Source organism: Aeromonas sp. R6-2, from assembly GCF_040908155.1.
GTDB lineage: Bacteria > Pseudomonadota > Gammaproteobacteria > Enterobacterales > Aeromonadaceae > Aeromonas > Aeromonas schubertii.
The window spans coordinates 166707-224377 of record NZ_JBFODE010000055.1; the positions used below are offsets into that span (position 1 = coordinate 166707).

The window sequence follows — 57671 nt, forward strand, 5'->3', positions numbered from 1 at the left end:
GGTGCAGGCGCTGGAAGCGCGCCATGTCGGCCAGCAGATGAGCGTCGAGGCGATAGACCAGGCTTGCCGGAAGGTCATCTCGTGCCACCAGCACGGCGGCGGTTCCCATGCTGGCCAGATCCTGCTCCTGCCCCGGGTAGAGGCCGGCAGTGATATGGCTCTTGCGATAGTCGGGGCGGTTGGCCAGCAGGGTCTCGACTGCTTCTCCCTCTATCGGGATGAGGCGAGCCTGGCAGCGGCCTAGCAAGTCCGTGATGATCTGGCTCGGATTGGCCGCGACCAGAAACAGGGCGTCGATCTCGCCGGCACAGAGGGCCTGGGCGCGATCGACCGGGCTCTCCTGTGGCAGGGCGTCAGGGGACCAGCCCATCGCCTCGAGCAGGGCCGTGGCGGTAGTGCGATCCCCCGAGCCGGCCGGCCCCAGATCCAGCCGCTTTCCCTTGAGGTCTTCCAGGCTCGCTATGCCGCTGTCGGCCCGCACCACCAGATTGAGGGGCTCGGTGTAGAGGGTGAAGAGGGGGCTGATGCCCCGAATGCTCCCCACACCAAGATGGGCCTCCCACAAGAGGTCTGCCTGCACCAGGGCGAGATCTATCTTCCCCGCCTGCAGCAGAGACAGGTTCTCCCGAGAGCCCGCCGTGCTGAGCACGGCGCACTCGGGCAGGGCGGGATCCTGGTTGATCAGGCGGCAAAGGGCTCCGCCGGCCGGATAGTAGACACCCGTGATGGTCCCGGTTCCGATAACCAGGTGCGAGCGGGGGGCGGCCAGGGCGATGGCGGGCAATAGTGCGAGCAAGAGCAGCAGGGATTTCACTGGCAGTTTCTCTTGAAGGGCCTCAACAAAGGGGGTGCATTCAATCTAGCGCGGGCCGGTTTGAGGAACAAGCCGGCCCGCAGTGGTGTCAGCGAGCCAGGATAGCCCGCTCCATTCTGGCGAGGGCCGCACGCAGGGTGGCGCGAGTGCAGCCGAAGTTGAGGCGCACGAAGCGACCATCCCCAAACTGGGCCCCCGGGGAGAGGCCAACCCCTGCCTGCTCGAAGAAGGGGATGGGGTGTTCCAGATCCAGGCCCGAGACATCCAGCCAGGCCAGGTAGGTGGCCTGATGGCGAGCCAGGGTGACGCCAGGCCAGCGTGCGACCGCCTCCTCGATGAGGGTCAGGTTGCCCCTGAGGTAGTCGAGCAACCCGCAGTGCCAGGACTCCCCCCCCTCGTAGGCGGCCTCGGCGGCCACGAAGCCGAGCAGATTGATGTCGGCACTGATCCCCCGCATCGCCTGCTGCAGCTTGATGCGAAGGCGTTCGTTGGGCACGACGGCGAAGGCACAGCAGAGGCCGGCGATGTTGAAGGTTTTGCTCGGTGCCATCATGACGGCACTGCGCTGGGCCGCACCTTCGCTGAGCGCCCCATAGGGGATATGCGGCGCAGCCGGATCGAGGATGAGGTCACAGTGGATCTCGTCGGAACAGATCACCAAATTGTGGCGCTCGGCGATGGCATCGATGGCCGTGAGCTCGTCACGGGTAAAGACGGTGCCCCCGGGATTGTGGGGGTTGCACAGTAGCAGCAGATCCGCCCCCGGAGCCTGGCGCTCCAGCTCCTCCATATCCAGGGTCCAGCGGCCGGACTCCTCCTTCATGGGCACGGTCAGCAGGGGGCGCTCGTTAAAGCCCGGCGCCTGCAGGAAGGGGTAGTAGACAGGGCTCGGTGTGAGCACGCCACGACCGGGAGTGGTCCAGGCACGACAGGCCAGATTGAGGCCCGGTACAACCCCCGGCAGGAACACCAGCCATTCGGGCTGGATAGTCCAGCCATAGCGAGTCTGGAGCCGCACCACAATGAGCTCGATGAGGCGCGGGGAGGGACGCGAGTAGCCAAATACCCCGTGAGCCACCCGCTGGGTCAGGGCATCCAGCACCGCAGGAGGAGAGACAAAATCCATGTCGGCCACCCACATGGGCAGTACATCCTGGCCCCTGTACTTGTCCCACTTCAGGCTCATGGTGTTTGTACGATCAATTTCCTTATCAAAATCAAACATGTTCTCATTCCACGCCGGCTCAAGTTGCCAACACTCTACGGGGGCACTCCAGAGGGTGCAAGGGGGAGCGGCACAATTGACAAGGACGTAAAAAGACCCGATAACCCACACGGGTTTATCTCGGCTCCCCGGTCAGCTCAGGTTCAGCATTCTATGAAAATGGTCAGCGCTCTTCGCCGGAGGGGGGATCCCGTCTCCCTCTCTTTTCTCGCGGTCACCTTTGTCACCGGCATGGCCGTGGCGCTACAGGTGCCCACTCTCTCCCTGTTTCTGGCCCAGGAGGTGGGGGTGCGCCCCTTCCTCATCGGCCTCTTCTACACCATCAATGCCGTGGTGGGAATTCTGGTCAGCCAGTGGCTGGCGCACCACTCCGATCGGCACGGAGGACGCAAGGGATTGATCCTGCTCTGCTGCGGCGCCGGGGTTCTGGTCTCCCTGCTGTTTGCGTTTGACAGGCACTATTGGTTGCTCGCCTCGCTCGGGGTCTTGCTCGGCAGCATCGCGGGCACCTCGAGTCCTCAGCTGTTTGCCCTGGCCCGTGAGCATGCGGATCGCGAGGGCAAGCGCGCCGACATGTTCAGCTCTGTGATGCGGGCCCAGTTCTCGCTGGCCTGGGTCATAGGCCCCCCGCTCGCCTTTGCCATCGCCATCGGTTATGGCTTCGCCCCTATGTACCTGGCCTCGGCTCTCGCCTTCGCGGTCTGCGCCGCCATCGTCTGGCGCTGGCTCCCCGCTTTGCCGTTACCCCGGGTCGAGGCGATACCATCCGGGGGGAGCAGTTGGCGAGACAAGGATGTGCGGGCGCTGTTTATGGCCTGCACCCTGATGTGGACCTGTAACAGCATGTACCTCATCAACATGCCCCTCTATCTCACCCGGGAACTGGGGTTGGAGGAGCGACTGGCCGGGCTGCTGATGGGAACGGCGGCGGCCCTCGAGATCCCCTTCATGTTGCTGGCGGGCCACTACACCCGGCGCCTTGGCAAGCGACCCATGATGCTGGTGGCGACCCTGGCCGGGGTGCTCTTCTATCTGGGGCTGACCCGGCTCACCGGGGAGCGCGAGCTGCTGATGCTGCAACTCTTCAATGCCATCTTCATCGGCATAGTGGCGGGGATCGGCATGTCCTATTTTCAGGATCTGATGCCGGGACGTGCCGGTGTGGCGACCACCCTGTTTGCCAACAGCATCCGCACCGGCTCCATTCTGGCCGGTGCCATTGCCGGCCTGGTGGCCGAGGCGTGGAGCTTTCACGGGGTCTTCGTGGTCTCGGTGGGGCTCGCTCTGCTGGCCCTGCTGGGATGCCTGAGGGTGCGTAACGCCTAAGGCGCCGGCGGCTGGTACTCGGCGCGCAGCAGACGCAGCAGCAGTTCGGTGGCAGGACCCAGCTGGCTGGTGTCCGTGGTCAGCAGGTAGGTAAAGAGGCGGCGCTCCCCCCCCGACTCGGGGTTGAGACGCACCAGCTTGCCTTCATCGATGAGGGTGCGCACCTGATGGGCCGGCATCCAGCCATAACCGAGTCCTTGCAGGATGAGGCGCAGCGCCTCGGTGTAGTGGGTCACGGCCCAGCCGGTGTCGCTCTCCTGACTCCAGTCCAGGGAGCGATGAATGGGCGGGTGCAGGCTCACCTGGGTGTGGGCGGCGAGCTGCTCGTCGTTCAGCGGTGCCTGGCCGGCGGCGAGAGGATGATGGGGGGCGCAGACGGGAAGCATCAGCACCTCGTCGAGGGGCACGCCACCCCGATCGGGGGGCAGGTGCTCGGTCATCATCAGATCACCGGGTTGCAGGGCTCCGACATGACAATGGATGCGCTCGTGCAGGTTGATGCGACAACCCCGCGAGCGGGGCTGGAAGCGGGCCAGCACCCGATAGAGGCGCTCTCTGGGCTGCAGGGCCGAGACGTAGAGGTTGATCTGGGACTCCCACTGGCGCTCTATGTTGTGGGCCAGCCCTTCGAGATCCTCCATCTGGGCCAGCAACTGGCGCGAGCGCTTGAGGAAGATCTCTCCGGCCGTGGTCAGCTCGGCCTTGCGTCCACGCACTTCGAGCAGGGCCACCCCGAGGGATTGCTGCAGCTTGGCCACGGCGTGGTTGAGAGAGGATTGGCTCTTGCACAGGGCCTCTGCCGCCTGGGCATAGCCGCCATACTCCACCACGGCCTGGAAGATGCGCCATTGCTCCACCGTACTGCGAGGGCGAAACAGGGCTTGCCCCTTCTGCGGGTCCGTTTCCTGCATATCCGACTCTCTCGTGGCGGGGCGTTGCTCGCCCCCATCACCTAGCCTAGCCACCCTTGTCTCCCCTGTCCCCTATTTGGGCTGAGCGACGAAGGTCTTGCCGTTCTCGCCGCGGCTGTCTGCGCCCATCAGGTAGAGATAGAGGGGCATCAGGTCGGCTGCCGTCTTGAGGGTCATGGGGTCCTCGGCCGGGAAGGCGCTGGCACGCATCCTGGTGCGAGTGCCGCCCGGGTTGATGGAGTTGACCCGTACCCCGGTATTTTCCAGCTCGTCGGCCAATACCTCCATCATGCCTTCGACGGCAAACTTGGAGATGGCGTAGGTGCCCCAGTAGGCGCGCCCCTTGCGACCCACGCCGGAAGAGGTGTAGAGCAGCACCGCCTCGCCCTGGACCTTGGCGGTGCTGCGCAGCAGGGGGAGCATGGCCTGGGTCATCAGGAACTCGGATTTGACGTTGACCTGCATCACCTCGTCCCACTCCTTCTCCTTGATCTGGTCGAAGGGGCAGAGCACGCCGAGCAGGCCGGCGTTGAAGAGCACACCGTCGAGGCGGCCAAACTGGCGCTGGAAGGTCTCGGCCAGGCCGCGGTAATCGGCGGCGGTGGCCTGCTTGAGATCCAGCGGGACTATGGCGGGCAGGGGGTAGCCCGCGGCCTCGATGGCGTCGAAGGTCGCCTCCAGCTTGGCGGCGGTGCGACCGAGCAGGATCACGGTGGCGCCATGGGCGGCATAGGTGATGGCCGCCTCCTTGCCAATCCCGTCACCCGCACCGGTCACCAGAATAACCTTGCCGGCAAGCAACTGGGCATCAGCCTGATAGTCCATCATGATCGCGCTCTCCTGTATGGCGTACCTAAACGGCGCAAGTGTACTGACACCGGGGGGCGCTTGACCAGTCTCTGATGTCAAAAAGTGAATAAAATTGAGGAGTTGTGTCATTATTGCCGGCATGACCATCGAGAGTGGCGAAGCGTTCGCCTGGAGGAATGCGTGGAGTTTTTGACTCAGTACGGCCTGTTTCTGGCCAAGACCCTGACCCTGCTGCTGGCCCTGGGGGCCGCCGTGGTGATCCTGACCCTGGCGGGGCGGGGCAACAAGGGGAGCAAGGGGCAACTGGATGTGACCGATCTTGGCGCCGATTTCGAGGAGACCCGCTTTCGCCTCTCGACCCTGCTGGCGGACAAGGAGGGGCGCAAGGCCCTCGAGAAGCAACACAAGCAGGAGGAGAAGGCCCGCAGCAAGGAGGATCACCGCTCACGGCTGTTTGTCATCGACTTCAAGGGGAGCATGGATGCCCGCGAGGTGAGTGCCCTGCGTGAAGAGGTGAGTGCCGTGCTCACCGTGGCGACTCCCCAGGACGAAGTGCTGGTGCGCCTCGAGTCGGGTGGTGGTGTGGTGCACGGCTATGGCCTGTGTGCCTCCCAGCTGCAGCGTATCAAGGACAAAGAGATCCCCCTCACGGTGGCGGTGGACAAGGTGGCGGCGAGCGGCGGCTACATGATGGCCTGCGTGGCCGACCGCATCCTGGCGGCACCGTTTGCCATCGTGGGCTCCATCGGCGTGGTGGCTCAGTTGCCCAACTTCAACAAGCTTCTGAAAAAACACGACATCGATTTTGAGATGCACACCGCCGGCCAGTACAAGCGCACCCTGACGGTGTTTGGTGAGAACGACGACGAGGGGCGGGCCAAGTTTCGCGAGGAGCTCGGAGAGATCCACGAACGCTTCAAGGAGTTCGTGCAGGCACACCGTCCGACCCTGGATATCGACAAGGTCACCACGGGCGAACACTGGCTGGCGAGCCAGGGGCGGGAGCTGGGGCTGGTGGATGAGCTCAAGACCAGCGACGACTACCTCATGGAGCAGGCCCATACCCGGCGCGTGCTGGCGGTCCACTATCGTACCCGCAAGGGACTGATGGCGCGCCTGGGCAAGCAGGGGGCCGAGGGGGCCATCGAGGGGGCGAGCCGTTTGCTCGGGCGTTACGCGCCGTGGCAATGACGTCGTCACTATGACCCTCTGACCATCACGCCACGATGTCACCCTGTGGCAATCACGCCCGGGCAACCGCCTTCAGGCCGTGACCCCGGGCCAGCTAAAAAAAGAACCCGCCATCTGGCGGGTTCGCTGTACAGGGGGCCGGCTTAGCGCTGGAAGGGGTAGACGGCGCCGAGCTGGAGGATCTGGGTCAGCTCGTCGAGGGCGGCCCGTGACTCGCTCACCAGCGCCGGATCGCGCAGGTCGTCGAACGAGAGGCGATCCCGGTAGTGCTTGTCGACCCACTGGTTGAGACGGGTGAAGAGGGTGTCGTTCATCAGGCTGGCCTGGTTGACGGCGGCCAGCTCCGCATCATTGAGGGCGACCCGCAGACGCAGACAGGCGGGGCCCCCGCCATTGCGCATGCTCTGCTTGACGTCCATGAAGTGCACCTGCTTGATCGGGCTGCCGAGGGTCACCAGCTTGTCGAGATAGCGCGAGACCGCCGGGGTATCGCGGCACTCGGTGGGGGCTATGATGGCCATCTCGCCGGACGGCAGGGTGAGGATCTGGGTGTTGAACAGATAGGAGCGCACCGCGTCTTGCACCGATACCTCGGCGGTCGGCACCTCGATAAAGTGCAGTTCCCCGTCGCCGAATTTGCGGCGCACCTCGGCCAGGGACCCCTGGGTGTCGAGGAAGGCCTCCTGATGGAAGAAGAGCACGTTCTGGTTGCCCACGGCGATCACGTCGTTGTGGAACACCCCCTGATCGATCACCGCCGGATTTTGCTGGATGAAGACGCAGTTCTCCTCATCCAGCCCGTGCAGGCGGGCGATGGCCTGGCTAGCCTCCAGGGTCTGGCGTGCCGGATAGCGAGTCGGCGCCGGGCGGGAGAGATCGAACGCGCTGCGACCGTAGACGAACAGCTCCACCCCGGCATGGCCGTAATGGCTGCACAGGCGGGTGTGGTTGGCCGCCCCCTCGTCGCCGAAGTGATCGTTCTCTGGCAGGTGGGCATGATGGCTGAAGTGCCGCTCATCCGGGAACACGGCGCGCAGGATACGGCCGGTCACCTCGGGCTCGAGGGAGCGGTGGAACTTGTTGGTCAGGTTGGCGGGGGTGAAGTGGACGCGGCCATCAGCGGTGTCGGCACTCGGCGAGACGGTGGCAGCGTTGGCGGTCCACATGCTCGAGGCGGAGTAACAGGCGGCCAGCACGGCAGGGGCCTGGGCGGATGCCTGCTCCAGCACCCGGGCATCGCTGCCGGTGAAGCCAAGGCGGCGCAGGGTGGCCAGATCCGGACGCTCCTGGGGCGCCAGCACCCCTTGCACCATGCCAAGCCCGGTGAGCGCCTTCATCTTGACCAGTCCCTGTTTGGCCGCCTCACGGGGGTTGGAGGCCTCTTTGGCGTTGCTCTGGGAGGCGACGTTACCGTAGGAGAGACCGGCGTAGTTATGGGTGGGGCCGACCAGACCGTCGAAGTTGACCTCGAAATGCTTCATCAGATACATCCTTTCATTTTTATCGGGGTAGCGGAGTCCTTTCCCCCACTGTGATGGGGAGGTTGCGCCATCATATCCTGTTTTTTCCCGTTTGTAACAAGTCGGTAACCGGTCGGAGTTGTTCAGGTCGGTGCGGCAGAAAAAAATGGCCGAGCCGGCATAAATGCCAAAAATGGGTTGATTACAAAGGGTTGGACTCGCATTAATAAAGAAAAGAGTGGGGGGCTCAGGCGTCGGCAGGGTTTGCTTTTTGCCGCCAAATCTCTTATACAGCCCCACAAAACTTCAGACCCCGTCCCCGGGGTGACAGGAAACGAGTCATAGCATGGGCAAATCTCTGGTCATCGTGGAGTCTCCGGCCAAGGCCAAGACCATCAACAAATATTTGGGTAAGGACTACGTGGTGAAATCCAGCGTGGGCCATATCCGCGATCTGCCGACCGCCGGCAGCAGCTCGACCGAGCCGAAGAAGCCGGCTGTGCGCGGCGTCAAGCTCAGCGACGCCGAGAAGGCTGCCAAGGAGCGCCGCGCCCTGTTCAACCGCATGGGGATCAACCCCGAGCAGGAGTGGGCCGCCAACTATCAGATCCTGCCTGGCAAGGAGAAGGTGGTCTCCGAGCTGCAATCTCTGGCCGCCAAGGCCGATACCATCTATCTCGCAACCGACTTGGACAGAGAGGGGGAGGCCATCGCCTGGCATCTGCGCGAGGTGATCGGGGGAGACGATGACCGCTACAAGCGGGTGGTGTTCAACGAGATCACCCAGAGCGCCATTCAGGAAGCCTTCTCCCAGCCCTCCGATCTCAACATCGACCGGGTCAACGCCCAGCAGGCGCGTCGTTTCCTCGACCGGGTGGTGGGCTACATGGTCTCGCCGCTTCTGTGGAAGAAGCTGGCCCGTGGCCTCTCCGCCGGCCGCGTTCAGTCGGTCGCGGTGCGCCTCATCGTCGACAAGGAGCGTGAGATCAAGGCCTTCGTGCCGGTCGAGTTCTGGGATCTGCACGCGGATCTGCTGACCGGCAGCAAAGAGTCCCTGCGCATGGAGGTGCTCACCCACCTTGGCAAGGAGTTCAAGCCGGTCACCGAGGCCCAGACCCTGGCCGCCGTCGCCGCCATCCAGGGCGTGCCCTATGTGGTGCAGAGCCGCGAAGACAAGCCAACCGGCTCCAAACCCTCGGCCCCCTTCATCACCTCGACCCTGCAGCAGGCGGCCTCGACTCGCCTCGGCTTTGGGGTCAAGAAGACCATGATGATGGCCCAGCGTCTCTATGAGGCCGGTTACATCACCTACATGCGTACCGACTCGACCAACCTGAGCCAGGAGGCGGTGAGCGCGGTGCGTGACTTTATCGTCACCCGGTATGGTCAGCCCTATCTGCCGGCCGAGCCGAACCTCTACGGCTCCAAGGCCGGAGCCCAGGAGGCGCACGAGGCGATCCGTCCCTCCGATGTGACCGTCAGCGCCAGCGATCTGGAGGGGATGGAAGCGGACGCTCACAAGCTCTACGACCTCATCTGGCGTCAGTTTGTGGCCTGTCAGATGACCCCGGCCCAGTACGATGCCACCACCCTGACCGTGCGTGCCGGTGACTACGAGCTCAAGGCGCGTGGCCGCACCCTGCGCTTTGCCGGTTGGACCAAGGCCCTGCCCCCCATGGGGCGCAAGGGCGAAGACATCCAGTTGCCGGCGGTGGAGCCGGGCGAGGTGCTCGAGCTGGTCAAGCTCGACCCGCGCCAGCACTTCACCAAGCCCCCTGCCCGTTTCACCGAAGCGGCCCTGGTGCGCGAGCTGGAAAAACGTGGCATCGGCCGTCCCTCCACTTACGCCTCCATCATCTCCACCATCCAGGACAGAGGTTATGTGCGGGTCGAGAATCGCCGCTTCTTCGCCGAAAAGATGGGGGAGATCGTCACCGATCGCCTGGTCGAGAACTTCGCCGAGCTGATGAACTACGAGTTCACCGCCCGCATGGAGGGTCAACTCGACGAGATAGCCCAGGGTGACAGCGAGTGGAAGGCGGTGCTCGACAGCTTCTATCGGGAGTTCACCGAGGAGCTGGGCCGCGCCGAACAGCCGAGCGACGAGGGGGGCATGCGTGCCAACCAGATGGTGCTGACCGACATCAGCTGCCCTGACTGCAGCCGTCCCATGGGCATTCGTACTGCCACCACCGGGGTCTTCCTCGGCTGCTCCGGCTATGCCTTGGCCCCCAAGGAGCGCTGCAAGAAGACCATCAACCTGGTGAGCGCCGACGAGTTTGTCTCCACCGGTGAAGAGGAAGAGGCCGAGACCAACGCCCTGCGCGCCATGCACCGCTGCAAGATATGCGGCACCGCCATGGACTCTTACATCATCGATGAGAGCCGCAAGCTGCACGTCTGTGGTAACAACCCGGACTGCGAAGGCTACGAGGTGGAGAAGGGGCAGTTCAAGCTCAAGGGCTACGAAGGGCCCTCCATCGAGTGCGATCGCTGCGGATCCGAGATGCAGCTGAAAAACGGCCGCTTCGGCAAGTACATGGGCTGCACCAACGAGAGCTGTAAGAATACCCGCAAGATCCTCAAAAGCGGCGAAATTGCGCCGCCGAAGGAAGATCCGGTGGCGCTGCCCGAGCTCAAATGCAGCCAGTCTGATGCCCACTTCGTGCTCCGTGACGGGGCTGCCGGCCTGTTCCTGGCCGCCAGCAGCTTCCCGAAATCCCGTGAGACCCGGGCACCGCTGGTGGAAGAGCTCAAGCGCTTCCGTGACCGCATCTCGCCCAAGCACTACTACCTGGCCGATGCCCCGGCCTATGACACCGACGGCAACCCGGCCATCGTTCGCTTCAGTCGCAAGACCAAGGAGCAGTATGTGATGACCGAGGTCAACGGCAAGGCGACCGGCTGGACCGCCCACCATGACGGCGGGCGCTGGGTCGAGAGCCTGCCTAAAGGCAAATAGTGCAAGCAGATGTTGAACTGTGCAGAGGCTCCCAGAAGGAGCCTCTTTTTTTCCCTATACTGAACCGGCGAACCAGGAGGGTTCGGGTAGTAGAAGGAGTAGAGGATATGGATATTCGTGAGGTGCGACCCGGCATGTATTGCCAGACCCGGGAAGGGTCTGCCTGGGTTCTGGAGGTCGACAGGCAGAATCGCCTGGTGCTGCTTCAGCGTGAGGATGAGACCACGCCGGTACAGGTCTGTGTCGACGACATTCTCGATTCGGGGGAGTAACCCCGCGCTCTTTGATTCACAAAAAAGCCGCCCTCGGGGCGGCTTTCTCGTCTTTGGGGATCAGGCGGCCTCTTGCAGCGCTACCTCGCCCTCTTCTTGCAATACCCCCTCGCTCTTGGAGACCACACTGGCGGCAATGGCGTTGCCCAGCACGTTGGTGGCCGAGCGCCCCATGTCGAGGAAGTGGTCGATACCGAGCAGCAACAGGATCCCCGCCTCGGGGATCTGGAACTGGTTGAGGGTCGCGGCGATCACCACCAGGGAGGCGCGCGGAACCCCGGCCATCCCCTTGGAGGTGACCATCAGCAGCAGCAGCATGGTGATCTGTTGACCCCAGGAGAGCTCGATGCCGTAGGCCTGGGCGATGAACATGACGGCGAAGGTGCAGTACATCATGGAGCCGTCCAGGTTGAAGGAGTAGCCCATGGGGAGCACGAAGCTGGCGATGCGCTTGGAGCAGCCAAACTCTTCCAGGCGCTGCAGGGTCTTGGGATAGGCGGACTCGGAGCTGGCGGTGGAGAAGGCGAGCAGTATGGGCTCGCGGATCATGCGCAGCAGCACCGTGATGCGGCGGCCGAGGAAGAGGGCGCCGAGCCCGATCAGGAGCAGCCAGAGGCTTCCCAGAGAGAGATAAAACTGGCTCATGAAAGTGCCATAAGTGGTCAGGATGCCGAGCCCCTCCCTGGCGACCATGGCCGAGATGGCGGCAAAGACGGCGAAGGGGGCAAAGTTCATCACATACCCGGTCACCTTGAGCATGATGTCGGCGGCGCTGGACATGACCATCACCACGGGCTTGGCATGATCGCCGATGGCGGCCGCGGCCAGGCCGAAGAAGAGGGAGAAGACCACGATCTGCAGGATCTCGTTGGTGGCCATGGCCTCCACCACGCTCTTGGGAATGGCGTGGGTGATAAAGTCCTTGAGCGAGATGGAGCCGGCACTGATGCCGCTGGTGGCGGTGCCGTCGGGCAGTGCCAGATTGAGACCCACGCCGGGGCTCAGCAGGTGCACCATCACCAGACCCAGGGTCAGGGAGAGCAGGGAGGCCATCATAAACCAGCCCAGGGTCTTGATGCCGACACGACCCACGGTGCGGGAGTCGCCCATCTTGGCGATACCGACGGTGAGGGTGGTGAAAACCAGGGGGGCGATGATCATCTTGATGAGCCGCAGGAAGATATCGGTCAGCAGTGTGATGTTGGCGGCGAAGGTGGCGGCCTGAACCGGATCAAGCCAGCGCACTCCTTGCCCGGCCACTATGCCAAGCAACATAGAGATGATGATGGCGACCGTCAGCTTGTTCATTTTCATGTGAATGCTCCATTTACAGCGTTCCGTCGGGGGTCTCTCGCCTCCGTACGGGTCCATCCGGCCGGTGCCGGAAAGCAGCAGAATGCACAATCTCAGGGGGCAAATCCAGCGACTTCCAGCGGGAATATTCAAGCGCAGGGAGAAGGAAAACGGGGTGTTTTCACCTTGCTGCCAGATGGTGTCAGGTCGGTGTTTTGGCTGTGACAGCCGGGTAGCCGGCCGGTAAAAACAGGCTCTCGCGCGTGGCCGAGGTCACATTTCGGCGGTAACAAAAAAGCCCCGAACGGGGCTTTATAGAAATTAATCACGACCGGTTCACAGCGCCAGGAAGCCCAGGATCAGAATGGGGCCGAGTAGGCTCAGTATGAAGCCGGATACGATGGCGACCGGCACCACGCCGACCCCCCCGCTGCGCTGGATCACCGGCAGGGTAAAGTCGAGGGCGGTGGCGCCACCGTAGCCGATGGCGGCCGAGGGATGACGGCGCATCAGCAGCGGAATGATGAGGATGGCGATGAGCTCGCGGCCGAGATCGTTCAAAAAGGCGGCCGAGCCCATCACGGGGCCCAGCTTGTCCGCCACCAGAATGCCAGAGAGGGAGTACCAGCCAAAACTCGAGGCCATGGCCAGGGCGTGAGTGGCGGGCAGCGAGAGCACCAGCGCGGCGATCAGGGCGCCGAGCCAGCTGCTGAGCATGACGCCGATGGCGATGGTCATGCCCCAACGGTTGAGAAGGATCTGGCGCAGACGCATGCCCGAGTTGCGCATCTGGATGCCGATGAGCAGCAGGAGGAGCATCAGGGCCCACTCGCTGAACTTCTCGATGGGAAAGGAGGAGAGATCGACGATCAGGCCGAAGGCAAAGCCCGCCAGCACCACCAGCCCCAGTTGCAGCGACTCCCACATCATGTGCAGCTTGTTTGGCGCGCTCTGGAGCGCCTCCATCAGAGGGAGGGTACGCTGACGATCCAGCCACCAGAGCAGCGCCAGATTGCAGAGGGTCAGAGAGGCGAGCATGACGCCCGATATCTTGAGGATCTGCGCCATGCTGCCCCCAAGGTCATCGATTCCCGCCAGACTCATCCCCATCAATCCCAGGATCAGGTAGACCATCTTGCCCAGTGCGCCGTTGATCCCCGAGAGCAGGGTGCGGGAGTGAAGGGGGATGAGATAGCCAATGAAGAGTGGCAGCAGGATCAAGAGGGCATTGAGCAGCATGAGCGGTCCGTCACACAAAAAGGGGTAAAACAGTGAGTCAGCTCATTATCCTGCCTGTCAGCCCTGTTGTGCGCAAATAAAATTGGCATATGAGGCCGTTGCCGTGAGGTTAAACGCGTAACGCCATTCTTATGGTACAGGGAAAGGTATCGTATGACCCTGATTTCTATGGATTCACTTCGTTGATGCGTGTGATTGTCTATTCAATGGCGAATGCCGCCTGCTTTTACGTGACAAGCTCATTTTTTTTCATATAAATAGTGGGGCTGGTGGCGTGGATCGGCATTTCTGTCGCCTCTTGCTGTAGTGTTATTATGCATTAAAATCGATTTTTATTCTGCGTTTGACCGATTTATGCCCATAATGCCAGCAGGATCTCGGGGGAGATGTTGTATTTTTATCGCCCCGATGTTACTTTCGCAGCAAGAGCTCAAAGGTTACGAAATTGTAAACTTGGAGCGACATAAGAAGGCCAATGATGGCCGCCCAGGGACAGACTACAAGGTTGTAAGGGATGAGCGACGTCGCTGCATTGGAAGTCCGAGATCTACACAAATATTTTGGTTCCCACGAGGTGCTCAAGGGCATCGATCTGACGGCCAGCAAGGGGGATGTTATCTCGCTCGTCGGCTCTTCAGGCTCGGGGAAATCCACCTTCTTGCGCTGCATCAACCTGCTGGAGACCCCCTCTTCCGGCACCGTGGCTCTGCATGGGGAGTTGATCCGCATGAAGAGCAGCCGCAGCGGCGAGCGTATTCCGGAAGACATGCGCCAGGTCGAGCGCATCCGTAGCCGCCTTGCCATGGTGTTCCAGAGCTTCAACCTCTGGTCCCATATGACCATCATGCAAAATATCATCGAGGTACCCATCCAGGTGCTCAAGGTGCCCCGTGCCGAGGCTATCGCCAAGGCCGAGCACCTGCTCAACCGGGTGGGGCTGTGGGAGCGGCGTGACTACTACCCGGGTCACCTCTCCGGCGGTCAGCAACAGCGTGCGGCCATCGCCCGCGCCCTGGCGGTTGACCCCGAGGTGATGCTGTTTGACGAGCCCACCTCGGCCCTCGATCCCGAGCTGGTGGGTGAGGTACTCGGCGTCATGCGCGAGCTGGCCGAAGAGGGGCGCACCATGCTGGTGGTGACCCACGAGATGGCCTTTGCCCGCGATGTCTCCAACAAGGTGATGTTCCTGCATCAGGGACGGGTGGAGGAGCAGGGGGATCCCAAGGAGATCTTTGCCCATCCCAAGTCCGAGCGGTTCAAGCAGTTCATATCTTCCATCTATTGATGGATCGGTTTTGCGTATCAAGGAGAGAGCGAAATGATGAAGAAGATGATAGTGGCTGCGGCCATCATGGCTGCCATGGGCTCCACCGGCGTCATGGCCAAGGAGTGGAAAGAGGTGCGGATCGGGGTCGAGGGTGCCTATCCCCCCTTCTCATGGACCGAGCCGAGCGGCGAGGTAAAGGGCTTTGACATCGACATCGCCAACGCCCTGTGCGAAGAGATGAAGGTCAAGTGTACCCTGGTCAAGCAGGATTGGGACGGGATCATCCCGGCACTGCTGTCGCGCAAGTTCGACGCCATCATCGCCACCATGGACATCACCGAAGAGCGCAAGAAGAAGGTCGACTTCACCCAGAAGTACCAGCACATTCCGGCTCGCTTCGCCGCCAAGAAGGGCAGTGAACTGACCCTGGACAAGGCCTTCATGAGTGGCAAGACGGTTGCCGTGCAGCGTGCCACCTCCATGGATACCTATATCACCGACAACTTCCCCGAGGCGACCATCAAGCGTTACGGCACCGCCGACGAGGCCTATCTCGACCTCAAATCCGGCCGGGTTGACTATGTGCTGGCTGACTCTGCGGCCATCACCGATGGCCTGTTCAAGAAAGACGGGGGCGATGCCTACGAGTTCATCGGGCCCAAGCTGACCGATCCCAAGTGGTTTGGTGAAGGGGCCGGCATCGCGGTGCGCAAGGCTGACAAGGATCTGAAAGAGAAGTTCAACCAGGCCATCCTGGCCCTGCGTGCCAACGGCAAGTACAAGGCCATCAACGACAAGTACTTCGACTTCGACGTGTACGGCGAATAAGCGAACGTCTGCGGCGCACGCGCCGATTCATCCGCTGTGTTCGGGCCCGCAGTGCGGGCCCGAAATCGATGGAGCGAACCATGCTGGATTTGAAAGGATATGAAACCTCCCTGATGGAAGGGGCGGGCGTGACTTTGCAGGTGGCGCTGGCCTCCCTGCTGCTGGCTGTCTTCCTCGGCATGCTGGGAGCCCTGGCCAAGCTCTCCCCCTATCGCTGGGCACGGGGTGTGGCCGATCTCTACACCACCCTCATTCGCGGCATCCCCGATCTGGTGCTGATGATGCTGCTCTTCTTCGGTGGCCAGGTGTTTATCAACAACCTGCTGACCTGGATCAACGAGAGCTACAACGCCTGGCTGCTCAAGGGGGATCCCAATCAGGAGTGGGTCTCTCTGGTGCCCGATTACATCGACATCAGCCCGTTTGCCGCCGGGGTAGCCACTATCGGCTTCATCTTCGGTGCCTACATGGCCGAGACCTTCCGCGGTGCCATCATGGCGGTGGACAAGGGGGAGCTCGAGGCGGCCCGCGCTTTTGGCATGCGCCCGCTCCAGGTATTTGTGCGCATCCTGTTTCCCCAGATGATGCGTCACGCTCTGCCGGGGTTTGGCAACAACTGGCTGGTGCTGCTCAAGACCACGGCCCTGGTCTCCATCATCGGCCTCGACGACATGGTGCGAAAGGCCTCCCTGGCCGCCGGCTCGACCCAGCTCCCCTTCACCTTCTACATGGCGGTGGCGCTCATCTTCCTGGTGTTCACTGCGGTCTCCACCTCGGCGCTCAAGTGGGCCGAGCGTCACTACGCCATTAAAACGAGGTAAGCCATGGATTTTTCGATCATTCTCGATGAGTGGCCCACCTATTGGCAGGGTCTTTATACTACAGTGCTGCTGGTGCTCGGCTCCCTCTTGCTGGGGCTGATGCTGGCGGTGCCCATGGGGGTGTTGCGCACCCACCGCAACTGGCTGATCCGCTTCCCCATCTGGGCCTTTATCTACTTCTTTCGTGGCACCCCTCTGTTGGTGCAGCTCTTTATCATCTATTACGGTGCCGCCCAGTGGGAGTGGCTGAAAAACAGCGCGGCCTGGAGTCTCTTCTCCCAGGCCTGGTTCTGCGCCCTGCTGGCGTTTACCCTCAACACCGGCGCCTACACGGCCGAGATAGTGCGCGGGGCCGTGAGCAACATGCCCAAAGGGCAGATCGAGGCGGCGCTGGCCTTTGGCATGAGCCGCTGGCAGACCCTCACCCGGGTCATCCTGCCCAACTCGTTTCGCCGGGCACTGCCCGCTTACAGCAACGAGGTGATCTTCATGCTGCAGGGCTCGGCGGTGGCGGGCATCATTACCATCGTCGATCTCACCGGCGCGGCGCGCATCGTCAACTCCCGCTACTACAGTCCGTTCGAGGCCTTTATCACGGCGGGGCTGCTCTATATGGCGCTCACCTTCGTCATCGTCTGGCTGTTCAAACGACTGGAGACCCGCTGGCATGCGCATTTAAAACCACGCACCGTCTGAGACAAACGCCCCGTGAGGGGCGTTTTTTATGACGTCAGCGCCCCAGATAGACCCGATCGTGGAAGCTGTGTACCCAGTGGGGGCGATAGACGGCGAGCAGGGTCATGGTCATGCCATTGAGCAGGGCTTCGGGGAAGAGCAGCAGGGGCCAGATGGAGAGGTAGTTCTCCTCGATGGTGTACCAGGGATAGGCGCCGCTCAAGCCGGCCCAGAGGGCGGTGCCCAACACCTTGACCGAGATGGTGACGGCGCCGCCCAGGAAAGCGGCCACGAAGAGATAGACGAAGAGGTGGCGCGGCAGCCAGGCCCAGCTCGCCAGAAACAGGAGCTGACTCACCAGCACGGGCAGCACCACTCCGAGCAGCAGTTCGCTGCCGAGCAGGGTGGGGCTGTCGACCCCGAAACCGGTGAGGGCGAGCAGGGTGAGGGTGCCGGCCAGCAGGGCGAGACGCCAGCCGAGCAGCAGGGTCAGGGCGGTGAGGCCGAGAAAGTGAATGGAGAGCCCCTGATGGAGGCCGGCGCGCAGCAGCCAGAGCGGGAGCAGGGCCAGGGAGGCACCCAGCAGCAGGCGCTGATAGAGGGGGGTGGCCAGCAACTGTTGCCAGAGTGCACGCTGCTGGGCCATGGCAATCAGGGCCAGGGCGACGAGCAGGGCGGTGAGTTCTCCATCACTCATGGGGGATCCTGCCTGGAAGAAGGGGGCATCCACCCCCCTTGAGTATCAATATTTGACGTTGTCGTGGTACTTGCCGAGGATGGCCTGGATGCGATCCATGGTCTCCTTCTTGGGCGGATGGATCTCGGTGAGCTCATAGGGATCGCCGAGCACGTCCCACTTGTGTTTGCCGAGCTCGTGGTAGGGCAGCAGCTCCACCTTCTCGACACACTCCCCGAGGGATTGAATAAACTGGCCGAGGCCTTCGGCACTCTCGTCGTCATCGCTCCAGGTGGGCACCACCACGTAGCGGATCCACATCTTCTTCCCCTTGGCGGCCAGGTGGCGGGCGAACTCCAGGGTGTAGCGGTTGCTCACGTGAGTCAGGGGGATGTGTTTCTGATCGTTGATCTGCTTGATGTCGAGCAGCACCAGATCGGTGACATCGAGCACGGCTTCGAGCTGCTCGTCATAGTTGCGGACAAAGCCGTTGGTATCGAGACAGGTGTGAATGCCCTCGGCCTTGCAGGCGGCGAAGAGCTCGGCCACGAAGGCCTGCTGCAGCATGGCCTCGCCGCCCGAGGCGGTCACGCCGCCGCCGGAGGCGTTGATGAAGTGGCGGTAGCTGGTGATGTCTTTCATCAGCTCGGGCACGGTGACCTCGCGGCCGCCGTCAGTGTCCCAGGTGTCGCGGTTGTGGCAGTACTTGCAGCGCATCAGGCAGCCCTGCATAAAAACGATGAAACGGATACCGGGTCCGTCGACAGTACCGCAGGTCTCCACAGAGTGGATCCGACCAATCACAGACATATTGCGCTCCAGATAGGCTTTTGAGGTGGCATTCTATGTCAAAAGCGCTCGCCGATCACCCCGCCGGGTAGCCAAGAAACTCCTCGAGGGCGCGCACCGGCAGGGGGCGGCAGCGCAGGTAGCCCTGGAAATGGTGGCAACCCAGCTCCCCGAGCACGGCCAACTGCGCCTCTTCCTCGACCCCCTCGGCGATCACGGTGAAGCGAAACACCCGGGAGAGTTCGATGATGGCGCGCACTATGGCCCTGTCCTGCTCGCTGTGGGTCAGGGTCTGGATAAAGGAGCGATCGAGCTTGACCTCGTCGGCGGGCAGATCCCGCAGATAGGCCAGCGACGAGTAGCCGGTGCCGAAGTCGTCGATGGAGATGAGCACGCCCAGCTCCTTGAGTCGGCACATGCGGGCTATGGTCTCCTGGCGGTTCTCCAGCACCACGGATTCGGTGATCTCCAGCATCAGACGCGAGGGGGGGATGCCGGTGTCGCGCAGCACATACTCCACCTGTTGCAGGAAGCTGGGGTTGTGGAACTGGCGGGCGCTCACGTTGACCGAGAGCTGGGGCATGCTGATCCCCTGACTCAGCCAGTGCCCATATTGGGCGCAGGCACTCTTGAGGACCCAAAAGCCGATGTCCTCGATAAGACCACTCTCCTCGGCCACCGGGATAAACTCGCCAGGGGGGACCATGGTGCCATCTTGCCGCTGCCAGCGGACCAGGGCCTCGACACCGCTGATGGTGCCCCGATCGACCCGGAACTGGGGCTGGAAGTGAAGCTGGAACTCGCTGCTGCGCAGGGCGTCACGCAACTGGTTGTGCAGGGCCAGGCGGTGGCGTTCCTGATCCGCCATCTCCGGGGTGAAGAAGGCAAACTGGCCGCGTCCGGCCCGCTTGGCCATGTGGGCCGCCGTGTCGGACTGTTGCATGATGACCAGGTGATCCTGCTCATCGGGGCCATAGAGGGCCACGCCGATGGAGACGCTGCAGTGGAGCTTGTCATCGCCGATGTTAAAGGGCTGGCGAAAGCGCCCCTGCACCTCGCGGGCGAAGTGCTCGGCGAGGATCTTGGCGGTTACCTGACCCTGCCCCAGGGCGCTGAAGAGCAGCAGGAATTCGTCCCCCGAGCTGCGGGCAATCATCAGGTTCTCCTGGGGCAGGGTGGCGAGACGCTCGACCACGGCCCGCAGCAGCTCATCGCCCCGTTGTTGTCCCAGGGAGTCATTGATTGACTTGAAGCTGTCGAGATCCATGTGCAGCAGGGCGCCCCACTGACCGTGTTGGGACAAAACGGCCTGCTGCAGGGCGAGCAGCAGGCTGCGGCGATTGTGCAGACCGGTGAGATCGTCGAAGTAGGCGAGCCGCTCGATGCGTTGCTTGGTGACCAGCTCCTCGGTGATATCGTCGAAGCTGCCCACATAGTGGGTCAACATCCCCTCCTCATTGAAGACGCCGCTGACACGCAGTCGCACCGGGAAGAGGCGTCCGTCACGGTTGAGGCACTGCTCCTCCCCCTCCCAGAACCCGTGACCGGTCACCGCATCGCGCAGACGCTGGGCGAGGTCATCCCCATAGTAGGAGGGGCGCAGGCGGGTGACGTGTTGCCCCACTATCTCATCGACCTCCATGCCGGTGATGCGGGTAAAGGCACGGTTGACCCTGAGGATCTGCCCCTTGGGATCGCACACCAGCAGGGCCTCGCGCGTCTCGAAAGAGACCTCGGCCAGTCGCAGCGCCTCTTCGGTGGCGAGCCGGCGCAGCTCGATGGCGGTGCGGGGGGCCCACTCGCTCAGCGTATCCATCAGGGGCAGCGGGTCGGCCAGGGGCTCGGCCAGCAGCAGGGTGATCTGCCCCATGGGGCGCTGGCCCGGCAGTTGCAGCGGAATGCCGAGATAGGCGCGAGCCCCGCTCTGGAGCAACTTGTGGGCGGCCGGGTAGCGGCCGGGAAGATCGTCTACATAGAGGGCCTGGCCACACGCCTGCACATCTTGCGCGGGGCCCGGATCGAGGCGGGCTGGCGCCCACTGCTGCGGCTCACCGCCCATCTGTGCATAGCGGGTGACGATCCACAGCTCGCTGCCCCGTTGTTGATATTCACCGACCCAGCCCCCCATCAGGGGATGATGCTGCTGACACCACTCGATCAGAGTGCGGCAGTAGTCGAGCCCGGTATGCAAGGCCAGGGGAGGGGCGGCGAGGGACTCTGCGCTGGCCGGGGCCGGCTCGTCGGGACGCCAGTGGCCAAGTTGCTGGGCACTGTAGCGGGCCAGTTGGAGCAGCTCTTCGCCGATGGGCATGGGGGTGAGGTATTCGAGGCTCACCATGCCAAGCAGCCGCTCTCCCTCCTTGAGGGCCGCATCGAGGCGGGAGACCACTCCGTGTCCACCGAGATAGGCATGTTGGGCCAGCATGGGCTGGTGGGCACACTCGGAGAAGCTTAACGAGCCGCGGCTGCGCAGGGCCCTGAGGTATCGGCTCTCCCCCTTGAAGGGAAAGAGGGCCCCCTTGACACCCAGCTGATAGATGGGGGTCAATAGGTCGCCTTCACCGAAGTGCCACAGGATCAGGCGGTCGGCCTGGCATCCCTCGCGCAGGGTGGTCAGCATCCGGGCGTATTGATGGCGGCTGGCCAGTTGGCCCAGGCGTGGCAACAGCAAGGAGAGATCCGGTTGCTCCTGCAATCCGGTGACATGCAGGCAGATGAGCCAGAAGTTGCCCTGCTCGGGGGAGAGGGCGATTTGCCACTCCCGTCCCAGCGCCTTGATCTTGAGCTCTCCCCCCCGACCCGTGGCCAGTTGCGCCTCGATGGGCTCTCTTAAGGGATCGGGTAGCTGGCCGGGCCAGGCTTCTCTGGGCTCATCGAGCCAGTGGAGCGGTGTCTGCATCACATCGGTCAGGGCGACCATGCGCCGGGAGTGGGTATCGAGGCGAAAGAAGAGGGGCATGGGGCGAGAGCCCGCCGGCAGTGTGAGGGCGGTGGACGACATGAGCCGGTTAACATCCTGTATGCAGACTTGAGCCGCAAGAATACTCCAAACCGTTACAAAACAAAATTTCATTGAACTCTAAATTAGAAAAGTCTAATTTATTGGCCAATGCCATTAAATGGAGGTGTTTCATGACCCGTATTCTGATTGTCGGCGGTGTCGCCGGTGGGGCTTCGGCTGCGGCCCGTGCCCGTCGCATGGATGAGCATGCCGAGATTATCCTGCTTGAGCGCGGCGAGTTTATCAGCTTTGCCAACTGCGGCCTGCCTTATCACATCGGCGGCGACATTCCCTCCCGCGATGCCCTGCTGCTGCAGACCCCCCAGAGCTTCAAGCGCCGCTTCAACGTCGAGGTGCGGGTCTTTAGCGAGGTGCTCTCCATCGACCGCGCCACCCGCACCGTGCGGGTGCGCGATCTGCAGCGCGGCGAGGAGTACGAGGAGCGCTACGACAAGCTGCTGCTGAGCCCGGGCGCCGCACCCATTCGGCCGCCTTTGCCGGGCATCGACGCCCCCGGGGTCTATACCCTGCGCAACATCCCCGATATGGACCGCATCCTGGCGGCGCTGGCCCACGACCAGCCGCGCCACGTGACCGTGGTGGGCGGCGGCTTTATCGGCCTCGAGATGATGGAGGCGCTGCACCAGCGCAACCTGCCGGTAACCCTGTTGGAGCTCTCGGATCAGGTGATGGCGCCGGTCGACCGGGAGATGGCCGCCATGCTGCACGCCCGCATCCGAGAGGCGGGGGTGGACCTGCGCCTTCGCACCGGCCTCAGTGCCATCGAGAGTCTGGCGCGCAGTAGCGACCCCACCGCCGAGGTGGCCGCCGCTGAGCGCCACGGCCTGCGCCTGCATCTGGGTGATGGCACCACCCTGGACACAGGGATCCTGATCCTCGCCATCGGCGTCAAGCCCGAGACCCTGCTCGCCGCCCAGGCCGGGCTGGAGCTGGGGCCGCGGGGCGGCATCAAGGTGGATGCCGCCATGCGCACCTCGGATCCCCACATCTTCGCGGTGGGGGATGCGGTGGAGGAGACCGATTTTGTCACCGGCGAGTCGGTGCTGATCCCGCTGGCGGGGCCGGCCAACCGTCAGGGACGCATCGCCGCCGACAACATGCTGGGGCGCGCGGAGCAGTACAAGAAGACCCAGGGCACCGCCATCTGCAAGCTGTTCGATCTGGCGGTGGCGAGCACCGGCCTCAATGAGAAGCGCCTCAGGCAGCTCGGCATGGCTTATGAGAAGGTCTATGTCCACCCGGGCAGTCACGCCGGCTACTACCCCGGTGCCCACCCGGTCAGCCTCAAGCTCCTGTTTGCCCCCGACGGGCGCATCCTGGGCGCCCAGGCGGTGGGCAAGGATGGTATCGACAAGCGCATCGACGTGCTGGCGGTGGCCCAGCGCGCCGGCATGACGGTGTTCGATCTGCAGGACCTCGAGCTCACCTACGCGCCGCCATTTGGCTCGGCCAAGGACGTCATCAACATGGCGGGGTTCGTGGCGAGCAATCACCTCAAGGGGGACTCGCCCCTGTGCCACGTGAGCGACGTGCAGGCCCTGCGCGCCGATCAGCTGGTGCTGGATGTGCGCAACTCCGGCGAGCTCGACAGGCTCGGTCGCATCCCGGGGGCCCTCAACATCCCCCTCGACGAGCTGCGTGGCCGGCTGGGCGAACTGCCTCGCGGCAAGGAGATCATCGTCAGCTGCCAGGTGGGCCTGCGCGGCCATGTGGCGAGCAGAATGCTTCGCCAGCACGGCTTTGCGGTGAAAAACCTCTCGGGCGGCTTCAAGACCTGGCAGATGGCTACCTCAGACTGAGTGATGGGTCAGTTCAAACGCCAGTGACCAGGCCCGCCACGCGGGCCTGGTCACTTTCGGCTTGGCGCTGACCTCTGGTCACCACTGAGGGATTGGCCGGGGGGCGCCGCAGGCATATGCTAGTGCCATTCCAGCCCTGATGGATTTTCCCCATGCGCACCTCCTGCATCCCGTTTCGAACCCTGCTGCTCACCACCTTGCTGGCCCTGGGTCTGTCCGCTTGCAAGCCCGCCGGCGAGGCCCCGCCCCCGTCGAGTGAGGCGCGCACCCCGGCCGCCATCAGTCAGGCCGTTGCCCGCACCTGGCGTGATGCTCCGGCCCTGGCCCTGGTATTTGATGCCCCGCTCGAGGCGCGCAGCAGCTGGCGTGAGTGGTTGTTGGTGGAAGAGGCCGGCAAGCAGGTGGCCGGTGACTGGGTGCTCGGCGAGGAGGGCCGCACCCTCTATTTCACCGCAGTACAGCCCGATCGCACCTATGAGGTGAGCCTCAAAACGGGGCTGGGCCCCCAGGCCGGGCGCTGGAGCCTCACGACCCGTCCCCTGCAGGCGGGGGCCACGTTTGCCTCGAGCGGCATGGTGCTGCCCCTGCGCTCGTCACTGCGTCTGCCCATCAGCGCCGTGAATGTGAGCGAGGTGAACATCGACTTCTGGCGCATCGATCCGGCCTGGCTGCCGACCTTTCTGGCCCGCTACCGGCCGGGAAGCGGCATGGGGAACTGGGATCTGGAGCAGGTCTCCTCCCACGCAACCCGGGTCTACTCCGGGCGCTATGGCCTCGAGCTCGACCCCAACCGGCGCGAGACCCGCCTCATCGACATCGGCGACAAGTCCCTCAGCGCCGCCGGCGTCTATTTTGCCGTCATGAGTCCCATCGGGGACTACGGCTGGCGCAAGGAGACCACCTACTTTGCGGTCAGCGACATGGGGCTTGCCGCCCGCCGTTATCAGGACCGTCTCGAGGTGTTCGTGAGCTCCCTTGCCAGCGGCGAGGCCGATGTCGGGGTTCAGCTCTCGCTGCTCGACGAGAAGGGCAATCGCCTGCAGGTCAAGAAGAGTGACGAGCTGGGCCACGCCAGCTTCGTCGATCCCACCGGGGCCCGGGTGTTGCTGGCCGAACAGGGCCCCCACCTGGCGGCCCTGCGTCTCGATGGCATGGCCCTCGATCTCTCCAGCTTCGATCTGGGCGAGCGCCCCTGGCAGCCCCAGCGGCTCTATCTGTTTGCCGGGCGCGATCTCTACCGCCCCGGGGAGCGCATCGACAGCCAGATCCTGCTGCGCGGGCAGGACGGCGAGCTGCTGCCGGCCATGGCGGTGGATCTGGAGCTGCGCCAGTCCGATGGCCAGCTGGTCGAGCAGACCCGGCTGCTGCCTGATGAGCTCGGCAGTGCCCACTACGGGGTGCGTCTGCCGGATGACGCGGCCCTCGGCCGCTGGACCCTCGTCCTCAAGAGCAGCGGCGGTGCCCGCTTCGAGTGGCCGTTCCAGGTGGAGGAGTTTCTGCCCGAGCGCCTTGCCCTGCGCCTTGGCAGCGGTGAGGACAAGCAAGTGATGGGGCCGGCCGAGGCGCTCACCTTGCCCCTCAAGGGGGATTACCTCTACGGCGCCCCGGCCGCCCGCACCCAGGCCAGGGCCGAGGTGACCCTGGTGCGCGCCACCATGCCGTTTGAGCGCTGGAAGGGATTCTCCCTTGGCGATGTGCTGCGAGATAAGGAGCGGGTGACGCCGAACCCGATCACCCTCGATGAGGAGGGGCGGGGAAGCGTGAGCCTTGCCGATCGGCTGGAGGGACTTTCCGGCAAGGGGCCGCTCGAGGCGACCTATCTGGTGAGCCTGGCCGAGCCGGGCGGGCGCGCCGTCAACCGCCGCCTGACCCAGTTTGGCTGGGCGCCGGGTGAACGCTGGCCGGCGCTGCGCCTGGGCTTTGACCCTGAAAACAGTGAAGGGGGCCGGGCCCAGCCCTTCGAGATCCTCGATCTGGATCAGACCGGCGCCCCCCAGGCGGGTGAGGTGACGGTGCGGCTGGTCAACGAGTACCGCGATTACTACTGGCAGTTCAGCGAAGACGAGGGGTGGAAGTACGAGTTCACCAGCCAGCCCTACGTGGAGCAAGAGCAGCGCCTGACCCTGGATGGCAAGGGGCCGACGCCGCTGCAACTGGTGCTGCAACCGGGCTGGTATCGCCTCGAGGTGGAAAACGCCCAGGGCCACGTCAGCCGGGTGCGTTTCGCCCTTGGCAACTGGAGCTGGGGCGGTGGCGGCGAGCAGGCGCGCCCGGACAAGATAGCCCTGACCCTCGACAAGCCGAGCTACCGCGCCGGCGACACGGCCCGGGTCAAGGTGGTGGCGCCGCGCCCGGGCAAGGGGCTCTTGCTGGTGGAAGACAGCGAGGGGCTGCGCTGGTGGCAGCGCATCGATCTGCCCAAGGGGGAGGGGGAGTTTTCCATCCCGGTGAGCGAGCAGTGGCGGCGCCACGACCTGCACATCTCGGCTCAGGTGGTGGCCCCCGACGGGCGGCAGAAGCCCGGTGAGACCCTGCGCTCGGTCGGTCTGGCACCGCTCCCCCTGGATCGCAGCGAGCGCCGCTGGTCCCTCACCCTGACCGCCCCCGAGCGGGCCGAGCCGGAAAAGCCGCTCACCGTGACCCTCAAGGCCCAACCCGGCGAGCGGGGCAAGGTGGTGCTGGCGGCGGTCGATCGGGGCGTGCTCACCATCGATGACTATCAGCCGGCCAGTGCCTTTGATGCCCTCTTCGGTCGGCTGCGCTTCGGTCAGGACTTGTTTGATAACTACGGCGCCATCATACCGCCGCTCGAGGGCAAGCTGGCGCGCCTGCGCTTTGGCGGTGATGCACCCAGGCTCAAGAAGGGCGGGGCCCTGGAGAGCCGGGTCGAGATCCTGGCCATGTGGAGCGGTGAGCTCGCCTTCGATGACAGAGGCGAGGCGACGGTGACCCTCAACCTGCCCCGCTTCAACGGCGAGCTGGCCCTGATGGCGCTCGGCTGGAACCAGGCGCAGGTGGGTCAGGCCGATGGGGCGGTCAAGGTGGTGGCGCCACTGGTGGCCGAGATCGGCTGGCCGCGCTTTGCCGCCACCGGCGACGGGAGCCGCGCCCTGGTGCAGCTGCGTAACATGAGCGGGCGCGATCAGAGCCTGACCCTCGACTGGCAGTGGCAGGGGGGCATAGGGCCCACCGGGCCGGCCCCGACGCGCCTCTCCCTCAAGCAGGGTGAGGAGCAGTGGCTGACGCTCCCCTTCACCGTGACCGGCCAAAGCGGTGTCGCCGCCTTGACACTCAAGGCCGAGGGGCAGGGGTTGTCGCTCCGTCGCAGTTGGTCGCTGCCCCTGCGCTCCCCCTGGCCGGCCGAGCAGCGCCGGGCGGTGGCGGTGCTCGGCCCTGGCAAGCCGTGGCAGCCCGATGCCGCTCTGGTGGCGGGAATGCTGCCCGATAACCTGCAGGGGAGCCTGTCGCTCTCGGGCACCCCCCCCTGGGAGCCCAAGGCGCAGTGGCAGGCCCTCGCCGATTACCCTTATGCCTGCCTCGAGCAGACCCTGTCGCGGGCCTGGCCCTATGCCTTCACCAGCGCGGAGCAGCGCCGCGACTGGTCACGGCCATTGCCGGCCGGGCACAAGCCGCCGGACGAGGAGGCCCTGCAAGGGGCGCTGACCCAGCGATTGCAACGGTTGCAGCTGCCAAGCGGCGGCTTTGGCCTGTGGAATGCACGCTCTTCCGAGGAGCCCTGGCTCACCGCCTACGCCGCCGACTACCTGCTAAGCCGCAAGGAGGCGGGGCAGACGGTGTCGGATCCCATGTTGCAGGCGGCGCTCAAGCGCCTCGAGCAGTACCTGGGCGATGGCGGCCTCTACACCGGCTACAGCGAGGCCCCCGAGCACGCCCGTCTGGCCTACCAGGCCTACAGCGCCTGGGTGCTGTCGCGCCTTGGCCGTGCGCCGCTCTCGACCCTGCGCCTGATGTGGGAGCAGCAGGCGGGCCAGGCGCGCTCCGGCCTGCCCCTGCTGCACCTCTCCCTGGCCCTCGGCCGGATGGGAGACAGTGCCCGCGCCGGGGAGGCGCTCACCAGGGCGCTGGCCACCGAGCGCGAGGAGGCCTATCTGGGGGACTACGGCTCGCCCCTGCGCGATGACGCCGCCATGCTGGCGCTGGTGCGCGCCGAGCTGCCCGACTCTGCCCCCATCGCCGAGCGCCTCACGCTGCGGGTGATGGACGCGCTGGCCCATCGCAACTGGCTCAGCACCCAGGAGCAGCTGGCCCTGCTGCGCCTCGGCGCCGCCGAGCCGGGAGCCCCCTGGGCGGCGAGTCTGGATGGCCGGGCGGTAAGCGGTGAGCATACTCGCCTGCTCGATGCCACGACCCCGCCTCGCCTCATCGAGAACCGGGGGGTGGGCAACCTCTACGCCGCCCTGACCGTGAGCGGCTACCCCGAGGCCGCCCCCGGCCCCCTCTCGGCCGGCATGAAGGTGACCCGCAGCTGGTTTGACGCCGCCGGCCAACGCCTCGATCCCGCCACCATCACGGTGGGGGATCTGGTGGTGGTGCGCTTGCAGGTCGAGGCGAGCCAGGAGATTCCTGATGCCTTGCTGGTGGAGATGCTGCCGGCGGGCTTCGAGTTGGAGAACCCGGCCCTCGGGCAGGGAGTCAAGCTCGAGGATCTCACCCTCGAGGGGCAACCGGCCTGGCAGTGGGAGTGGGACGACTACGTGAAACACCAGGAGTACCGGGACGATCGCTACAGCGCGGCCCTGACCCTCTCGCCGGGGGGCAGCCGCCAGCTCATCTACCTGATGCGGGCGGTCACCCCGGGCGAGTACGCCGTGCCCCTGACCCAGGTCGAGGACATGGTGCGCCCCGAGCTGCGCGCCCGTGGCGGTGAGGGGATCACCCGTACCCGCATCGTCCAGGCCCAATGAGAGAGTGGCTCGCTCTGGCTCAGGGGGCGTTTCGCGCCCTGAGCCGGCCACTGCGCAGGGGGGGTGCACGCCTGCCCATCTGGGGTCGGCGTCTGCTGCTTGTCGGCGTGGGGGCGATACTCCTGTTGGCGACGGCCGACCGACTCTTCCCGCCGCCGCCCCTTGAGCCCGCGTTTGCCCGGGTGGTGCTCGACAAGGAGGGGCGCCCCCTGCGCGCCTTCGCCGACACCGGGGGCGTGTGGCGCTACCCGGTGACCCTGGGACAGGTGTCGCCCCGCTATCTGGAGGCGCTGATCGAGTACGAGGATCGCTACTTCTGGGTGCACCCGGGCGTCAACCCGGTCGCCATGGCCAGGGCGGTGGGCCAGTGGCTGCGCTACGGGCGGCCGATCTCCGGGGGCTCCACCCTCACCATGCAGGTGGCCAGGCTGCTCGAGCCCTACGATCGCTCCATTCCCGGCAAGATGCGCCAGATGCTGCGGGCCCTGCAGCTCGAGTGGCGCTACGACAAGCGCACCCTGTTCGGCGTCTACCTCAACCGCGCCCCCTTCGGTGGCAACCTCGAGGGGGTGCAGGCGGCGAGCTTTGCCTATCTGGGCAAGAGCGCGTCGCGTCTTACCCACGCCGAGGCGGCCCTGCTGGCGGTGTTGCCCCAGGCGCCGAGCCGCTACCGCCCCGACCGCCACCCCGAGCAGGCGCAAGGGGCGCGGGACAAGGTGATCGCCCGGCTGGTGGCGCGCGGTATCTGGCCGGCCCGGGTGCTGGCCGAGGCGCCCATGGAGCCGGTGCTGGCGCGAGGGCGCTTCACCCCCATGGAGGCGCCCCTGTTTGCCCGCCGGGCGGCGAGCCAGAGCGACGGGGCCCTGGTGCACACCCTGATCGACGGGGATCTGCAGCGCTTTTCCGAGCAGCGCATCGCCAACTGGATCAAGCGCTTTCCCGCCCGTACCTCGGCGGCCCTGCTGCTGGTGGAGAACGACACCATGGCGGTGCGCGCCTACGTGGGCAGCGCCGAGTACGGGGATCCGGCGCGCCACGGCTACCTCGACATGGTGCAGGCGGTGCGCTCGCCGGGCTCGACCCTCAAGCCGTTCATCTACGGCCTGGCCCTCGACGAGGGGCTGATCCATTCGGGTTCGTTGCTGACCGATGCGCCGCGCCTCGGGCAGGCCTATCGCCCCGGCAACTTCACCGGCGCCTTCGAAGGGCCGGTCTCGGTGCAAGAGGCCCTGCAGCGCTCCCTCAACGTGCCGGCGGTACAGGTGCTCGAAGCCCTGGGGCCGGCACTCTTTGTCAATCGCCTCGATAACGCAGGGGTTCGTATGGCTCTTGGTGATGCTCCCAACCCCGCCATCGCCCTCGGGGCTGCGGGGCTGCGGCTCGAGCAGTTGGTGAGCCTCTACGGCGCCCTGGCACGGGAGGGGCAGGTGAGCCCTCTGCGTTGGCAGCCGGAGCAGCCGCTGACCGCGCGCCCCCTGCTCTCGAAGGGGGCGGCCTGGGTCGTCTGGCGCATGCTGGCCGATCAGGGGCGTGCGGATCTCCCGTTTGCCGCCAACGCCACCGGACGCGGCAACCTGCTCGCCTGGAAGACCGGCACCAGCTATGGCTACCGGGACAGTTGGGCCATCGGGGTGTCACCGCGCTGGACGCTCGGGGTCTGGATCGGGCGCCCGGACGGCACGCCGCTGCCGGGGTACTTTGGCCAGAGTGCGGCGGTACCGCTGTTGCTCTCGGTTTACTCGCGGCTGCAAGAGCGCGGGGCGCCGCTGCCCCAGCCCAACGCCGTGAGTGAGGCGACCGTCTGCTGGCCCCTCGGACGTACCCTGGCCCACACCCCGGAAGGGGCATGCCAGCGGCGCCTCGATGCCTGGTTGCTGGAGGGGCGCGATCCGCCGACCTTAAGCGATCCCCTCGACTGGCAGGGGCCCCTGCGCCGGGTCGCCTACACCGCCGATGGGCGCCTGACCCGTCCCGGCTGTGCCGGGGCAATGCGCACCGAACGCAGAGCCCTCTGGCCGCTGGCGCTGGAGCCCTGGCTGCCGGCCGCCCGGCGGCGTGGCCAACTGCTGCCGGGGGGCTGCGGTGGGGAACGGGTAGAGAGCCCCCTTCGCATCCTCACCCTGGCCGAGGGTAACCGCATCCGAAGCCAGCGCTTCGTGCTCGCGCCCCAGGCCCTCGGTGGGGTGGGGCGCCCCTTCTGGTATCTCAACGGCGCGCCTCTCAGACAGAGCGAGGTCCTCACTCGCCCCGGCCGCTACCAGCTGCTGGTGGTGGACGAGGCGGGCAACAGCGATCGACTGGAGTTTTTACTCGAGCATCCTGGCTAAAACGACTAGACCCGGGGGGACGGCTCGTGCTCTGTCAGGGTGAGCAGGGTCATGGCCAGCGCCCCCAGGGCGATCAGGGCCATGCCCGCATAGGTGGTGGAGAATCCCGTGGTCAGTTCCGCCGGGGTGAAGTGGGAGAGGGGGCCGGCTGGCAGCCTCAGATGGAGAAGCGCCGAGCCGATGGCCACCCCCAGAGCACCGCCGAGCTCTCGGCCAAAACCGAGCAGGGAGAGGCCAATCCCCCGCTCGGTGGCTGCAAGGCAGTGATACGCCGCCACAGAGAGGACGGGGAGCGTGAGCCCCAGTCCCACTCCGGCGACACTGAGCCCCAGGCCTGTCCTGCCTCCGCTGTGAAGCAGCCATAGCCCCACGGCGGCGAGGGTGAAGCCGCCGATCACATATCCCTTGTAGTGAGGGTGGTGGCTGATGAGGCGCCCGCCCGCAAAGGCGCCGGCCGTGATGCAGATGAGGAAGATGGCCAACACCCGGCCGCTGGCATCGGCGCCGAGCCCCTCGACCCATTGCAGTTGCAGGGGCAGATAGACCAGCAGGGAAAAGATCAGCAACTGGGCGATCAGGATGAGTAGCAGGCTGACCAGATAGTCGCGCCGCTGCGTCAGCCTGGCAGGCACTATGGGGTCCTGAGCACACCGTTCGACGCGCACCAGCAGGGCGAGTGTGCCTGACAGGGCAAGGGTCAGCCAGAGAGCGGGAAGATGGCGCTCGGGGCTGAGCAGCAGCAGGGTGAGGGTGGTGGCCGTGATGAGCAGGGCCCCCCCCTTCCAGTCGAAGCAACTGGGGCGGCGCACGTTGAGATGACCCAGGTGCCGGTTGACCAGCCAGAGGGCCAACGCGCCGAGGGGAAGGTTGATCCAGAAGATGGCGCGCCAGCTCAGATGCTCGGCACAATAGCCCCCCAGCAGGGGGCCGGCGATGCTCGATACCGCATAGACTGCCGAGATATAGGCCTGATAACGACCCTGCTCTCGTGGGGGTATGGTGTCGGCGATGAGGGTGAAGGCGAGGGCGATGAGGCCGCCGCCGCCTAGCCCTTGCAGCACCCGCGCCGCCAGCAACTGGGGCAGATTTTGAGCCAGGGCACAGACCAGTGAGCCGGTCATAAACAGTACCAGGGCCAGGTTGAGCAGGCGAACCCGACCAAACTGATCGCTGAGTTTACCGTAGAGGGGGAGGGCCGCGGTGGCCGCCAGCAGGTAGCTGCTGACGATCCAGGTGAGGCCCTGACCGGCCATCATCTCCCGCCCTATGATGGGCAGGGGGGTGGTGATGATGCTTTTCTCCAGCGAGCCCAGCATGATGACCAGGGTTACGCTGGCAAAGAGACGCCGGGGCGACATGGGCTCTCCTGAGTCGGATGGTGCTCCTTTGAGGATATCACCACCTCGCCGGATCAGGCTCTGTGCTGGCGCAGATTCCCGAGCAGGGTGAAGCCGTGGCGACTCTTCTGGTGGTGGAAGTGACTCTTCTTGATGGGTTGGAAGGTGAGGGCGTCAAGGGACGCCTCCCCCGCTCCCGAGTAGCCCTTGATGGCGTGGATCATCGGCATGGCGGGAAGGCGGGTACTGACCGACAGACACAGGGGGACGCTGAGCGCATCCGGCCCCATCACACTACTCAGGGTCTGATGGGCGCAGAGAAAGTGTCTGAGCGTGGCCATGTCGGCATAGCCAGAGTCGAGCATGAGGAGCAGGGATCCCAATGCCCGGTGGAACTCACCCAGCGCGCTGCGAAACCCGTGGCGGGTGCGCAGGGCGAGCAGCTCGTCCAGGGGCTGGGTGGCGAGATCCCGCGGCACCGGCAGGGCGATTTCAAGCAAGAAGCAGTCCTGCCCGCCCCGGTTGTGGTAGCGCGACTCCATCAGGTGCAGCAATCGGTCCAGATAGTCGTGCTCGGTGATGAGAATGCCCTCATTGGCCAGTGCCCACTCCCGTGCCAGGCGCATGGAGAGCAGGTTGGCCAGGCGGCGGGCCATCAGGATGCCACCGTCGGTTTCGCTGGCAAAACCGGCCTGCACGCAGAAACCGTGCAAGGCGCCGAGGCCGGCCTGGTGGGGGCAGAAGCAGTCGTGATTGCGGCGCTCGCGCCAACGGGTGATGAGCTCACGGTTGCCAAACACCTTGTGGCGGACGAAATCGGGGGCCAGCAGCGCCTCGAGCTGAGCCATGACGGCCGGGGTGATCCGCTCGAAGAAGGCGGCCTCGGGGGAGGGGGCGAGCAGATCGGAGTGGGCCTCGACCCGGGTCAGCACCCCTCGCAGGTCACTCTTCTCACTCACGGTAAAGACGAAGGAGAGTCGCTCCAGCCAGAGCAGGGCGAATTTCAACCAGAGCTCGTCCCGAACTTCCATGCCCGGGTAGTAGATAAAGGTCTTCATGACGGTTACCGGAATATGCGCGCGAGGGGGGCACTATAGCGGCTCGCCTTGCAGCCATCAACGAAGAGGCCGGACGAACGGCCACAGGGTGAGCGCAATCGTATTTATTGCCCCTCGCCGGGCGGCTCAGGATTCACCCATTCCCGCTAGGTGAATGGCCGCTCCCTTTGCTATAATCCGCCCCCTTGTTTCCAGCTCACCCGAGTCAAACCATGAAGTTCATCATCAAGCTGTTCCCGGAAATCACCATCAAAAGCAAGTCGGTGCGCCAGCGGTTTATCAAGATCCTGCAAGGCAACATCCGCAACGTGCTGCGCCGTTTCGACGACGATGCCCGCGTGCGCATGGATTGGGACAAGCTGGTGGTGAGCTCGCGCAACGACCAGTTCCGCGACCAGGCCATAGAGGCGCTCGCCTGCATCCCCGGCATTCAGGCCTTCCTCGAGGTGCAGGCCAGCAAGTTCACCGATCTGCATGACATCTTCGAACAGGTCAAGGCCGTGTGGGGTGATCAGCTCAAGGGCAAGACCTTTTGCGTGCGCGCCAAGCGCCACGGCAAGCACGAGTTCTCCTCCCTCGAGATCGAGCGCTACGTGGGTGGTGGCCTGAACCAGCATTGCGAGAGCAACGGCGTGCGTCTGAAAAACCCGGACGTGCAGATCAACCTCGAGATCGACGGCGAGGAGCTGTTCATCGTCAGTGCCATCCACCAGGGGCTGAGCGGTATGCCCATCGCCACCCAGGAAGACGTGCTGAGCCTGCTCTCCGGCGGGTTTGACTCCGGGGTTGCCTCCTTCCAGTTCATCAAGCGTGGCTGCCGCGTGCACTACTGCTTCTTCAACCTGGGCGGCGCGGCTCACGAGATCGGCGTCAAGCAGGTGGCCTATCACCTGTGGAACCGTTTCGGCTCGTCCCATCGGGTGCGCTTCACCGCGGTGGACTTCGAGCCGGTGGTGGCCGAGATCCTCGAGAAGATCGACAACGGCCAGATGGGGGTGGTGCTCAAGCGCATGATGATGCGCGCCGCCGCCAACATCGCCGACCGCTTCCAGATCCCGGCCCTGGTGACCGGCGAATGCGTGGGCCAGGTGTCCAGTCAGACCCTCACCAACCTCAACGTCATCGATCGGGTGACCGACAAGGTGATCCTGCGCCCCCTCATCACCTGGGACAAGCCGGACATCATGAACCTGTCGCGCAAGATAGGCACCCTGGAATTTGCCGAGACCATGCCCGAGTACTGCGGCGTCATCTCCAAGAAGCCGACCGTGAAGGCGGATCTGGCTCGCATCGAGGCCGAAGAGCAGAACTTCGACTTCGCCATCCTCGACAAGGTGGTGGACGAGGCGCGTTACCTCGATATTCGCCGTATCGGTGAAGAGACGGCGGCCGAGGTGCAGGAGGTGGAGACCACTGCCGCGACCGGTGACGACGAGGTGATCCTCGACATCCGCTCCATGGACGAGCACGAGGAGAAGCCGCTGGTGGTTGAGGGGCGTGAGGTACTGCATATCCCCTTCTTCAAGCTGGCCACCGCCTTTGGCGATCTGCCGAAAGAGAAGACCTACCTGCTCTACTGCGATCGCGGTGTGATGAGCAAGCTGCAGGCCCTCTACCTCAAAGAGAAGGGCTTCGACAACGTCAAGGTTTACCGCCCGTAAGCCTGTTTCGAGACAAAAAAATCCGGCCCTGCGGCCGGATTTTTTTATTGTCCTTGGCGGGGGCAGGGGACCGGGGTAAAGGCTTGCTCCCCCTGGCAGCGCCAACCCATCTCGGCGTGGCGCATCTGCCACATGTCGTTGCGGCGATACAGGGTGAGGATATAGAGCTGATCGCTTTGCTGGCCATCGAGAGAGACCGACAGGATCAGTTCGTTGTCCACCTGCCTGGCCAGGATGCGGCTCGGTAACGCCGGGTTGGCGACGAAACGCAAGGCCACCTCGCGGTAGTCATTGACCCAACCCTGATGGGCCGAGCCGGCCTGCTGGATCTGCTCGTTGAAGTGCTGTACCGGGGTCGAGGCGAGGCGCCCAATCAGTGGCTGCGCCTGGGCTTGGCACAGGGCGCTGACCAGCAGCAGGGAGGTGATTCCGGGTTTTAGCATCTGAAGGTCCGGCTTGGTATGACCTCTCTATGACAACAGATCATGGGGCCGGGTTCAATCCTGATGCTGCCGTTCGAGGGAGAAGGTGGGAAGCGACAGGTGCCAGTAGATGGCGGCCACCCGCAGGGTGAAGACGGCGACCATGCAGATAAGCATGGCGGCGACGCGATCGAGGCCTGCCTGCAGGGAGAGGGTGTAGAGAATCCCCCCCAGAATGCAGGCGGTGGCGTAGATCTCCTTTTGCAGCACCATGGGAACCTCCCGGGCCAGCACGTCGCGGATCACGCCGCCGGCCACCCCCGTCATGGTGCCCATCAAGACGGCGATAAGGCCGGATGTCCCGAAAGCCAGCGCCTTTTGTGCGCCGATCACCGTAAACAGGGCCAGGCCGAAGGCGTCGGCCACCGGCAGTACATACCAGGGGATGCGCCTGGGCAGACGCACCGCCCACATGCCGACGAAGGCGGTGGCGATCACCACCCAGATGTAGAGGGGGTCGCGCACCCAGAAGACGGGGGTGGCGCCGAGGATCATGTCGCGAATGGTGCCACCGCCGATGGCGGTCACCGCCGCCAGCACCATGACACCGAAGCCATCCATGCGCAGGCGGCCCGCCACCAGCACCCCGGAGAGGGCAAAGACGGCGGTACCGAACATGTCGCACACATAGACAAGTTGTTCAACCAGAGGATTCATCGAGAGACGGCTCACACTCAATCAGGGTCCGGCCGGGGATTGTAGGGGCTGGTCGGGGCCACTGCCAATTCCCGGGGATGGAATTGGGAGCTGGCCCACCCTTTTTGAGAAGTTCAACGAAAGTGTGGGATCACTCGGCCGTGCGGATGGGGCGCTTTCCCTTCACCCACCCTTGCCAGTCACCGCTCAGGTGGTAGAGCTGGGTGAAGCCGGCCTTCTCCAGTCGGGCCACTACCTCGCTGGCGCGCCGGCCCGAGCGGCAGTAGATCACCACCGGCTTCTGTTCAAACCCCTTGAGCTCGCCCATGCGCTCGCTCAGCTCGGCACTGGAGAGGTTGCGCGCCCCTGGAATATGGCCCGCTGCAAACTCCTCGGCGGTGCGAACATCCAGCAGCAGGGGGGGCTTCTCCTTCTGCTGCCAGCCGATCAGGGTCTGCTGATCGATGGGCAGGGCGGCAAACAGGGAGGGGGAAAACAGGCTCAGCAGGGCTAGGACTCGGCGCATAGGGGCCTCTTAAGGGTGGCGGACGGCGTCGATGGCCTGGCACACCGCCTCGACGCCATTGAGGGCTCGAGGGGTAAAGCGGTGCAGTTCATCGGGGTTGATGAGCACCATTGCCCGGTGCTTCACCGCCTCTACCATAGGCCAGTCGAGCCAGACCTCCAACACCTTCTTGTCGTGGCTGCCGGCAAGGATCAGCTCAGGGTTTCCCTTGAGCACCTGCTCCAGGGAAACCTGGGGATAGGGAGTGGCGGCCCCGGCCATCAGATTCTCTCCACCGCACAGGGTGATGGCCTGGGCGGGCCAGGCATGGCCGCTCACGCTGGTGAGTGGGGGGCTCCAGAGCTGGTAGAAGACGCGCACCTTGCGCCCCTGTCCATAGCGCCGGCGCAGCTCTGCCAGCCTGGCCAGATAGGCATCGGCGGCCTCATTGGCCTGTGACTCGAGACCGAGCGCCTTGCCGAGCATGCGCATCTCGTCGGCCAGGGAGTCGAAGTCGGTCGGTTCCGAATAGGCGACGGGAACACCGAGGCGCTCGATGGGCTCGAGCAGGCGCGACTGGGCCGAGCGCCACCCTACCACCAGGTCCGGGCGCAGGGCCAGCAGGGCTTCCCCATTGATGCTCCGGTAGTTGGCCACATGGGGTAGTCCCCGGACCTCGGGTGGGGTGTCCGAGGCATCGTCGGTGGCGACGATACGACTGCCGGCACCGATGGCAAAGAGCAGCTCGGTGATGTGGGGGGTGAGGCTGACAACCCGCTGTGGCGTTGCCTGGGCAATGCCTCCCCAGAGCAGGAGCAGGAGAAACACTTTAGACAAGGCGCTCTCCCAGGGTCAGTGCCAGCGCCAGGGCGAGCCAACACCAGCCGATGAGTTGCACTCTTGCCAGGGCTCGCGCCGGGGTATCGGCACCGGGCTCTTCCCCGCAGCCCAGGGTGGGGAAGCGTACCTTCTCGGCGCCGTAGAAGCGCGGGCCTCCGAGGCGCACCTTGAGCCGGGTGGCCACAAGGGCGAGCAGCATGCCTCCGGCGGGGAAGGGCCAGGCCAGGCCAGAGCGGGCAGAAGCCAGTCGCCCCGGCAACAGGGGCAGCGCCAACAGCAGGGCCGGCAGAGTGGCCAGGGCCTGGGCGAGGCGTCCGGCCGGTTGGCCGAAGTGGAGGAAGGCGGGCTCCTTGGGGGAGAAACCTTGTGCCAACAGGGCCGTCAGGCGCCACAAGAGTGCCCCTTGCACGCCCCCGATGGCATAGCCAAACAGGGGGCCGGCCCACTGGGTCAACAGGCGCAGGATCAGGGTCTCGGTGACCGCCTTGCTTACCCCGAGGGACGAGAGGCGAGCGGTAGCGCGCTTGAGCCAGGGAGATGCCTGCAGTCGCGCCATCGGCAGGGTATCAGGGGTGGCTGCAAGTTGGCGGGTGGCTGACGCCAGCTCCCGCAGGGGGCGGGATTCGATCAGAAGGAGGAGCAGCAGCAGATCGAACAGGGGCTCGGAGAGGCTCAGGTTTCGCACCGACCAGAGCAGGGCGGCGCAGGGCAACCAGACGATGATCATGGCCAGCAGGCCCGAGCGCACCTGCTCCCGAATCCCCCCATCGGGGCGGCACACCTTGCGACCCAGGCGCGAGAGCAGGGGAACCAGGGCCGACAGGCGCAGATGACCTGGCCAGGGGAGCAGCGCCTCGAGCAGGGCTGCCCCCACCATGATGGCGGCCGGGGTGGCCGCCAGGGTCTCCAGGGTGATCACAGCTTGGTGAGCATGGCCAGGATCACCTCGGCCGAGTGCTGACCGGCCACCTCGATAAAGGCGTCAAAGGATTCTACCTGCTCCTTGCCGGCGATATCGGACATGGCGCGCACCACCAGGTAGGGGACGGCAAACTGATGACACACCTGGCCGATGGCGGCTCCTTCCATCTCGACCGCCAGCATCTGCGGGAAGTCGGCACGCGCCTTGGCAATGGCGTCGGGTTTGCACATGAACTGATCGCCGGTGCAGATAAGACCCATCTTGGTCTGGTGCTTGCCCTGCTCGCCGATGCAGTCGGCGGCCAGCTGCATCAGCTTCTCGTCGCAGGGGAAGGCGGCCGGCTGCTGGGCCATCTGGCCCGGCTCATAACCGAAGGCGGTCACATCCACATCGTGGAAGCGCATTTCACTGGCGATCACCACGTCGCCGATGTGCAGATCCTGAGCAAAACCGCCGGCGGAGCCGGTATTGATGACGCAGTCCGGGGCAAACTTCTCGATGAGCAGGGTGGTGGCCACGCTGGCGGCGACCTTGCCGATGCCACTGCGGGTCAGTACCACATCACGCCCGGCCAGCTTGCCGCTGTAAAATTCGCAGCCGCCCACCTTCAGGGTCTCGAGCCCTTCCATCTGGCCGCGCAGCAGCGCGACCTCCTGCTCCATTGCCCCGATAATGCCTACTTTCATGGTCAACCTCGTCGTCATGGCCATTGGGCCGCTAAAGATGGGCGGATGATAGCAAAAGTTGTCGCACCCGCCGAGCGCTCCCCTATCCGGGTGTGCTTCACCCAAATGGGGGAGCCGCAGTCGCCCCGGAATCGATTAGGGTGAAGTTGCCTTCGGGCACTTATTGGAAGCAAGCAATCACAAGGATGATGACAATGAAAGCAACCCCAATTGCCCTGCTGTTGGCAGGGATCCTCGCCTCTCCGCTTTGCGCCGCCGCTCTGGATGCGCGTCTCTCGCTGGTCGATGGCAGTGAGAATGTCAAAGTGTCGCTGACTATCACCAACTCCGGTGACAAGTCGATCAAGGTTCTCAAGTGGCAGTTGCCCGGTGACGAGGACGCCCCCCTGTTTCAGGTGACCCGTGACGGCCAGCCGGTTGACTATCAGGGCGCCCTCATCAAGCGTGGTACCCCGGTCGACAAGGATTTTATCCGCCTCGCCGCCGGTGAGAGCATCACCACCGCTGTCGAGGTGTCCGGCCTCTACGACATGAGCCAGCAGGGGCAGTACAGCATCAGTTATCGCCTGCCGGCTGAGCCCAAGGGCAACAAGGCCAAGCGTGCGGCGTCCGGGAGCCGCTCCAACACCGTCACCCTCTGGGTTGACGGAGTGAGCGATGAGCGGGTACTGGCCAAGGCGCTGGTCGATGAGCCTCAGGCGGTGAGTGGTTCGGTGGCCTTCTCCGGTCGTTGCAGCAATACCCAGAAGAGCCAGATCCTGACGGCATTGGACTCTGCGGGGGCCATCACCAGCGACTCCCGCGGCTATCTGGCGGTCGACAAACCGGAAGGGCAGCGTTACCGCTCCTGGTTTGGTGCCTATGACTCGGCCCGCTGGAGCACGGCGAATACCCACTTCACCAAGATCCAGGATGCCATCGATAACAAGCCGCTCACCTTCGACTGCGGTTGCAAGAAGAGCTACTTTGCCTACGTCTACCCGGATCAGCCCTACAAGATCTATCTGTGCCGCTCCTTCTGGAGTGCGCCGAACACCGGGACCGACTCCCGTGCCGGCACCATAGTGCATGAGCTCAGCCACTTCACCGTGGTGGCGGGTACCGACGATCTCGGTTATGGCCAGAGCAATGCCCGCAACCTGGCCAGCACGGATCCGCTCAAGGCGCTCAATAACGCCGACAATCATGAGTACTTTGCCGAAAATACGCCGTTCGAAAATTGAGTTCGGGTTGACATCAAGGGGGCTTCGGCCCCCTTATTGATCGATGGCCGAACACGAGGAGAGAGAGATGATGAGCCTGCTGCTGGCAGCCCTGCACTGCGAGCTGAGCGTTTCGCCCCATAGCCGGGTGAGCGAGCCCTTGCCCCTTACCATGACCCTCAGCAACCAGGGGGAGCAAGCACTCTCTGTGCTGACCTGGTTCACCCCCTTCGAGGGGTGGTTTGGGGACGCCATCGTGCTCACCCGCGACGGGGAGCCCGTACCCTATCAAGGCCCCCTTGCCAAACGCGGTGAGCCCGCCCCGGAGGATCTGCTTGCCCTGGCTCCCGGCCAGAGTGAGCAGGCCAGTGCCGAGCTGGGCCAGGTCTATGACCTCAAACAGCCTGGCCACTACCGCCTGACTTACCGACTTCCTGCTCAGCCGGGGGCGTGGCTCGTCCCCGATTGCCCGTCTCTGGAGTTTGAGCGTCAGGCGAACTAGCCGGCTCCTTTATCTGATAGAGGTGCTCGGCACAGGCACTCTGACAACCACAGGGGCGTGCGCCCTTGTGGCGGCGGGCCAGGTAGCGCTGGCGTCCCCACAGGATCAAGATCAGCGCACCAAAGAGGGTCAGTGCCGCCCCCAGGGCGTAGAGCAGCATCATGATCTCCCCCTGATACGAACGATGGCCGCGGGTTGCCGCGTGCTGTCGCTTCGAGTCAGACTCGCTGAGGGGAGTGGCTGACCGGGTTGCCAGCCTCGCTCGGCATACACCACATCGATGCCGGCGGCCTGCATCCGGGCCAACATCTGCTCCCCGATGCGGCGAACCACCAGATGGGTCACACCCTGCTGGCGTAGTGAACCGGGCAACGGGCCCTTGCATCCGCCTGCGGGGGCATCCAGATAGCCGAGGCGCTTGCCCGAGGCATCTTGTAACCAGAAGATGGGGGCGCGGGCGACGTGGGGGATGAAGCGGTCATTCTCGACCGGAATCGCGATCAGCATAAGGCTCTCCTTATTATTTGCATATGCTACATATAACCCCATTAAGTGGCATATGCAAATAATAAGAGGGGGCTCGGGCAGGGATCCTGATCTGGCAGGGGCGCCTCTTGAGGTCACCATGGGATTTTCCCTGGGTCACCTTAGGTGCACAGGTGATATTTAATCGCATCTATATGATTTTTAATTTATTTCATCTTTATATTTTAGTTTTGCAAAAGTTATTTATTGGTTAAATGTGAGTCTCTCCGAACTTTTGTAACCGGCTTTTCGTTTCACTTGTTGGGGTGCGTATGGGGCTGTTATCAATCGCGGTGGTGAAGCGTCACCATCACGAAAAGGAACAATAACCATGATAAGTCCAATCACCCGCCTCTCAACGCTTGCTGCCGCCATCCTGATGGCGACTCCTGCCCTGGCTCTGGAAGCCTGGAATGGTCAGGAGGGGAGCGATACCTTCGAGGTCATCTTCGACAGCCAGGTGTGGCAAAACGCCTGGTGGGTCGGTGCCAGCCATTGTCCCGGCGAGGCTCAGCCCAATGATCCCAACAACCCATGGCGCGTGGTACGTGCCGCCACGGCGGCCGAAATGACCCAGTATGGCAATCCCACCACCTGTGATACCAGTGGTGGCGGTGGTGAGACCCTGCCTGATTTCGATGCCAGCCAGGGTTATCGGCAAGGGGACAAGGTGACTCTCAATGGGGGCGACTACCTGGCGACGGCCGATGTGCCTGCTTACAGCTTCCAGCCGGCACAAGCCTCTCCCTGGGCCCCCTATCTCCCCTTGCCCAGTTGGCAGAGCAGTACCGTTTATAACAAGGGCGACCGGGTGCTTCTGGAGGGGCAGGGTTATGAGGCCCTGTTCTGGACCCAGGGGGATGATCCTTCCGATCCTGCCAATCAGAATCCGGAGGGAAATAATGGCCGTCCCTGGAAGCCTCTTGGCCCGATGCACAACTACACGGACGAGGAGTTGGCCCAGGCTCCACAGCTCGATACGAGCGTGCTCTATCCGGCCGATACCCTGGTGCAATTTGAACAGGGGCATCAGGTATCCCGTCAACAGGTGCGCGGGGTCCGTCCGGGGGATCTCAACCCCTGGCAGGGCTATGTGGAGTGGGGCAACGTGAAAGAGCAGGTGGGCACGCCCAAGCACCCCTGGCCAGCCCAGGTCTATGCCCCTTATCTCGATGCGACCCTCAACAGTGTGCCGAACATGGGAGAGCTGGCCCAGCAACAGGGGGTCGATCACTTCACCCTCGCCTTTGTGGTGGCCAAGGATGCCCAGACCTGTGTCCCGACCTGGGGGACCTACTACAAGATGGGGGATTTCCCGTCGCTCTACAGCAACATCAAGGGATTGCGCGATCAAGGTGGGGATGTGATGGTCTCCATCGGCGGAGCGGCCAATGCGCCGCTGGCCGCCGCTTGCGACAATATCGACGAGCTGGCGCGTCAGTACATGGATATCGTCGACAACCTCAACCTGCAGGTACTCGACTTTGACATCGAGGGGACCTGGGTAGCGGATGCGGTCTCCATCACCCGGCGCAGCCAGGCCCTGGTGAGGGCCCAGGCCCAGTGGGCGGCGCAAGGCAAGCAGGTGGCCATCTGGTATACCCTGCCCATTCTGCCCCAGGGACTCACCGCCGATGGCATCAAGGTGCTGCAGAGTGCCCGGGATCACGGGGTGAAACTGACCGGCATCAACGTCATGACCATGGACTACGGCGACAGCGCCTGCCCGCCGTCCCAGGGTGAGGGAGCCAATATTCAGGGCCAGTGCGGGGTCGATGCCATCAACAACCTGTTCCGCGACGTCAAGGCCATCTTCCCGGAGAAGGAGGATGCCGCCATCTGGGCCATGCTTGGCACCACCCCCATGATCGGCGTCAATGACGTGCAAAGTGAGGTGTTCTACCGCTCGGATGCGGCGCTCACCCTGCAACATGCGCAGGAGCAAGGGATCGGCATGATCGGCATCTGGTCCATCGCCCGCGATCAGCCGGGCACGGCGGGTCAGGTGTCGCCCGAGCATAGCGGCCTGACCGAGGCTCAGTCCCCCCGTTACGGCTTCAGTGCCCTGTTCAAGGCGTTCACCCAGCGCTGATACGCGCAACGACAAAAGGCCAGGCGATTGCCTGGCCTTTTTCATGGACGAGGGTCAGACCGCCAGGTAGTCGAGGATCCCCTCGGCCGCCTTGCGTCCCTCGTAGATGGCGGTGACCACCAGATCCGAGCCGCGCACCGCGTCACCACCGGCGAACACCTTGGGGTTGCTGGTCTGGAAGGCGTACTCGCTCTGCTCCGGCGCCTGGATGCGGCCACGGCTGTCGAGGGCGATGCCGTGCTGCTCCATCCAGGGCGAGGGGCTCGGCTGGAAGCCAAAGGCCATCACCACGGCGTCGGCCGCCAGCACCTGCTCGGATCCCTCGACCACCACAGGGCTGCGACGTCCATTGCTATCGGGAGCGCCGAGCGCCGTGCTCACCACCCTGATGCCGCAGGCGCGACCCTGGGCATCGAGCTCGACCCCGACCGGCTGCAGGTTGAACATAAACTCGACCCCTTCCTCGCGGGCGTTTTGCACCTCGCGCCGGGAGCCCGGCATGTTCTCGGCATCGCGGCGATAGGCGCAGATCACCCGGGTCGCCCCCTGACGGATGGCGGTACGCACGCAGTCCATGGCGGTATCACCGCCTCCCAGCACCACCACCTGTTTGCCGGCAAAGTCGATGTAATCGCGCTCGCTCTTCTCGAGCCCCAGCAGACGGTTGGCGTTGGCGATGAGGTAGGGCAGGGCGTCGTAGACGCCGGGGGCGCTCTCGTTTTCGAAGCCCCCCTTCATGTACTTGTAGGTACCGACCCCGAGGAAGAGGGCGTCAAACTCGGTCAGCAGGTCGCTGAACTGGATGTCCTTGCCCACCTCGACGCCGAGACGAAACTCCACCCCCATCTCGGTGAAGATCTGACGCCGGCGCTGCATCACCTCTTTCTCGAGCTTGAAGGAGGGAATGCCGAAGGTGAGCAGGCCGCCTATCTCCTGATAGCGGTCGAACACCACAGGGGTCACACCGTTTCGCACCAGCACGTCGGCACAGGCCAGGCCCGCCGGACCGGCGCCGACAATGGCGACCCGTTTGCCGCTCTTGACCACCTTGGAGAGATCGGGCTTCCACCCCATCTCGAAGGCCTTGTCGGTGATGTACTTCTCGATGTTGCCGATGGTGACGGCGCCAAAGCGATCATTGAGGGTACAGGCTCCCTCGCACAGGCGATCTTGCGGGCAGACCCGGCCGCACACCTCGGGCAGGCTGTTGGTCTGGTGGGAGAGCTCCACCGCCTCCAGAATGCGGCCATTCTTGGCCAGTTTCAGCCAGTCGGGAATATAGTTGTGCACCGGGCACTTCCACTCGCAGTAAGGGTTACCGCACTCGAGGCAGCGATCCCCCTGCATCTGCACCTGGTTTTGGTTAAACGACTCGTAGATCTCCACAAACTCGATCTTGCGGATCTTGAGCGGCTTCTTGGGCGGGTCGACCCGCTGTACATCGATAAACTGGAATACGTTCTGGCTCATCTCATTGTTTCCTTACGTCGCCGCCTTACATGGCCTGAACACGGAGCTCTGCGCTCGACCGACTGGTATGACCCAGCAGCGACTTGACGTCGCTCGACTTGGGTTTGACCAGACGGAACTTGGGCACATAGGCGTCGAAATGGGCCAGGATCTCCTCGGCCCGCGCACTGCCAGTCTCGTTGAGGTGGGCGGTGATGATGCCGCGCAGGTGCTCCTGGTGGATGGCCAGATCCGCCACCTCCAGCAGCTCGACCAGCTCGGGGTTGGTGCGCTTGGTAAAGCCGCCATCCTCGTCGAGCACGTAGGCAAAGCCCCCTGTCATTCCAGCGGCGAAGTTGACGCCGGTCTGGCCGAGCACGGTGACGATGCCGCCGGTCATGTACTCACAGCCGTTGTCGCCGATCCCCTCGACCACTGCCAGGGCGCCGGAGTTACGCACCGCAAAGCGCTCGCCGGCGGTGCCGGCGGCATAGAGCTTGCCCCCGGTGGCGCCGTAGAGGCAGGTGTTGCCGATGATGGCGGCCTCATGAGACTTGAACGAGACGCCAATATGGGGCTTGATCACCAGCTTGCCGCCGGTCATCCCCTTGCCCACGTAGTCGTTGGCATCGCCGGTGAGGATCAGCTCGAGCCCTCCGGCGTTCCACACCCCGAAGCTCTGACCCGCTGTGCCGTTGAAGTGCACCTTGACCGGTGCCGCGGCCATCCCCTGGTTACCGTGGCGCTTGGCTATCTCGCCCGACAGGCGCGCTCCCACCGAACGGTCGGTGTTGCGGATGTCGTAACGGAACTCGCCGCCCGATTTGGTCTCGACCGCCGACAGCAGGTCTTCGACCATCTGCAAGTTGAGGGGGCCCTTGTCGAAGGTGTCGTTGGTCTGTTGGCAGAACAGGGCCGAGCCCGGTACCGCCACCGGTTTGGCCAGGATGCCGGAGAGATCCAGCTTGCCCTGGCGGGCTGTGATGCCCGGCAGCACCTCGAGCAGCTCGGTGCGGCCGATGAGGTCGGTCAGTTTGGCGACCCCCAATTGAGCCATCAGCTCGCGGGTCTCCTCGGCGATGAAGCTGAAGTAGTTCATCACCATCTCGGGCAGGCCGATGAAGTGCTCCCGGCGCAGTTTCTCGTCTTGGGTGGCGACCCCGGTCGCGCAGTTGTTAAGGTGACAGATCCGCAGGTACTTACAGCCGAGCGCCACCATGGGGCCGGTGCCAAAGCCGAAGCTCTCGGCGCCGAGGATGGCCGCCTTGACGATGTCGAGCCCGGTCTTGAGACCGCCGTCCACCTGCAGGCGCACCTTGTGGCGCAGGCCGTTGGCAACCAGGGCCTGTTGGGTCTCGGCCAGCCCCAGCTCCCACGGGGAGCCGGCGTACTTGACCGAGGTGATGGGGCTGGCGCCGGTGCCGCCGTCATAGCCGGAGATGGTGATGAGATCCGCATAGGCCTTGGCCACGCCGCAGGCGATGGTGCCGACGCCGGGCTCGGAGACCAGCTTCACCGACACCAGGCAGCTCGGGTTGACCTGCTTGATGTCGAAGATGAGCTGGGCGAGATCCTCGATGGAGTAGATGTCGTGGTGCGGCGGCGGCGAGATAAGGGTCACCCCCGGCACGGAATAGCGCAGCTGGGCAATCTGGGCGGTGACCTTGTCGCCGGGCAGCTGGCCACCCTCGCCGGGTTTGGCCCCTTGGGCCACCTTTATCTGCACCACGTCGGCGTTCATCAGGTAGTGAGGGGTGACGCCGAAGCGCCCCGAGGCTACCTGCTTGATACGCGAGTTTTTCTCGGTGCCGAAGCGGCGCGGATCTTCGCCACCTTCACCCGAGTTGCTCTGCCCGCCGAGGCGGTTCATGGCCACTGCCAGCGCCTCGTGGGCTTCCGGGCCGAGGGCGCCGATGGACATGGCGGCAGAGTCGAAGCGCTGGAACAGATCCCTGGCTGGCTCCACCTGCTCGATGGGCAGAGGTGTCTGGCCCTCTTTCAGCACCATCAGATCGCGCAGGGTGGCGACCGGGCGCTCGTTGACCAGGCGAGCGTACTCCTTGTAGTCGGCATAGTTGCCCGAGCGCACCGCCGCTTGCAGGGTGCGCACCACATCCGGGTTGTAGGTGTGGTATTCGCCGCCGTGAACAAACTTGAGCAGGCCCCCCTGCTTGAGAGGCTTTCTGGCTACCCAGGCGTGGCGCGACAGGTTGTGCTGATCCTGCTGGATATCGGCAAAGTCGGCACCCTGGATGCGGCTCGATACGCCGCGGAAACAGAGCGAGACGACCGCATCGGAGAGGCCGATGGCTTCGAACAGCTGGGAGCAGCGATAGCTGGCCACCGTGCTGATCCCCATCTTGGACATCACCTTGTAGAGCCCCTTGTTGATGCCGTTGCGGAAGTTCTGCATGGCCTGGCGCAGGCTCATCTTGAGGATGCCATCCTCCACCTGCTGGGCCAGGGTCTCATAGGCGAGATAGGGGTAGATGGCGGTGGCGCCAAAGCCGAGCAGCACCGCAAAGTGGTGCGGATCGCGGGCACTGGCGGTCTCTATCAATATGTTGGCATCGCAGCGCAGGTTGTTGTCGACCAGGGTGCGCTGCACCGCACCCACCGCCATGGCGGCCGGGATCGGCAGGGTATCCTGGGCGATATCCCGGTCCGAGAGGATCACCAGCACGGTACCCGCCTGGGCGGCCGCCTTGGCCTCTTCGCAGACGCGGTTGATCGCCGCCTCCAGCCCCTCTTCGGGTCGGTAGTTGAGGCTGATCACCTGGTGGCGGTAGTGCTCTCCTTCCAGGGCCAGCAGTTGATGGAAGTCGGAGTAGAGCAGCACCGGCGACTGGAACAGCACCCGGTGGGCGTGGCCGAAGGTCTCGTTGAAGACGTTCTGCTCGCGCCCGATACAGGTGGCCAGGGACATGACGTGGTTTTCCCGCAGCGGGTCGATGGGCGGGTTGGTCACCTGGGCGAACATCTGGCGGAAGTAGTCGTAGAGGGTACGCTGGGTGCCGGAGAGTACCGCCATGGGGGTATCGTCACCCATGGAGCCCACCGCCTCTTGACCATTTTCACCGAGCACGCGGATCACCTGCTCGAGCTCCTCGTTAGAGTAGCCAAACAGCTTCTGGTAGGTCTTGAGGGTGTCGTCGTCCAACTCACGCACGCCAGCCTTGCTGTCGTCCATCTGATCGAACGGGATCAGGCGCTTGCAATGCTTGTCCATCCACTCCTTGTAGGTGTGGCGACTCTTGAGATCGTCGTCGATCTCGAAGCTGGTCCACACCTTGCTGTTGTAGGTGTCGACCACGAACAGCTCGCCCGGGCCGACGCGCCCCTTCTCCAGCACCTCGTCGGGGGTGTAGTCCCAGGTCCCTACTTCGGAGGCCAGGGTGATGAACTTGTCTTTTGTGACCACGTAGCGAGCCGGACGCAGACCGTTACGATCCAGTGCGCAGGCGGCGAAGCGGCCATCGGTCATGACGATGCCGGCCGGACCGTCCCAGGGCTCCATGTGCATGGAGTTGAAGTCGTAGAAGGCGCGCAGGTCCTCGTCCATGTTCGGGTGCTTCTGCCACGCAGGCGGAATGAGCAGACGCATGGCGCGAAACAGATCCATACCGCCGGCGAGGAAGAGATCCAGCATGTTGTCGAGGCTGGAGGAGTCCGACCCCGTGGTGTTGACGAAGGGCGCTGCGTCCTGCAGATCCGGAATGAGCGGGGTGGAAAACTTGTAGCCACGGGCCTTGGCCCACTGGCGGTTACCGTTGATGGTGTTGATCTCGCCGTTGTGGGCGAGGTAGCGAAATGGCTGGGCCAGTGGCCAGCGCGGGCTGGTGTTGGTGGAGAAGCGCTGGTGGAAGACGCAGATGGCCGACTGCATGCGAATGTCGCCGAGATCGAGATAGAAGCGCGGCAGATCCACGGGCATACAGAGGCCCTTGTAGACGGTGACCAGGTTGGAGAGGCTGACCACGTAGAAGTAGTCGTCTTGCACGCGTTTTTCGATGCGGCGGCGCACGATATAGAGGCGGCGCTCGAGATCCTTCATCACCCAGCCCGGGGGGGCGTTGACGAAGACCTGCTCGATGCTCGGCAGCGAGGCCTTGGCGATGGGGCCCAGCACGTTGGTATCGATAGGCACCTTGCGCCAGCCGACTACGCTCAGGGTCTCTTTTTCGAGCTCTTCCTCGATAAGGGCGCGGGTTTGCTGCGCCAATACGGGATCCGGATTCAGAAACAGCATCCCGACTGCGTATTTGCGGCCCAGGTGCCAACCCTGCTCCTGGGCGATAGCACGAAAGAAGCTATCGGGTTTTTGCAGCAACAGGCCGCAGCCGTCGCCGGTCTTGCCATCGGCGGAGATCCCGCCTCTGTGCTGCATGCGAGCCAATGCTGACATCGCGAGACGGACAAGCTTGTGGCTGGCTTCCCCTTCCATGTGGGCCATCAGGCCGAAGCCACAGTTATCCCGCTCCAGCTTTGGATCATATAGTGACATTGCATCTTCTCCCTTGCGCGGCCTTGTTTCGCAAACTGCATAAAATGCGAATGGCTCTTGTGGTTCCGTCTGCCTGAGGTGGCGAACCTTCAAACTAAAGGGATTTTTGGGCAAGGTCAATTGAAGGGAGGGGCACTTTTTGAATTTACATTCATATAACAAAATGCCGAATTGTGGCGGTTTAATGGGGTTTAATATTGGCTTGTCTGGTGCCTACGATGCTGCATGGTTTTTAATTCTGTTTCATCACGATTTTAACGCAGAGAGTAGGGGAGAATGGCGTTGTAGTAAAATTACAAAGCAAAACCGATTCCTCGCGCACTGGATCACACTTTGCGGAGCAGGGCATTGCCTAATCAGAAAAACCGAATATTCGTTTAAATATTAAATAAAACATATGGTTGTGATTGGTTCGCTCATTTCCGACAAGGGTTCAAAAAAGTCCTGCCAGTGTGTCCATGTGACTTTTTATGCTGTATTTATGACTCTCCATTTTATTTATGTCACTCAAGGAGCCTTGGGCGCCAAAGGGAATGGCTCCTGTTTGATCCAGCTCACATGTCGAACCCCCTCAATCGATAGAATGCGCCCCTTACGCAGCGAGGAGGGGCGATGGAGCTACATCAACTGGTCAATACACTGGGGCAGGATCTCAAGCGTCGTTACGGCCAGAAGATCCACAAACTGACCCTGCACGGTTCATTTACCTGCCCCAACCGGGATGGCACCCTGGGTCGTGGGGGTTGTACCTTCTGCAACGTGGCCTCCTTTGCCGACGAGGAGGCGCAACATCTCTCCATCGTGCAGCAGCTCGCCGCCCGGCGTGACGAAGTGACCCGGGCCAAACGCTATCTCGCCTATTTCCAGGCCTATACCAGCACCTATGCCGAGGTCGAATATTTGCGCACCATGTATGAAGAGGCGCTGACCTCTGCCGACATGGCGGGTCTGTGTGTGGGCACCCGACCCGATTGTGTGCCGGATGCGGTGCTCGACTTGCTGGCCGGTTACCAGGCTCAGGGTTACGAGATCTGGCTGGAGCTGGGGTTGCAGAGCGCTCATGATGCGACCCTCAGGCGCATCAACCGGGGCCATGACTTCGCCGCCTATGTCAACACGGTGCGCCGCGCCCATGAGCGGGGCATCAAGGTGTGCGCCCACCTGATTGTCGGTCTGCCCGGAGAGCGACCCATGGACAGCCTGGTGACCCTCGAGAGGGTGGTAGAGCAGGGGGTGTCCGGCATCAAGCTGCATCCTCTGCATGTGGTCGCAGGCAGCACCCTGGGCAAGGCGTGGCAGGCGGGGCGGTTGGAGGTGCTGAGCCAGGAAGAGTATGTCGAGGCGGCAGTGGCCATGATTCGCCACACCCCTCCCGAGGTGGTCTATCACAGGGTATCGGCCTCGGCGCGCAAGCCCACGCTGCTGGCTCCCCAGTGGTGCGAGAATCGTTGGGGGCCCATGACGGCCATCGCCTCGGCACTGGCGCAAGAAGGGCCGCAGGGCAGTGGGATGGGGCGACCTTTCACTCCCGCGATGGCCTTGGATGGGTTATTGTAAAGTATATTAAAAACACACTCTTATAGATTGTTCCCTGTTCAGCCTGTTAGACTGATTCGCCGAGTCTGTCGTCTGGTTGGGCGGTGGGGCGTGTCGTATAAAAATAAATCGCAGGTGATACATGGTGACGCAAGCCGCAGCCGAGCAAATGGATGAGCTGTTGGAGGCGCTGGTCTTTCTGACCCGTTTCTATGGGGTACCCAACAGCCGGGATGCGCTGGTAACCGGGTTACCGCTGCCGTCGGGTCGTCTTAGCCCTTCCCTCTTCCCTCGTGCCGCAGAGCGGGCAGGCCTCTCCGCGCGTCAGACGGTGCAGCCCCTTGCCCAGCTCTCTCCCCTTCTGCTTCCCTGTGTTTTGCTGATGCGCAACGGGGGAGCCTGCATCCTGCTGGAGTGGCACCCTGACCTGGGGGAGGCCAAGGTGATCTTCCCCCAGGCCGGGGATGCCGAGGCCCGCATTCCCTGCTCCCAGATCGAGGACCAGTACACGGGGCAGCTGTTTTTCGTCAAGAAGCAGTTTCGTTTCGATGAGCGCTCCCCCAAGGTGCTGGAGACGCGCCATGGCCACTGGTTTTGGGGGACACTGCTCGAGTCTCGCGGTATCTATCGGGATGTGCTGATCGCCTCTGTCCTCATCAACCTCTTCGCGGTGGCCAGCCCCCTGTTCACCATGAACGTCTACGACAAGATTGTGCCCAACCTCGCCTTCGATTCCCTCTGGGTGCTGGCGGTGGGGGCGGCCATCGTCTTTACCTTCGACTTCGTGATGCGCCAGCTGCGCAGCTACTTTATCGATGTGGCCGGCAAGAAGTCGGACATGCTGCTCTCGGCCAAGATCTTCTCCAAGGTGATGGGGATGAGAATGGAGGCCAGGCCCGCCTCAACCGGCGCCTTTGCCAAGCATCTTCAGGAGTTTGAGTCGATTCGCGAGTTCTTTACCTCTGCCACCGTCTCGACCCTGATCGATCTTCCCTTCGCGTTACTCTTTCTCTTTGTCATCTGGATCTTCGCCGGTGTCATGGTGGTCGTGCCCGTCGTCGCCATGTTGGTGCTGGCTATCTACAGCTTCTATATCCAGGGGCCGCTCAAGCGCAGCATCGAAGAGGGGTCACGACTGGCCTCCCAGAAGAATGCCAACCTTATCGAGAGTATTGCGGGGCTTGAGACGGTCAAGATCTTCGGGGCTCAGAGCCTGTTCCAGTACCGCTGGGAGCAGGCGGTCGCCCACATCTCTACCTGGGGTGTACAGACCCGACGCATCACCAACTCCATGTCTTCCCTGGCCAGTTATATCCAGCAGATGGTCACCGTTGCCCTGGTGATCCTGGGTGTTTACCAGATCGCCGATGGCAATGTCACCATGGGGGGCATGATCGCCGCCGTGATGCTGGCCAGCCGCGCCATTGCGCCCATGGTTCAGCTGTCGGTGCTCTCGACCCGTTACAACCAGGCCAAGTCGGCCCTCGAGATCCTGGAAAAGATCATGGCCTCTCCCGACGAGCAGGAAGAGGGCAAACAATACGTGCATCATCCGGTGGTGGAGGGGCGCATCGAGTTCGAGAACGTCTCGTTCAAGTACCCGGGAATGGAGACCAGCACACTGCATCACATTAACCTGCGTATCCAGCCCGGTGAGAAGGTCGCCATCATTGGGCGGATTGGGGCAGGCAAGACCACTCTGGAGAAGCTGCTGATGGGACTCTATCGTCCCACCGAGGGGGCCGTTCGCCTCGATGGTTACGATCTCGATCAGATCCCCCCGTCCGTGATTCGCCGCAATATCGGCTGCGTGCCCCAGGATGTGACCCTCTTCTTTGGCTCGGTGCGTGACAACATCATGCTGGGTAACCCCCTGGTGGATGATCAACAGGTGCTGCGCGCCGCCAAGCGGGCCGGTGTTACCCACTTCACCAACCAGGATCCGAATGGTCTCGACAAGCAGATCGGTGAAGGGGGGCGTCAGCTTTCCGGCGGGCAGCGTCAGGCGATCGTTCTGGCTCGCTCCTTGCTCAATGACCCTCCTATCCTGGTGCTCGATGAACCGACCTCGAACATGGACAACCGCTCCGAGCTGCAGATAAAACAGGAGCTGGCCCGACTCGGACCCGACACGACCATGGTGCTGATCACCCACAAGACCTCCATGCTGGATGTGGCCAATCGGATCATCGTCATGGAGCAGGGACATATAGTGGCAGATGGCCCCAGAGATCTGGTGCTGCAGCAGTTGCGGGAAGGTAAGGTCCGGGTCCGGGAGGTGGGCAATGAGTAAATTCGATCCCATGCTGCCCCCTGCGGAGCATCTCGACTATGTGGATGACAGCGCGGCCGCCGTCTTGCTCAATACGCCAACCAGGGCCCGGATCCTGCTGTGGGCCTCGTTTGCCTTCTTCACGGTGGCGCTGGTATGGGCTGCCTGGGCCACGCTGGATGAAGTCACTGTCGGCCAGGGCAAGGTGATCCCGTCGATGCAACTGCAGGTGATTCAGAACCTGGAGGGGGGCATCGTCAAGGAGATCCTGGTCAAGGAGGGGCAGGTCGTCGAGAAGGGGCAGCCGCTTCTGCGCATCGATGACACCCGTTTTCGCTCCGATTTTCGCGAGCGGGAGCAGGAGGTGGTCACCCTCAAGGGGGATGTGGCAAGGCTTAAGGCCGAGATCGCCAGCGTCAAGGTAAACAAGGGAGCCGATGTCCCGTGGCGGGAGCAGGTCAAGGTGGAGCCTGTCCCCATCGAGTTTCCCGAGGGGTATGAGAAGGTCTTCCCCGAGCGAGCCGTCCGGCAAACCTCGGCACGGGATGAGCGTCTGAACAACCTCTCCAACCAGCTCTACATACTGGGCCAGCAGATAGAGCAGAAAGAGCAGCAGATCGTCGAGCTTAACGCCAAGATCAAGACGCTCTCGCGCAGTGTGGATCTCGCTCGACAGGAGCTCAATATCAGCCGCCCCCTGGCCAAAGAGGGGATAGTGCCCCAAGTCGAGCTCATCAAGCTCGAGCGCCAGGTCAACGAGATGCAGGGTGAGCTGGAGTCGACCCGGCTGCTGGTCCCGAAATCGGGCTCCGAGCTGCGCGAAGCCATCCTCAAGCGTAACGATATCGGCCTGAAATACCGTGCCGATGCCCAGACCGAACTCAACCAGCAGCAGGCCAAGTTGAGCCAGGTCGCCGAGGGGCAGGTCGGACTTCGTGACAGGGTTGACCGTACCGTCGTGCTGGCGCCGGTCAAGGGGACGGTCAAAGCCATCAAGATCAACACCGTGGGTGGTGTTATCCAGCCAGGGATGGATATGATGGAGATAGTCCCCCTGGAGGATACCCTGTTGGTCGAGGCTAAAATATCCCCCAAAGATATAGCGTTTATCCGTCCTGGTCTGGATGCTGTGGTCAAGTTTACCGCCTATGATTTCACCATCTATGGTGGCCTCAAGGGTAAGGTCGAACAGATCAGCGCCGACTCGATTCAGGACGATGAGGGTAATACCTTCTATCTGGTCCGCGTGCGGACCAACAAGAGTTACTTGGGCGATGAGCAAAACGCACTTCCCATCATCCCCGGTATGTTAGCCAGTGCGGATATCATCACTGGTAAAAAGAGTGTCCTCGAATATCTGCTCAAACCCATATTGAGAGCGAAGCAGACGGCACTGAGAGAACGATAGCCAGTAGTATTTAAGGACGACTGGAGAAAATATGAAAACAACAGTGATAGCGGCGATGGTGAGTGGTCTGGTGCTGGCACCGGCCTCCTTGCACGCCCAGAGCCTGGAAGAGGCTGTAGCTCAGGCGCTGGCGACCCATCCCAAGATTAAAGAGGCGTTTGACCTCTATCAGGCACGGATGTATCAGCATGATGGAGCCAAGGCCGGGTATTACCCAACCGTCGATCTGACGGGGGGTGTTGGTTACAGTGATGTCGATAACAACACAACCCGAACCGGCGCGGGTAATCCCAATGTGGATCCGACCCAGACCCGTAAAGAGGCAGGGCTGAGCCTGCGGCAGATGATTTTCGATGGTTTTGATACCAGCAACAATGTCTCCCGCACCGAGGCAGAGGCCAACGCCCAGCGCCTGGCGATGATCTCTGAAGCCGAGAATACGGCCCTGCGCACCGCAGAGGTCTATCTCAACGTCCTGCGTCAGCAGGAGATCCTGGAGCTCTCTCGTCGTAACCTCGAGGTACACGAGCAGATCAAGGGGGACATCACCAAGCGTACCGATTCCGGGCTTGGGTCGACGGCCGACCAGACCCAGATCGAGGGTCGTGTCGCCAGGGCCTACGCCAACATGGCCGCGGCGGAGAACAACTATCAGGATGCCCAGACCGAGTTTGTTCGAGTGGTCAACGGCATGCCCAAGGATCTGGTTGCACCGGTACCGGATGCCACCAAGATGCCGGGGTCAGTGAATGATGCTCTCAAGGTTGCTACCGAGTTGCACCCGACACTGCTCTCCTCCCTGCAAGATGTTGAGGCGGCCAAGTACCAAAACGAAGGGGCCAAGGCCAACTTCTATCCCAAGGTGACCTTTGAGGTCGACCAGACCTGGAATGAAGACACCGGCGGCCTCAACGGGCGCAGCGATGAGCTGACGGCCATGGTGCGGATGCGTTACAACCTCTTCCGTGGTGGTGCCGATATGGCACAAACCAAGGCGACCTCGGCCCTTTACTCCCAGGCCAAGGATATTCACCTGAACGCTTTCCGTCAGGTGGAAGAGGGGACTCGTCTGGCCTGGAATGCCCGTGAGTCGCTGACCAAACAAAAAGAGTTCATTCAGCAGCACGTGGATGCAAGCTACGAGACGGTGCAGGCTTACAAGAAGCAATTTGGTCTGGGGCAGCGCACCTTGCTCGACGTGCTCAACACCGAGAACGAACTGTTTGAGGCTCGCAAGAGCTATATCACTGCCGAGTATGATGCCTTGCTGGCAGATTACCGGGTGCTCAACGCCATGGGTCAGTTGCTTGACGGTTTTCACTACAAGCTTCCGGCCCAATGGCAGGGTGCAAAGTGATCTATTTGGGGGCAGTTAACTGCCCCCTTCGTCTGCATGCATGAGCGTTACGGGTATGCGATTTCAATCCCTCACCCTGATGCGCCGATGGCGGGCATGGCTACTGCTGCTCTTTATCCCCCTTCTGGTACCGGCTGATGGCCGGCTCGATGCCGATGATCAGCGACTGGTCACCCGTGCCGAGCAAACCTATGGGGCCAGGGCCGGTAAACGAGTGGCTGCCTGGCGGTTGCTGGCCATGGAGGGGAAGGGAGCAAACTGGAGCGAGAGGCAGAGGCTCGAACGGGTCAATAACTTCTTTAACCAGATGCGTTTTATTGACGATATAAAACTGTGGCGCCGCAATGACTACTGGGCGACACCGTTGGAATTTTTGGGAGCTGCGGGCGGAGATTGTGAAGATTTCAGTATCTCCAAATATTTTACCTTGCTCGAGCTCGGGATCCCGGACGAAAAAATGCGGATGGTCTATGTCAAGGCTCTCCGTTACAACCAGTTCCATATGGTCGTGGCCTACTACGAAACCCCGGGGGCGGTACCGCTTATTCTCGACAACCTCATCCCCGATATCCGCCCTGCGACCAGACGCACCGATCTGGCGCCTGTATTCAGTTTTAACGGTAGCCATCTATGGCTAATGAAGGCGCGTGGTCAGGGTGAACTGGCCGGTAACTCATCGCGCCTTGGATTATGGAACGATCTTCGCAGCCGAATGACATCAGGCAAGCTGGCCCAGCCCAAGATGAGGCTGGAATAATAAATTCATGGAGTTGGATGCATAGTCTATGACCCTCTACAGACAATTACTCGCCACCATGGTGCTGCTGTTCGGGCTCCTTTTCCTGGTTTCCTACTGGGTGCAGTTCAACTCGACACGCAGCTATCTGGCGCAGCAGCAAGAGACCACCGTCATCAACACGGCTACCTCGTTGGGGTTGGCACTGACGCCTTATCTCGAGACCGGGGACAAGGTCGGTGCCGAGTCGGTGATCAATGCCGTCTTTGACGGTGGCTATTACCGTCAGGTGCGGCTCGACCTGTTGGCGTCGAACAGTGTGATTGAGCGTGAGAATACCACCCGGATAAAGGGTGTTCCCGATTGGTTTATTGCTCTGGATCTGTTTCCCGAGGTCTCTTACGAATCAACCCTTACCTCGGGTTGGTTGCAGCTGGGACAGCTCAAAATCGTTGGTCACCCGGGTCAAGCCTATTACGAGTTGTGGGGGGGCATGAGTGAACTGGCCTCCTGGTTTTTAATCGGTTTTCTTATCACAGTGCTGCTACTGATGAGAGCCCTTCACTATCTGCTGCGCCCCCTTCAGCAGATCTGTGAGGAGGCGGTCGAAATTGAACAGCATCACTTCGGCCATACCATACCGCTGCCCAAGACCTACGAGCTCCGTCAGGTCGTTCAGGCCATCAATACTCTTGCCAGCAAGTTGGCAATGCAGTTTAAAGAGCAGGCCGATGAGGCCGAAATGCTGCGTGAACGAGTCTATAAAGATGCCGTCTCCGGTTTGGGGAACCGGGCTTATTTCGTCGGCCAGATCAACGCCTGGATCGCCGAAGGGGGGATGGGGGGGGTACTCCTGGTGGCCGTCGATGTACTCGATGACATCTACCGTGACGAAGGTTATGCGGCCCGTGACAACATGGTCAAGTCCATAGCGGCTTGTCTGCGCGAGTTGCTGCAGGGGCGTGATGACTGCGCCATTGCCCGTATCTCGGCAACCGAATACGCGGTGCTCTATCCGACCTCAGACAAGGAGCAACTGCGTTCCCTGGCCGAACAGATCAACGAGCGAATTGCCGATCTTGTGGTGAATCCGAACGATGAGAGTCGTGCCATCTCGGTCGTGGGTGCTGTGATGCGTGAACATGACGAAGATCTCTCTGCACTGCTGACCAAGGCCGACAATGCGTTGAGTCAGGCTCGCAATGCCCGCCGTGGAGCCATTGTGATGGAAGGGCATGGGCAGGGCGAACTGATGGGACGTCTGGCGTGGCGTGATCTGGTGCAAGATGCCATCAGATCTCACCTGCTGCGCTTCAAGGCACAGCCCGC

At 63.2% G+C, this 57671-nt stretch carries 42 protein-coding genes (2 of these 42 cut by a window edge); 21 read left to right on the forward strand and 21 right to left on the reverse strand.

Annotated features, from left to right (window positions below; all coding sequences use genetic code 11):
- Both AB5Y48_RS14610 and AB5Y48_RS14615 read right to left on the reverse strand, forming a co-directional pair.
- Positions 1–814 carry the 5' portion of a TAXI family TRAP transporter solute-binding subunit gene (locus AB5Y48_RS14610; RefSeq protein WP_368164916.1) on the reverse strand. 191 nt of this gene lie to the left of the window's left edge, so the window shows 814 of its 1005 coding nt (coding positions 1–814); its start codon is at positions 812–814; its stop codon lies beyond the left edge, outside the window.
- 88 nt (positions 815–902) lie between these two features.
- Positions 903–2039, reverse strand: coding sequence for a MalY/PatB family protein (locus AB5Y48_RS14615; RefSeq protein ID WP_368164918.1), 1137 nt, complete (start codon positions 2037–2039; stop codon positions 903–905).
- Positions 2040–2192: 153 nt separating this feature from the next.
- On the opposite strand from AB5Y48_RS14615, the gene AB5Y48_RS14620 reads away from it, so the two are divergent.
- A complete protein-coding gene (locus AB5Y48_RS14620; protein WP_368164919.1) occupies positions 2193–3365 on the forward strand; it encodes an MFS transporter in 1173 nt (390 codons plus the stop codon).
- Here the strand turns inward: AB5Y48_RS14620 and AB5Y48_RS14625 are convergent.
- Positions 3362–4243 (reverse strand): LysR family transcriptional regulator, encoded by an 882-nt coding sequence (locus AB5Y48_RS14625; protein WP_060588236.1) that lies wholly within the window; start codon positions 4241–4243, stop codon positions 3362–3364. The two genes, AB5Y48_RS14620 and AB5Y48_RS14625, sit on opposite strands and share 4 nt — an antisense overlap.
- Positions 4244–4348: 105 nt before the next feature.
- The gene (locus AB5Y48_RS14630; RefSeq protein WP_082177925.1) at positions 4349–5104 is read right to left on the reverse strand and encodes a YciK family oxidoreductase; all 756 of its coding nucleotides are present in this window, start codon (positions 5102–5104) and stop codon (positions 4349–4351) included.
- Between the two features lie 162 nt (positions 5105–5266).
- Between AB5Y48_RS14630 and sohB the strand changes: the two genes are divergently transcribed.
- On the forward strand, positions 5267–6277 hold the full coding sequence (gene sohB, locus AB5Y48_RS14635; protein ID WP_050665689.1) for a protease SohB: 1011 nt from the start codon (positions 5267–5269) through the stop codon (positions 6275–6277).
- Between the two features lie 143 nt (positions 6278–6420).
- Here the strand turns inward: sohB and astB are convergent, their stop codons facing one another.
- Positions 6421–7758, reverse strand: coding sequence for an N-succinylarginine dihydrolase (gene astB, locus AB5Y48_RS14640; protein ID WP_368164921.1), 1338 nt, complete (start codon positions 7756–7758; stop codon positions 6421–6423).
- Between the two features lie 325 nt (positions 7759–8083).
- On the opposite strand from astB, the gene topA reads away from it, so the two are divergent.
- Together topA and AB5Y48_RS14650 are read left to right on the forward strand one after the other, a co-directional pair.
- On the forward strand, positions 8084–10699 hold the full coding sequence (gene topA, locus AB5Y48_RS14645; RefSeq protein ID WP_368164923.1) for a type I DNA topoisomerase: 2616 nt from the start codon (positions 8084–8086) through the stop codon (positions 10697–10699).
- Between the two features lie 107 nt (positions 10700–10806).
- Complete coding sequence (locus AB5Y48_RS14650) at positions 10807–10971, forward strand: hypothetical protein (RefSeq protein ID WP_168929871.1); 165 nt, start codon at positions 10807–10809, stop codon at positions 10969–10971.
- A 60-nt stretch (positions 10972–11031) separates the two neighbouring features.
- On the opposite strand, the gene AB5Y48_RS14655 is transcribed toward AB5Y48_RS14650, so the two are convergent.
- Positions 11032–12285 (reverse strand): dicarboxylate/amino acid:cation symporter, encoded by a 1254-nt coding sequence (locus tag AB5Y48_RS14655; RefSeq protein ID WP_368164925.1) that lies wholly within the window; start codon positions 12283–12285, stop codon positions 11032–11034.
- Positions 12286–12600: 315 nt separating this feature from the next.
- Positions 12601–13503, reverse strand: coding sequence for a lysine exporter LysO family protein (locus tag AB5Y48_RS14660; RefSeq protein ID WP_050665135.1), 903 nt, complete (start codon positions 13501–13503; stop codon positions 12601–12603).
- Positions 13504–14017: 514 nt separating this feature from the next.
- Between AB5Y48_RS14660 and AB5Y48_RS14665 the strand changes: the two genes are divergently transcribed.
- The 4 genes from AB5Y48_RS14665 (at position 14018) to AB5Y48_RS14680 (ending at position 17115) form a co-directional block, all read left to right on the forward strand.
- Positions 14018–14788 (forward strand): ABC transporter ATP-binding protein, encoded by a 771-nt coding sequence (locus AB5Y48_RS14665; RefSeq protein ID WP_050665134.1) that lies wholly within the window; start codon positions 14018–14020, stop codon positions 14786–14788.
- Positions 14789–14824: 36 nt separating this feature from the next.
- On the forward strand, positions 14825–15598 hold the full coding sequence (locus AB5Y48_RS14670; RefSeq protein WP_058628287.1) for an ABC transporter substrate-binding protein: 774 nt from the start codon (positions 14825–14827) through the stop codon (positions 15596–15598).
- An 80-nt stretch (positions 15599–15678) separates the two neighbouring features.
- Entirely contained in the window at positions 15679–16419 is a 741-nt protein-coding gene (locus tag AB5Y48_RS14675) for an ABC transporter permease (RefSeq protein WP_058628276.1), read from the forward strand.
- Between the two features lie 3 nt (positions 16420–16422).
- The gene (locus AB5Y48_RS14680) at positions 16423–17115 is read left to right on the forward strand and encodes an ABC transporter permease (RefSeq protein WP_058628277.1); all 693 of its coding nucleotides are present in this window, start codon (positions 16423–16425) and stop codon (positions 17113–17115) included.
- A gap of 34 nt (positions 17116–17149) precedes the next feature.
- Here the strand turns inward: AB5Y48_RS14680 and AB5Y48_RS14685 are convergent, their stop codons facing one another.
- Genes AB5Y48_RS14685 through AB5Y48_RS14695 form a run of 3 tightly spaced genes read right to left on the reverse strand, consistent with a single transcriptional unit; the run spans position 17150 to position 21560 of the window.
- Positions 17150–17791: an energy-coupling factor ABC transporter permease gene (locus AB5Y48_RS14685; protein ID WP_368164928.1), complete on the reverse strand. Its 642-nt coding sequence runs from the start codon at positions 17789–17791 to the stop codon at positions 17150–17152.
- A gap of 45 nt (positions 17792–17836) precedes the next feature.
- A complete protein-coding gene (pflA, locus tag AB5Y48_RS14690) occupies positions 17837–18580 on the reverse strand; it encodes a pyruvate formate lyase 1-activating protein (protein WP_058628279.1) in 744 nt (247 codons plus the stop codon).
- 55 nt (positions 18581–18635) lie between these two features.
- The gene (locus tag AB5Y48_RS14695) at positions 18636–21560 is read right to left on the reverse strand and encodes an EAL domain-containing protein (RefSeq protein WP_224159736.1); all 2925 of its coding nucleotides are present in this window, start codon (positions 21558–21560) and stop codon (positions 18636–18638) included.
- A gap of 131 nt (positions 21561–21691) precedes the next feature.
- Between AB5Y48_RS14695 and AB5Y48_RS14700 the strand changes: the two genes are divergently transcribed.
- The 3 genes from AB5Y48_RS14700 to pbpC all read left to right on the forward strand — a co-directional run bounded on the left by AB5Y48_RS14700 (position 21692) and on the right by pbpC (position 30632).
- Positions 21692–23380 (forward strand): FAD-dependent oxidoreductase, encoded by a 1689-nt coding sequence (locus AB5Y48_RS14700; RefSeq protein ID WP_058628281.1) that lies wholly within the window; start codon positions 21692–21694, stop codon positions 23378–23380.
- A gap of 152 nt (positions 23381–23532) precedes the next feature.
- Entirely contained in the window at positions 23533–28305 is a 4773-nt protein-coding gene (locus AB5Y48_RS14705) for an alpha-2-macroglobulin (protein WP_368164930.1), read from the forward strand.
- Positions 28302–30632: a penicillin-binding protein 1C gene (pbpC, locus tag AB5Y48_RS14710; protein WP_368164931.1), complete on the forward strand. Its 2331-nt coding sequence runs from the start codon at positions 28302–28304 to the stop codon at positions 30630–30632. Before AB5Y48_RS14705 ends, pbpC begins: the two co-directional genes overlap by 4 nt.
- Before the next feature lie 5 nt (positions 30633–30637).
- On the opposite strand, the gene AB5Y48_RS14715 is transcribed toward pbpC, so the two are convergent.
- Together AB5Y48_RS14715 and AB5Y48_RS14720 are read right to left on the reverse strand one after the other, a co-directional pair.
- Entirely contained in the window at positions 30638–31990 is a 1353-nt protein-coding gene (locus tag AB5Y48_RS14715; protein WP_368164932.1) for an MFS transporter, read from the reverse strand.
- 53 nt (positions 31991–32043) lie between these two features.
- Positions 32044–33027 carry a hypothetical protein gene (locus AB5Y48_RS14720; protein ID WP_368164933.1) on the reverse strand — a complete coding sequence of 328 codons (984 nt, stop codon included), beginning with the start codon at positions 33025–33027 and terminating at the stop codon, positions 32044–32046.
- A gap of 212 nt (positions 33028–33239) precedes the next feature.
- On the opposite strand from AB5Y48_RS14720, the gene thiI reads away from it, so the two are divergent.
- Entirely contained in the window at positions 33240–34688 is a 1449-nt protein-coding gene (gene thiI, locus AB5Y48_RS14725) for a tRNA uracil 4-sulfurtransferase ThiI (protein WP_058628284.1), read from the forward strand.
- Between the two features lie 44 nt (positions 34689–34732).
- Here thiI and AB5Y48_RS14730 read toward each other — a convergent pair whose 3' ends face one another.
- The 6 genes from AB5Y48_RS14730 to mtnN form a co-directional block, all read right to left on the reverse strand.
- Positions 34733–35131 carry a hypothetical protein gene (locus AB5Y48_RS14730; RefSeq protein ID WP_060585068.1) on the reverse strand — a complete coding sequence of 133 codons (399 nt, stop codon included), beginning with the start codon at positions 35129–35131 and terminating at the stop codon, positions 34733–34735.
- Between the two features lie 54 nt (positions 35132–35185).
- Positions 35186–35827 (reverse strand): trimeric intracellular cation channel family protein, encoded by a 642-nt coding sequence (locus AB5Y48_RS14735; protein WP_050665774.1) that lies wholly within the window; start codon positions 35825–35827, stop codon positions 35186–35188.
- Between the two features lie 130 nt (positions 35828–35957).
- Entirely contained in the window at positions 35958–36332 is a 375-nt protein-coding gene (locus AB5Y48_RS14740; RefSeq protein WP_224162574.1) for a rhodanese-like domain-containing protein, read from the reverse strand.
- Between the two features lie 9 nt (positions 36333–36341).
- A complete protein-coding gene (locus AB5Y48_RS14745; RefSeq protein WP_368164944.1) occupies positions 36342–37139 on the reverse strand; it encodes a cobalamin-binding protein in 798 nt (265 codons plus the stop codon).
- Between the two features lies 1 nt (position 37140).
- Complete coding sequence (locus AB5Y48_RS14750; RefSeq protein WP_050665777.1) at positions 37141–38070, reverse strand: cobalamin biosynthesis protein; 930 nt, start codon at positions 38068–38070, stop codon at positions 37141–37143.
- Positions 38067–38759 (reverse strand): 5'-methylthioadenosine/S-adenosylhomocysteine nucleosidase, encoded by a 693-nt coding sequence (gene mtnN, locus AB5Y48_RS14755; protein ID WP_050665778.1) that lies wholly within the window; start codon positions 38757–38759, stop codon positions 38067–38069. Before mtnN ends, AB5Y48_RS14750 begins: the two co-directional genes overlap by 4 nt.
- A gap of 194 nt (positions 38760–38953) precedes the next feature.
- Here mtnN and AB5Y48_RS14760 point away from each other — a divergent pair, with 194 nt between their 5' ends.
- Together AB5Y48_RS14760 and AB5Y48_RS14765 are read left to right on the forward strand one after the other, a co-directional pair.
- Positions 38954–39982, forward strand: coding sequence for a M35 family metallo-endopeptidase (locus tag AB5Y48_RS14760; protein WP_060585080.1), 1029 nt, complete (start codon positions 38954–38956; stop codon positions 39980–39982).
- A 67-nt stretch (positions 39983–40049) separates the two neighbouring features.
- Positions 40050–40463 (forward strand): hypothetical protein, encoded by a 414-nt coding sequence (locus AB5Y48_RS14765; RefSeq protein ID WP_050665780.1) that lies wholly within the window; start codon positions 40050–40052, stop codon positions 40461–40463.
- Between the two features lie 159 nt (positions 40464–40622).
- Here the strand turns inward: AB5Y48_RS14765 and AB5Y48_RS14770 are convergent, their stop codons facing one another.
- Complete coding sequence (locus AB5Y48_RS14770) at positions 40623–40970, reverse strand: NifB/NifX family molybdenum-iron cluster-binding protein (RefSeq protein ID WP_050665781.1); 348 nt, start codon at positions 40968–40970, stop codon at positions 40623–40625.
- 349 nt (positions 40971–41319) lie between these two features.
- Here AB5Y48_RS14770 and AB5Y48_RS14775 point away from each other — a divergent pair, with 349 nt between their 5' ends.
- The gene (locus tag AB5Y48_RS14775; protein ID WP_050665782.1) at positions 41320–43080 is read left to right on the forward strand and encodes a glycosyl hydrolase family 18 protein; all 1761 of its coding nucleotides are present in this window, start codon (positions 41320–41322) and stop codon (positions 43078–43080) included.
- A gap of 54 nt (positions 43081–43134) precedes the next feature.
- Here the strand turns inward: AB5Y48_RS14775 and AB5Y48_RS14780 are convergent, their stop codons facing one another.
- Positions 43135–44550 (reverse strand): FAD-dependent oxidoreductase, encoded by a 1416-nt coding sequence (locus AB5Y48_RS14780; protein WP_368164936.1) that lies wholly within the window; start codon positions 44548–44550, stop codon positions 43135–43137.
- Between the two features lie 25 nt (positions 44551–44575).
- Entirely contained in the window at positions 44576–49033 is a 4458-nt protein-coding gene (gene gltB / locus AB5Y48_RS14785) for a glutamate synthase large subunit (protein WP_050665784.1), read from the reverse strand.
- Between the two features lie 612 nt (positions 49034–49645).
- Between gltB and AB5Y48_RS14790 the strand changes: the two genes are divergently transcribed.
- The 6 genes from AB5Y48_RS14790 to AB5Y48_RS14815 all read left to right on the forward strand — a co-directional run.
- Entirely contained in the window at positions 49646–50590 is a 945-nt protein-coding gene (locus tag AB5Y48_RS14790) for a TIGR01212 family radical SAM protein (protein ID WP_224159749.1), read from the forward strand.
- 121 nt (positions 50591–50711) lie between these two features.
- The gene (locus tag AB5Y48_RS14795) at positions 50712–52862 is read left to right on the forward strand and encodes a type I secretion system permease/ATPase (RefSeq protein WP_368164937.1); all 2151 of its coding nucleotides are present in this window, start codon (positions 50712–50714) and stop codon (positions 52860–52862) included.
- Entirely contained in the window at positions 52855–54249 is a 1395-nt protein-coding gene (locus AB5Y48_RS14800) for an HlyD family type I secretion periplasmic adaptor subunit (protein ID WP_050665787.1), read from the forward strand. Before AB5Y48_RS14795 ends, AB5Y48_RS14800 begins: the two co-directional genes overlap by 8 nt.
- A 31-nt stretch (positions 54250–54280) precedes the next feature.
- Positions 54281–55606: a TolC family outer membrane protein gene (locus AB5Y48_RS14805; protein WP_050665788.1), complete on the forward strand. Its 1326-nt coding sequence runs from the start codon at positions 54281–54283 to the stop codon at positions 55604–55606.
- Positions 55607–55661: 55 nt separating this feature from the next.
- Positions 55662–56363 (forward strand): transglutaminase-like cysteine peptidase, encoded by a 702-nt coding sequence (locus AB5Y48_RS14810; RefSeq protein ID WP_050665789.1) that lies wholly within the window; start codon positions 55662–55664, stop codon positions 56361–56363.
- 28 nt (positions 56364–56391) lie between these two features.
- Positions 56392–57671, forward strand: partial view of an EAL domain-containing protein gene (locus AB5Y48_RS14815; protein ID WP_050665790.1) — the 5' portion only. The gene runs 643 nt beyond the window's last position; only the first 1280 of its 1923 coding nucleotides appear in the window; the start codon lies at positions 56392–56394; the stop codon falls past the right edge of the window.

What these genes read in the sequence shown, in the direction of transcription:
- AB5Y48_RS14775 (WP_050665782.1), top strand. Translation starts at nt 41,320, where the DNA reads ATGATAAGTCCAATCACCCGCCTCTCAACGCTTGCTGCCGCCATCCTG.
- AB5Y48_RS14670 (WP_058628287.1), top strand. Translation starts at nt 14,825, where the DNA reads ATGAAGAAGATGATAGTGGCTGCGGCCATCATGGCTGCCATGGGCTCC.
- AB5Y48_RS14680 (WP_058628277.1), top strand. Translation starts at nt 16,423, where the DNA reads ATGGATTTTTCGATCATTCTCGATGAGTGGCCCACCTATTGGCAGGGT.
- AB5Y48_RS14780 (WP_368164936.1), bottom strand. Translation starts at nt 44,550, where the DNA reads ATGAGCCAGAACGTATTCCAGTTTATCGATGTACAGCGGGTCGACCCG.
- pflA (WP_058628279.1), bottom strand. Translation starts at nt 18,580, where the DNA reads ATGTCTGTGATTGGTCGGATCCACTCTGTGGAGACCTGCGGTACTGTC.
- AB5Y48_RS14650 (WP_168929871.1), top strand. Translation starts at nt 10,807, where the DNA reads ATGGATATTCGTGAGGTGCGACCCGGCATGTATTGCCAGACCCGGGAA.
- AB5Y48_RS14705 (WP_368164930.1), top strand. Translation starts at nt 23,533, where the DNA reads ATGCGCACCTCCTGCATCCCGTTTCGAACCCTGCTGCTCACCACCTTG.
- AB5Y48_RS14810 (WP_050665789.1), top strand. Translation starts at nt 55,662, where the DNA reads ATGCGATTTCAATCCCTCACCCTGATGCGCCGATGGCGGGCATGGCTA.
- mtnN (WP_050665778.1), bottom strand. Translation starts at nt 38,759, where the DNA reads ATGAAAGTAGGCATTATCGGGGCAATGGAGCAGGAGGTCGCGCTGCTG.
- AB5Y48_RS14795 (WP_368164937.1), top strand. Translation starts at nt 50,712, where the DNA reads ATGGTGACGCAAGCCGCAGCCGAGCAAATGGATGAGCTGTTGGAGGCG.
- AB5Y48_RS14805 (WP_050665788.1), top strand. Translation starts at nt 54,281, where the DNA reads ATGAAAACAACAGTGATAGCGGCGATGGTGAGTGGTCTGGTGCTGGCA.
- AB5Y48_RS14790 (WP_224159749.1), top strand. Translation starts at nt 49,646, where the DNA reads ATGGAGCTACATCAACTGGTCAATACACTGGGGCAGGATCTCAAGCGT.
- AB5Y48_RS14715 (WP_368164932.1), bottom strand. Translation starts at nt 31,990, where the DNA reads ATGTCGCCCCGGCGTCTCTTTGCCAGCGTAACCCTGGTCATCATGCTG.
- AB5Y48_RS14765 (WP_050665780.1), top strand. Translation starts at nt 40,050, where the DNA reads ATGATGAGCCTGCTGCTGGCAGCCCTGCACTGCGAGCTGAGCGTTTCG.
- astB (WP_368164921.1), bottom strand. Translation starts at nt 7,758, where the DNA reads ATGAAGCATTTCGAGGTCAACTTCGACGGTCTGGTCGGCCCCACCCAT.
- AB5Y48_RS14660 (WP_050665135.1), bottom strand. Translation starts at nt 13,503, where the DNA reads ATGCTGCTCAATGCCCTCTTGATCCTGCTGCCACTCTTCATTGGCTAT.
- AB5Y48_RS14620 (WP_368164919.1), top strand. Translation starts at nt 2,193, where the DNA reads ATGAAAATGGTCAGCGCTCTTCGCCGGAGGGGGGATCCCGTCTCCCTC.
- pbpC (WP_368164931.1), top strand. Translation starts at nt 28,302, where the DNA reads ATGAGAGAGTGGCTCGCTCTGGCTCAGGGGGCGTTTCGCGCCCTGAGC.
- AB5Y48_RS14770 (WP_050665781.1), bottom strand. Translation starts at nt 40,970, where the DNA reads ATGCTGATCGCGATTCCGGTCGAGAATGACCGCTTCATCCCCCACGTC.
- thiI (WP_058628284.1), top strand. Translation starts at nt 33,240, where the DNA reads ATGAAGTTCATCATCAAGCTGTTCCCGGAAATCACCATCAAAAGCAAG.
- gltB (WP_050665784.1), bottom strand. Translation starts at nt 49,033, where the DNA reads ATGTCACTATATGATCCAAAGCTGGAGCGGGATAACTGTGGCTTCGGC.
- AB5Y48_RS14800 (WP_050665787.1), top strand. Translation starts at nt 52,855, where the DNA reads ATGAGTAAATTCGATCCCATGCTGCCCCCTGCGGAGCATCTCGACTAT.
- AB5Y48_RS14695 (WP_224159736.1), bottom strand. Translation starts at nt 21,560, where the DNA reads ATGTCGTCCACCGCCCTCACACTGCCGGCGGGCTCTCGCCCCATGCCC.
- AB5Y48_RS14700 (WP_058628281.1), top strand. Translation starts at nt 21,692, where the DNA reads ATGACCCGTATTCTGATTGTCGGCGGTGTCGCCGGTGGGGCTTCGGCT.
- AB5Y48_RS14685 (WP_368164928.1), bottom strand. Translation starts at nt 17,791, where the DNA reads ATGAGTGATGGAGAACTCACCGCCCTGCTCGTCGCCCTGGCCCTGATT.
- AB5Y48_RS14630 (WP_082177925.1), bottom strand. Translation starts at nt 5,104, where the DNA reads ATGATGGACTATCAGGCTGATGCCCAGTTGCTTGCCGGCAAGGTTATT.
- AB5Y48_RS14730 (WP_060585068.1), bottom strand. Translation starts at nt 35,131, where the DNA reads ATGCTAAAACCCGGAATCACCTCCCTGCTGCTGGTCAGCGCCCTGTGC.
- AB5Y48_RS14675 (WP_058628276.1), top strand. Translation starts at nt 15,679, where the DNA reads ATGCTGGATTTGAAAGGATATGAAACCTCCCTGATGGAAGGGGCGGGC.
- AB5Y48_RS14760 (WP_060585080.1), top strand. Translation starts at nt 38,954, where the DNA reads ATGAAAGCAACCCCAATTGCCCTGCTGTTGGCAGGGATCCTCGCCTCT.
- AB5Y48_RS14655 (WP_368164925.1), bottom strand. Translation starts at nt 12,285, where the DNA reads ATGAAAATGAACAAGCTGACGGTCGCCATCATCATCTCTATGTTGCTT.
- AB5Y48_RS14665 (WP_050665134.1), top strand. Translation starts at nt 14,018, where the DNA reads ATGAGCGACGTCGCTGCATTGGAAGTCCGAGATCTACACAAATATTTT.
- AB5Y48_RS14740 (WP_224162574.1), bottom strand. Translation starts at nt 36,332, where the DNA reads ATGCGCCGAGTCCTAGCCCTGCTGAGCCTGTTTTCCCCCTCCCTGTTT.
- AB5Y48_RS14735 (WP_050665774.1), bottom strand. Translation starts at nt 35,827, where the DNA reads ATGAATCCTCTGGTTGAACAACTTGTCTATGTGTGCGACATGTTCGGT.
- topA (WP_368164923.1), top strand. Translation starts at nt 8,084, where the DNA reads ATGGGCAAATCTCTGGTCATCGTGGAGTCTCCGGCCAAGGCCAAGACC.
- AB5Y48_RS14615 (WP_368164918.1), bottom strand. Translation starts at nt 2,039, where the DNA reads ATGTTTGATTTTGATAAGGAAATTGATCGTACAAACACCATGAGCCTG.
- AB5Y48_RS14720 (WP_368164933.1), bottom strand. Translation starts at nt 33,027, where the DNA reads ATGAAGACCTTTATCTACTACCCGGGCATGGAAGTTCGGGACGAGCTC.